Source organism: Zavarzinella formosa DSM 19928, assembly GCF_000255705.1.
Lineage (GTDB): Bacteria > Planctomycetota > Planctomycetia > Gemmatales > Gemmataceae > Zavarzinella > Zavarzinella formosa.
In genome coordinates this window covers 109,023-166,693 of the sequence record NZ_JH636444.1, presented here as the reverse complement: position 1 = coordinate 166,693, position 57,671 = coordinate 109,023, and the positions used below count along the sequence as shown (strand labels likewise).

Below are 57,671 nucleotides of genomic sequence, written 5' to 3'. Positions count from 1 at the left end.
GTTTTTTGCACCATTGATCACTCCCGCCGATCGTCGTCGATTGCTCCGCTGGTTCCGGAGCAATCACCGTCCCATGCCTTGGCGTGAAAACCGAGATCCCTACCGGATCTGGGTGAGTGAGGTGATGCTTCAACAAACCACGGTGGCCACCGTCACTCCGCGATTTGCGGAGTTCATCTCCCGGTTTCCAACACTGCGATCCCTTGCCGAGGCCGACGAGCAAGTCGTCCTGAAGTCTTGGGAGGGGCTCGGCTATTATTCCCGCGCCAGAAACCTGCACCGGGCCGCCAAAATCCTGACCGAACAATTCGGCGATGACATCCCCGATGATCCGGCCGTCTGGGCCGATCTTCCCGGCGTGGGGCGTTACATTCTCGGGGCGGTTTTGTCCCAAGCCTTCGACCGCCGATTACCCGTTGTGGAAGCCAATACCCGCCGGGTGTTGGCGAGGCTGGGAGCCAATCGCACGGAACTGACAACGCCCGAGATGCAAAAGTGGCTTTGGCAAACCGCCACGGACATGCTGCCGCGCCAGCACATCGGGGACTTCAATCAGGCGATGATGGAGCTGGGAGCCACCGTCTGCACCGTCCGCGAACCCGATTGCCCCAACTGTCCTCTTCGGGCGAGTTGTCAGTCATTCCTCAATGGTTTACAAAATGAAATCCCGGTGATTGCCGGGAAAACCGTCACCGAACAGGTGCTGGAAGCCTGCGCCGTGATTCGCTGGAAAAACCGGGTATTCCTGCGCCAGCGAGGCGACACGGGCCGGTGGGCGAAGATGTGGGAATTCCCGACTCGTGAATATGCCCGGCCTGCCGATCCGGTCGCCGTCGCTTCTGATCTGACGGGTGAATTAAAGATGCCGCCCGGCGAAACGGGTTCTGTCCTCATGACCCTGCGGTATTCGGTCACTCGCTTTCGTATCCAGATGACGTGCGTGGAGATCACCCTTTCGGAAAATCCGGCCGACGCAGTGTATGATGACAATGGCCGATGGGTTTCGCTTGAAGAGTTGTCCGCGTATCCGGTCCGCTCATCGCAGCGCACTCTTGCCGAAGCCCTGATCCGACCGCTTCAACGCGAGTTGTTCTAAACATGAAACGACCACATTTCATCATGCGCCGCCTCGTTCGCCCGGTTGTCTTCATGGCGGTTGCCCTGCTGCTCTTGCCGGGAGGATGCGAGTCGGGAACGCCCGGCCGACGAGTCGGCGATATTTGCCCGGACATCTCCGGGGACACCCATGATTCCAAGCTCATCCGGGTGTCGGATTTCAAAGGCAAAGTGGTGTTGGTGGACTTCTGGGCCACTTGGTGCGGGCCGTGCAAGATGACTTTTCCCGAACAGCGACGCAAGGTCTTGGAAACTTACGCCAATCGTCCTTTTGTGGTGGTGGGTGTCGTTCAGGAAGACGCCCAGATTGTCCAAGAATTCCTTCGAGTCAACAAGCTTCCCTGGAGCAACATCGTCGATCCCTATTCTCGGATCGGAAAGCAATGGAATATCGAATCACTTCCGAATTATATTCTAATCGATCACGAAGGCGTGATTCGTTTGCGACGGGAGGGGGGTGGAAATCTCTCGGCCCTATGGGAAGAAGTGGAAACACTCGTCCAAGCCGCTGAGAAAAAGTGAGACGAATCGCTTTCAACTCCTCTCTCGTTTCTGGCTCTCCCGACCCGGATCAAATATCAAAGACGCGATGAACGCCGACTGGCTGGACTTCGACCTTCCCCCCGAATTAATCGCCCAGCATCCCTGCCCGGAACGGGATGGCTCCCGGTTGCTGGTCATCGACCGGGCCGCCGCCACGTTTGAGCATCGGACCTTTCGTGATCTCCCTTTGCTTCTCCGGGCCAATGATCTTATGGTGGCAAACGACACGCGAGTGATCCCCGCCCGAGTGATCGGGTGCCGCGAGAAAACAGGCGGCCGGTGGGAAGGGCTTTTTCTCCGGGAAACCCCCGAAGGTCTTTGGGAAATGCTCGCGCAAACCCGCGGCAAACCGGAGACGGGCGAATCCATCGTGATCGAACCCGGCCGGTTTTCACTCATCCTGCGAGGCCGGGCGGGCGAGCGCTGGCTGGCCGAACCATCCCCCCCTGCTCCGGCCGTTGAATTGTTAAACACCTTCGGCCATATCCCACTGCCGCCATACATCCGCAAGGGAGTTGACGAACCTGACGACCGGGAACGGTATCAGACGATCTTTGCCGCCCGACAAGGATCGGTGGCCGCCCCGACGGCCGGGTTGCACTTCACTCCGGAACTTTTGGAAGAATTGCGGAAAAAGGGAATCGAACAGGCAAAGGTCACTTTGCATGTGGGTCTTGGCACATTCGCACCAATCAAAACGGAAGACCCGACCAAACACGAAATGCACTCGGAATGGGGAAGCGTCCCGGAGTCAACCGTGGACGCCATCAATCATTGCCGGAGTCGCGGCGGCCGGGTGATTGCCATTGGCACCACCGCCACGCGTGCTTTGGAATCGGCCGCCAGCAGCGGAAAACTTCAGCCTTGGACCGGGGAAACTCGCATATTCATCCACCCTCCGCATCAGTTTCGGGCCATTGACGGACTAATCACCAACTTCCATTTGCCCCGGACGACGCTTCTCCTGCTGGTCGCAGCTTTGTGTGGCGAAGACACATTGAAACGGGCTTACGCGGAGGCCATTCGACAACGATATCGGTTCTTCAGCTATGGGGATGCCATGCTGATTTTGTGAATTTCACCGTGAGGTCTGACCCCTTCGGAATCAACTTTCACGAGAAACACCCCGAAAAAACTCGTGATCCATTTTTTGGAATCGGGCGAATCGAATCGCTTTGTAGGACAATTGACCTACAACGAACAAATGGAACCAACACAACGCCGACTTTCGGGTCGCAAACGTCAGGATTCCCTGAAAACTCTTTCCAAACCGGAGGGTTCCCCCGGCGGCCTCTCTTTTCGAGAGCGCATCACCCATGATGCCAGCCTCACGGGCCATCATCTTTGTGCCTGGACGAAACGTCTTGGCATCACCCCGGTCGAGTTCTCCTCCCTGACCGGCCTCTCCGGTCCCGCGCTTCAACCCCTGTTCTTGTCCACCCGACCGACCGACTGGGCCGGGGCGGGACTGCTCGCCAAAACCTACTGTCCGGCGTATGCCGATCAGATGTTGGTGACCGGTTGCATCGCCCATGCCTGCCGGATCGGCATCAACCTTCATGGCGAACCCATCGGCCCCCCGCTGGCGGTGGTGCGGATTGCCGTGGCGACCACTCTTCGATGTGTGCCGCCGGATCGGGCTTGGGAGAAAGGCGGACCGGCCGGCGAAGCCGTTCCCTCGCGGTTCGCATCCAAGTTGGTGAAAAAAGGGGGCTGGCCATACCGGACCACTCCGGTCTCGGAAGAAGAGGCCGCCCACGACCGGGGCAACCAGCCGCAGGATGTGGTGCATGTTCCCCGCAATATGCTCGAATATCTGGAAGATATTCTGGGAGCCACTCGCGGCGCCTACGGTCGTTTTGACTTGTGATGCCGGCCAGACGGGACGAAAAACAGGGACGGGAGCGAACGTGAGCGAACCGACGGATCGGCAACTGTTCCGCGAAGCCCTTGGAGCCAGACTTCGGGCCGCGAGACTTGCCGGAGGCATGTCCTACGGGGACATGGAGGCCGCGACGGGCATCAGCCGGGGTGATGTGCGAAAATACGAAGTCGGCCGGACGGAACCGGGGGCTTGGAAACTTTGCCTGATGGCCAAAGCCCTGAACACCACAATGGACGGGCTTGCGGGTTTGTGATTCACTTTGCTCAATCGGCACAAAATCACTTTGCCTGATTTTCAATCCATTGATCTCTGACTTGTCGGTCCCGTCAACAAGAATGGCCGGCATTTCCTCCTTGGAAACGCCGGCCATTTTCGTTGACCCAAAACCAATCGGCCAACGCTTACGAAACTGTCACCGTGAACGTCATGTCAGTGGTCAGACCGCCCTTGTCGGTGGCCCGGACCGTGATGGTTGCCGAGCCGGTCTGACCCGCGACGGCCGCCACCGTCAACCGATTATGCACGATGCTTGTCGTCACCACCGCCGTGTTGGTGTTGTTCACAATCGAATACGTCAGGACTTCCGGCTGGCTCACAATGGTGGCGCTGGTGATCGCCGCATAGTTCGCCAGCGTGGTGTCCGTCGGGAAGTTCGTGCCGGTGTAGTTCTTCAACGGGATGCTGTCGAAAACTCCCTGCTCGGAGGGGGGCAAGGCGGTCGCCGCGGATTCATCTTGGGTGGCAATCGCGGCCAGTGTGTTCAACACGGTTTGGTCGGCGGCACCGGACACCTTGCCAAACACGGTGAAACCACCGTTTTGAGTGTCGAGATTCGATGAATTGTCCGCCAGGTTGAAGAAGAACTGATCGGTGGCGCTGTTCGGATCGCCACCGAGTTTCGCCATCGCAATCGTCCCCGTCACATTGGAACGATTCGTGGCATCAGGTTCATTTTGCACCGCCGGATCGGTGGGAATTTGAGCGATCGTCGATACGCCGCCGGTGTTGTCGTAAGTGAAACCGCCCCCTTGCAGAACGAAACCCGCCACGGAACGATGGAAAATGGAGTTGTTGTATTTGCCATCGTTGATGTAATTCAGGAAGTTGGCCACGGTCTGCGGAGCATCTTTGTCATCCAGATCGATGTTCACATCACCCGCACTGGTGGTCAATTTCACTTTGGTGCTGCCGAGGTTCGCGTCGGTGAATTCGCCCGCGAGATCGATGGTGTCGCTGGATGTTGTCGAGGACAGGGCGACAGGAGCCTGCTGATTGGCAATGGTCGGCGCCACGTTTGTCGTGCTTGTGCTGGTTCCCGTCAGTGTTCCCGTCGCCTGACTCGTCGCCGTGCCCGTTCCCGCCTTGATCGTGTAAGTGTTCGATCCCGTCGCAACGGCCACGCCGGAGAAGGTATAAGCCCCCGAGGAATCCGAGGTCGTCGTCGCCCCGGTTTCGACGAGTGTCACCAGCGTGGACGGCGACGTGACGCCCTTGATGACTGTCGTCGTCTCGCTGGTGCTTCCTGTCGTGATTTGGGTTGTCCCCGCCGCGTCGAAGAACGTCACCGTCGGAGTCGTCGGCGTTGTGGTCGCGGCGGTTCCGGTCAATGTCCCGACGGCTTGACTGGTGTTCGTCCCCGTGCCCGCCTTGATCGTGTAAGTGTTCGACCCGGTGGCCACCGGCACGGCGTTGAACGTATAGGCCCCGGTGGAATCCGAGACTGTTGTTGCTCCCGTTTCCACAATCGTGAGAGCGGTGTTCGGCGACGTGGTCCCCTTGATGACCGTCGTCGTTTCCGCCGTCGTGCCCGTTGTGATTTGCGTCGTCCCCGTCGCGTTGAAGAAAGTCACTGTCGGAGTCGTCGGCGTTGTGGTCGCAGCGGTTCCGGTCAATGTCCCGACGGCTTGACTGGTCGCCGTGCCCGTGCCCGCCTTGATCGTGTAAGTGTTCGATCCCGTCGCAACGGCCACCCCCGAGAAGGTGTAAGCCCCGGCGGAATCTGAAGTCGTCGTGGCTCCGGTTTCCACCAACGTCACCAACGTGGACGGCGACGTGACACCCTTGATGACCGTTGTCGTTTCCGCCGTCGTGCCCGTCGTGATCTGCGTCGTGCCCGCCGCGTTGAAGAACGTCACCGTCGGAGTCGTCGGAGCTGTCGTCGAACCGGTTCCCGTCAGCGTTCCCGTCGCCTGGCTCGTCGCCGACCCCGTGCCTGCTTTGATCGTGTACGTGTTCGACCCATTCACCACTGGCACGGCGGTGAACGTGTAGGCTCCGGTGGAATCCGAAGTCGTCGTCGCCCCCGTTTCCACAATCGTGACGGCGGTGTTCGGCGACGTGATCCCCTTGATGACCGTCGTCGTTTCGCTGGTGCTTCCCGTCGTGATCTGCGTTGTGCCCGCGGCGTTGAAGAACGTCACTGTCGGCGTTGTCGGGGCGGCGGCTTGCCGGACGATGCTCACCGTCGTCTGACTGGTGGCCGGGTCGGCGCCGGCGACAATCGTGAACACATTGGAACCAACGTTAACCGGGACGGCGGCAAAGGAATAAGCGCCTGCGGAATCCGAGGTCGTCGTATCCCCCGTTTCAACAAGCGTCACCGGGGTGTTTGCAGACGTTGTTCCCTTGATTTCAGTCGTCGCCTCCGTGGTGGTTCCGCTGGTGAGTTCCGTGGTTCCGGCGGCATTAAAGAACAATGCGGTCGGCGAGACGGGGATATTACCGGAGGACTCCGTGCCGGTGAGCGTCGCGACGACTTGACTGGTCGTTCCGTCGGTCCCGGTCGCCTGAATTGTGTATTTGTTCGATCCAACCGCCACGGGAACATTCGTGAACGAATAAGCCCCCGAATCGTCCGAGGTCGTGCTGTCCGAGGTTTCGATGAGCGTCAACATCGTGTTGGGCGTGGTCACCCCCTTGATCACCGTCGTGCTTTCGCTCGTTGACGATCCCGTCAATTGGGTGTCGCCGGCCGCGTTAAAGAACACCGCCGTGGGAGTTGTCGGCGTGTTGGAGGTGGCTGTCCCGGTGAGGGTCGCGGTGGTCTGGCGGGTGGTGCCGTCGTCGCCCGTTGCTTGAATTGTGTAAGTGTTGGAGCCGACGATCACCGGGACGCTGGAGAACGAATAGGCCCCGGTGTCATCCGCCGTGGTCGTGTCTCCGGTTTGCGTCAGCGTCACGGCGGCATTGGCGGTGGTGACCCCGTTGATCGTGACAGTTCCCTCGTTCGTCGTGGCGCCGGTGAGTTGCGTGTCGCCGGCCGCGTTGAAAAACACCACCGTGGGAGCCGTCGGCGTGGAGGACGTGGCTGTCCCGGTGAGAGTTTTAACGGCCTGACTGGTGGCCGTTCCCACCCCTGCCTTGATCGTATAAGTGTTGGAGCCGACGATCACCGGGACGCCGGAGAACGAATAGGCTCCCGTGTCGTCGGAAACGGTGTTCGCCCCTGTTTCGACGATGACCAGATTGGTGTCCGGAGAGGTGACCCCGTTGATCGTGACGGTTCCCTCGCTGGTCGTCGTGCCGGTGAGTTGCGTGTCCCCGGCGGCATTGAAGAAGACGATGGTCGGCGTGGTCGGGGCAGTCGTGGAACTCGCTCCGTTGAGGGTGGCCGAGGTCTGGCTCGTCGCCGTGCCCGTTCCCGCCTTGATCGTGTAAGTGTTCGACCCGGCCACAACCAGCACGTCGTTGAAACTGTACGCTCCGCTGGAATCCGAAGTAGTGGTGTCTCCGGTTTCCACCAGCGTGACGGGAGTGTTGGCCGAGGTGACGCCCTTGATCACCGTCGTCGCTTCGGTTGTGCTTCCCGTGGTCAGTTGGGTGGTTCCGGTCGCGTTGAAGAACGTCACCGTCGGGGTGATTGGCGCCGTCGGATTGGAAGCGGTTCCTGTGAGAGTTCCAACAGCCTGACTGGTGGCCGTTCCGGTGCCTGCCTTGATGGTGTAAGTGTTCGATCCGTTCACCACGGCCACGCCCGAGAAGGTGTACGCCCCGGTGGAATCCGAAGTCGTCGTCGCTCCGGTTTCCACCAACGTCACCAACGTGGACGGCGACGTGACGCCCTTGATGACCGTTGTCGTTTCCACCGTCGTGCCCGTCGTGATCTGCGTCGTGCCCGCCGCGTTGAAGAACGTCACCGTCGGCGTCGTCGGAGCCGTCGTCGAACCGGTGCCCGTCAGCGTTGCGCTGGTCTGGCTTGTCAACGTGCCCGTGCCCGCCTTGACCGTGTAGGTGTTCGACCCGTTCACCACCGGCACGGCATTGAACGTATACGCCCCGGTGGAATCCGAGGTCGTCGTCGCCCCTGTCTGCACTATCGTGACGGCGGTGTTCGGCGACGTGACCCCCTTGATAACCGTCGTTGTTTCTGCCGTCGTACCCGTCGTGATCTGAGTGGTGCCCGCCGCATTGAAGAACGTCACGGTCGGCGTTGTCGGCGTTGTGGCGGTTCCCGTGAGGGTTCCAACAGCCTGGCTTGTCGCCGTCCCAGTCCCCGCCTTGATCGTGTACGTGTTCGATCCGTTCGCCACCGGCACGGCCGTGAAGCTATAGGCCCCGGTGGAATCCGAGGTTGTCGTCGCTCCGGTTTCAACCAAGGTCACGAGGGTCGTCGGCGACGTGGTCCCCTTAATGACGGTTGTCGTTTCGGCCGTCGTGCCCGTTGTGATCTGGGTTGTGCCCGCCGCGTTGAAGAACGTCACCGTCGGCGTCGTCGGCGTCGTGGTCGAAACGGTCCCGGTCAGCGTTCCGGTGGCCTGACTCGTCAGCGTCCCCGCGCCCGCCTTAATCGTGAATGTGTTCGTGCCAATGACAATCGGCACGCCCGTGAAGACATATGCTCCGGTGGAATCCGAAGTCGTCGTGGCGCCCGTTTCGACAATCGTCACCGGAGTGTTCGGCGACGTGACGCCCTTGATCACCGTATTGGTCTGACTGGTCGCCCCCGTGGTGATCTGAATAGCCCCGCCTTGGTAGAAGAAGGTCACCGTGGGGGTGGTCGGAGCGGTGGCCGGGGCGGTTCCGGTCAATGTCCCGACGGCCTGACTGGTGGCCGTTCCGGTGCCTGCCTTGATCGTGTAGGTGTTCGATCCGTTCACCACCGGCACGGCCGTGAATGTGTAGGCCCCGGTAGAACCCGAGGTCGTCGTCGCCCCCGTTTCCACAATCGTGACGGCGGTGTTCGGAGACGTGACACCCTTGATGACCGTTGTCGTCTCGCTGGTGCTTCCTGTCGTGATCTGGGTTGTGCCTGCGGCGTTGAAGAACGTTACTGTCGGAGTCGTGGGAGCTGTGGTCGTGGCGGTTCCCGTGAGGGTTCCCGTGGCTTGGCTCGTCGCCGTCCCCGTGCCCGCCTTGATCGTATACGTGTTCGATCCGTTCACCACCGGCACGGCAGTGAACGTGTACGCCCCGGTGGAATCCGAGGTCGTCGTCGCCCCTGTCTGCACAATCGTTACGGCGGTGTTCGGCGATGTGACGCCCTTGATGACCGTCGTCGTTTCCGCTGTCGTGCCCGTCGTGATCTGCGTCGTCCCCGCCGCGTTGAAGAACGTCACTGTCGGCGTCGTCGGCGTTGTGGCCGAGGAGGTTCCCGTCAACGTCGCCGTCGTCTGACTCGTGGCCGGGTCGGTGCCCGCGACAACGGTGTATGTGTTGGAACCAGCCGCCACCGGCACGGCGGTGAAGCTATACACACCCGTCGAATCCGAAGTCGTCGTGTCTCCTGTTTCCTCCAACATCACCGGTGTGTTGGGAGTGGTGGCGCCCTTGATGGTCGTCGTGCTTTCGGTGGTGCTTCCCGTGGTCAGTTGGGTGGTTCCGGCCGCGTTGAAGAAGACAACGGTCGGAGACAACGGCGTATTCACGGTGGCCGTGGTCCCCATGAGTGTGGCCTTCGCCTGGCTGGTGGTTCCGTCCGTCCCCATCGCCTGCACCGTGAACGTGTTGGTTCCGACCGTCACCGGCACATCAGAGAACGAATAAGCCCCCGTGGAATCCGAAGTGGTGCTGTCCGAGGTTTCGACCAGCGTCACCGGTGTGTTGGGACTGGTGACGCCCTTGATGACCGTTGTGCTTTCACTCGTCGTCGCGCCGGTCAATTGGGTGTCGCCAGCCGCGTTAAAGAAGGTGATGGTCGGTGTCGTCGGCGTCGCGGACGTGGCCGTGCCGGTCAGCGTGGCAATGGTCTGGCTGGTGGTTTCGTCCGATCCCGTCGCCCGCACCGTGTATGTGTTGGACCCGACGATCACCGGAACATCGGAGAATGAATACGCCCCGGTGGAATCCGAAGTCGTCGTTCCCCCGGTTTGAACCAGTTTGACACTGACGTTGGGCGAGGTCACCCCCTTGATGGTGGTGGTTCCTTCGTTGGTCGTCGTGCCGGTGAGTTGGGTAGTTCCGGCGGCGTTGAAGAACACCACCGTGGGCGCCGTCGGCGTGTTCGCCGTGGCCGTGCCCGTCAATGTTCCGACGGCCTGACTGGTGGCCCCGCCCGTTCCCGCCTTGACCGTATAAGTGTTGGTTCCGACAACCACGGGAACACTGGCGAACAAATACGCCCCGGTGTTATCCGAGGTCGTCGTGGCCCCCGTTTCCACAATCGTCACGTCAGTGTTCGGAGAGGTCGCCCCCTTGATGGTGACGGTGGCTTCGTTCGTCGTGGCTCCGGTCAGTTGGGTGGTTCCGGCCGCGTTGAAGAAGAAGATGGTCGGCGTGGTCGGGGCCGTGACCGCAGCGGTTCCGGTGAGCGTGGCCGAGGACTGGCTCGTCAACGTTCCCGTGCCCGCCTTGACCGTATAGGTGTTAGAGCCGCTTGTGACCGGAACGGCATTGAATGTGTAAATCCCGTTGGTATCCGAAGTCGTTGTGGCCCCTGTTTCCACAAGCGTCACGGCCGTGTTGGGCGAGGTGGCCCCCTTGATGACTGTCGTCGTTTCGCTGGTGCTTCCGCCGGTCAGCTGACTGGTACCGGCGGCGTTGAAGAAAACAATGGTCGGGGAGAGCGGTGCGGTGCCCGGGGCGGTTCCCGTGAGGGTTCCAACAGCCTGACTGGTGGCCGTTCCGGTGCCCGCCTTGATGGTGTAGGTGTTCGATCCCGTCGCCACCGCAACACCCGAGAACGTATAAGCCCCGGTGGAATCCGAGGTCGTCGTGGCCCCGGTTTCGACCAATGTCACCAACGTGGACGGTGACGTGACGCCCTTGATGACCGTTGTCGTCTCGCTGGTGCTTCCTGTCGTGATTTGGGTTGTCCCCGCCGCGTTGAAGAACGTCACGGTCGGCGTTGTCGGCGTCGTGGTCGAACCGGTTCCCGTCAGCGTTGCGCTGGTCTGGCTTGTCAGCGTCCCCGTGCCCGCCTTGACCGTATAGGTGTTCGACCCGTTCACCACCGGCACGGCATTGAAGGTGTAGGCCCCCGTGGAATCCGAGGTCGTCGTCGCCCCCGTTTCCACAATCGTCACGGCGGTGTTCGGAGACGTGATCCCCTTGATGACCGTCGTGCTTTCTGCCGTCGTACCACTGGTGATCTGGGTTGTGCCCGCGGCGTTGAAGAAGGTCACCGTCGGTGTCGTCGGAGCCGTCGTCGCGGCAGTTCCGGTGAGGGTTCCGACAGCTTGGCTGGTGGACGCTCCCGTGCCCGCCTTGATCGTGTATGTGTTCGTGCCATTCACCACCGGCACGGCCGAGAACGTGTACGCCCCGGTGGAATCCGAGGTTGTCGTCGCCCCGGTCTCCAGAATCGTGACAGCGGTGTTCGGGGAGGTGACCCCCTTGATGGTCGTCGTGCTTTCCGCCGTCGTGCCCGTCGTGATCTGCGTCGTCCCCGCCGCGTTGAAGAACGTCACCGTCGGCGTCGTCGGGGCGGCCGTCGTTCCGACCAAAGTCGCCGTCGTCTGGTTGGTGTTCGGGTCGGTGCCCGCAACCACCGTGTACGTGTTCGTGCCACTCACCACCGGCACGGCCGTGAAGCTATACGCCCCCGTCGAATCCGAGGTTGTCGTCGCCCCCGTTTCTTCAAGCATCACCGAAGTGTTCGGCGAGGTGACCCCCTTGATGGTCGTCGTGCTTTCCGTGGTGCTTCCTGCGGTCAGCTGGGTGGTTCCGGCCGCGTTGAAGAACGTCACCGTCGGCGACAACGGCGCATTGACGGCGGCCTGTGTCCCCGTGAGTGTGGCTACCGCCTGGCTGGTCGTGCCGTCCGTTCCCGTCGCCTGCACCGTGAACTTATTGGTCCCCGCCACCACCGGCACGGCCGAGAACGTATACGCCCCCGTCGAATCCGACGTCGTGGTGTTCGAGGTTCCAACCAACGTGACCGTCGTATTGGGGCTGGTGACACCCTTGATGGTCGTCGTGCTTTCGCTGGTGCTGCCCGTGGTGATTTGCGTGTCGCCCGCCGCGTTGAAGAACGTGATCGTCGGCGTCGTCGGGGTCGCCGACGTGGCCGTCCCCGTCAGCGTGCCGATGGTCTGGCTGGTCGTGCCGTCCGTTCCCGTCGCCTGAACGGTGTATGTGTTTGAACCCACGATCACCGGGACATTCGAGAACGAATAGGCCCCCGTCGAATCCGACGTCGTCGTGTCACCGGTCTGGACCAGCTTGACTGAGACATTGGGCGAGGTCACCCCCTTGATGGTGGTGGTTCCCTCGCTGGTGCTGCCCGTGGTGATTTGTGTGTCACCCGCCGCGTTGAAGAACGTGACCGTCGGCGCTGTCGGCGTTGAGGACGTGGCCGTCCCCGTCAACGTGCCGACCGTCTGGCTGGTGGCCGTCCCCGTTCCAGCCTTCACCGTGTACGTGTTGGTTCCCACCACCACCGGCACGGCCGAGAACGTGTACGCCCCCGTGGAATCCGAGGTCGCCGTCGCCCCGGTTTCCACAATCGTCACGGCGGTGTTCGGCGAGGTTGTTCCCTTGATGGTGACGGTGGCTTCGCTCGTCGTGGCTCCGGTCAGTTGGGTGGTTCCGGCCGCGTTGAAGAAGGTGATGGTCGGGGCGGTCGGGGCGGTGGTGGTGGTTCCGATGAGCGTGGCCACTGTCTGGTTCGTCAACGCGCCCGAGCTTGCCTTGACCGTGTATGTGTTGGAGCCGCTTGCGACAGGCACGGCATTGAACGTGTACGCCCCGGTGGAATTCGATGTCGTCTTGGCTCCCGTTTCCACAATTGTCACGACCGTGTTGGGCGAAGTGACGCCCTTGATGACTGTCGTTGATTCGGTTGTGCTTCCGCCGGTCAGTTGGGTGGTTCCGGCCGCGTTGAAGAAGACAACTGTCGGGGCGAGCGGCGTTGTGGCCAGCGCTGTTCCGGTGATGGTTCCCGCGGCCTGGCTGGTGTTCGAGCCCGTGCCCGCCTTGATCGTGTAGGTGTTCGAGCCGTTCGCGACGGGAACCGCCGAGAAGGTGTAGGCCCCGGTGGAATCCGAGGTCGTCGTCGCCCCTGTTTCGACGAGTGTCACCAACGTAGACGGAGACGTGATCCCCTTGATGACCGTCGTCGTCTCGCTCGTGCTCCCCGTCGTGATCTGCGTCGTCCCCGCCGCATTGAAGAACGTCACCGTCGGCGTTGTCGGCGTCGTGGTCGAGGAGGTTCCCGTCAACGTTCCGGTGGCCTGGCTGGTGTTCGTTCCCGTGCCCGCCTTGATCGTGTACGTGTTCGAGCCGGTGGCCACGGCCACGCCGGTGAAGCTATAGGCCCCGGTGGAATCCGAGGTTGTTGTCACGCCGGTTTCGACAAGCGTCACGGTCGTGTTGGGCGAGGTGACACCCTTGATGACGGTTGTTGTTTCAGCCGTCGTGCCTGTCGTGATCTGCGTCGTCCCCGCCGCGTTGAAGAACGTCACCGTCGGAGTCGTCGGCGTGGTTGTGGTGGAGCCCGGAACATCGGGATACACGGGCGTGCGGGTGGAACCAACGATGGCGCTTGTGCGATACGACGAGGTGAGAAAACTCTGCAAGGAGATCCCGCCGGTGGTGGCGTTGATCGTGCTAAAGGCGGTGTCGCCGGTGACAGTGGCCGCGGCGCCGCTCAGATCCGTGTTGGCCGTGTCGGTGGAAGCCACTCGGGACGATGGCAGGAACACGCCCTTTGCGGGGGCGGTTGCCGTGATCGTCAGCGTGGCCGACTGCCCGACATCAAGGGTTCCGATGGTCCATGTCTTGGAGGCCGAATCGTATCCGGTCCCGCTGGCTGACACGAATGTCAGAGAGTCCAGATTGACGGCGGCGGCCACGGAATCGACCGACCGTTCGCCGGTGTTTTTCACCACATAGGTGATGGCCACCTGGCCGCCGGGCTTCACTCTCGCCGTGTTGACGGTTTGCGTCAGCGTGAGGATCTCGGGTTTGATGTCCGCGAAATTGAAGTTTGTGGAAGTCGCGGCGGTCGAGGTGAGGTCAATCCCGGTGAATGTGCCGTTGGCCGTCGAGGCCGCGGCCGGGGTGCCGTTTTGGAGCGTTCCTCGAGCAAAGCCGGTCTTCGGTGTTTCGGCGATGGAATAAGTGCCGGGGGTCAGATTGGTGAACGAGTAGATGCCGTTCGTGTCCGTGGTGGCCGTCATCGCCGTGATGGCCGATCCCGTGAGCGATGAAGTGCCGTTGAGCGTGACCGTCACTCCGGCGATGCCGGCTTCCCCGGTGTCTTGGGTGCCGTTGCCGTTCACATCATCGTAAACGATGCCGCCCGTTGACAGGTTGTTTGGCACTTCGCCGAACAAATACCCGGTGGCGTCTTGTGAGGCGGTCAGGGTGATACTGGTGACGGAATTCGCGGTTCCGGCCGTGCCCGCCGCCGTGCCGGCCGTGGCTTTGCCAGCCGCCGTGCCAGTGGGAGTCACCACCGTCAACGCATAGGTGCCTGCCGCCAATCCGGTGACGCTGAAATTCCCGGACGCATCGGTCGTGGCCGACGCGGGGGTGGTCAGCGTGCCCCCGGTGACCGTGACCGCCACGCCCGAGAGGACGGAGTCCGGTCCGTTCAGGGTTCCGCTGTTGTCAAAGTCCTTGAAAACATTCCCCGAGATGGAGGCGGGAACTTCCCTGTGTTCCAGTGATTCGATTTTCAATGAGCGACGCAGGGAAGAGGCCGACGTTTGGCGGGGAGAGCGGCTGAGCAACCAAGCGGACCATGTCATGATTCACCTGAGGTGATGTTCGAAGACGGGCACAAAAGGACTGACCGAGGGTTCGGCTGGCTATCCAGCCATCTTTGCGCATCTTATCCCGATGGTCAACGCCAGTCAGCAGATGTGGCACGCCGACAGACGGTTCTGATTCCAATGAGAGGGGATATTCGTGTTGCACGAGAACTGATTTTTCGGGATGTGTGGATGAGCAAGCGGCTTCGCCAACCTTTAGGCATCAGTATGACAATTCACACGTCTGATGAGAAGATGGGAAGACTCTCATATTTGGGTGAACACAGCCCTTGAATTGGCGTCGGAGTGGAAAATGAATTCGGCTAAGGCGTAAAATCCGCAAAATTCGATTGCCGAAATGTGCTTTTCATAACCAAACTGGGAATTACCATTGCCAGCAATACCCAATTCCAAGTGTCTCTCATCGTTCTTTCATGAGAGTTTCAAATCCACTCCGGAGATGGGAAATTGAACAAAAAATCTTGCAAGATTTTCTCGAATGATAAAACTCAATTCATTAGTTTCCACTCATAAATCCTTCCCCTTTCATTCTCGTTATTTTTCATGCCCGTGCATAACTATCTTTGACTCATCACTCTGGCGCAGAGTCGATGAACAAACAGAGCCTGAAACACTTCGTCGTACTCCAATCCACACGCACATCACGACGCTGCCGAGGATGGCACTGGCGTAGGCAGCGAAGTGATAACACGCGACGGTGAAAGCCGCCCGGTGGCGTTCAACCGGGATCAAGGCATCCAAGCGCGGATCAAGGCGCACGTTGAACATCTCCGCGTGACGGTGAGCGCTCACCCCCGTGATGGCTGTCACGACCGCCACGGCGGCCATTAGCAAAAGCATGGGACGGACGAGATCGCGCGTGGCCAAGGGGGGATTTTTGCCAAGGGTGGCGGCAAGCCCGGCCGCATAGCCCATCGCCACGCCGCCACCGGCGGCCGCGAGAAATCCCCACACGATTCCGATCAATGTCGGGTCCGTCAGGCCGGGAATCGGGTTGTGCAGGACGGTGAAATACTCCGGACACAATCTGGAGCTTATCTGGTCCTGCAAGATGCCATACCCGGCCAGCATCCCGGCCCCAAGGATAGTCGCCCTCGCCCGAGTGGTCGGTTTCCAAATCGCATAGGCAATCAACGCGGCAATCACCAACGGCGTGGCCGCCATTCGATACCAAGGAAGCGGGTCCATCGGCGAGTCCGAATCTGTATGTGGACGGGTTTTCAAAAATGATAACCGGCGACCGTGAGCCGGGGATGAGAAACAGCTGTCCGGCGGTAGTTGTTACCCGACGGGTGACGTTGTTCTGTTCATGGCGGATAGAGCCGAAATTTGTCCTGGGCTTCGCTTGGATTCGCCCCTCAAAAACGGGCCAACAAATCGCGGATTGTTCGGAAGTAATGTGGATTATGCCAAAATCATATGGGCGCCTGGGTGTAATCACCGAGGAATTCGCATGGGTGGTGTTCAGTTTTAGGCCGGAAAATGACCGGTAATGACCGGTTTTGGGCTGAAAACGGCAAAAAACTGGTCAAAAAGTGGGTTCTGGAAGCCGTTTTGAACACCTTCTGGACCGGTTTTTTGCCTTTTCTCGGTTAAAAACATGCCCGATGAGATCATCTTCTTCGCGGCAAAGTGATCCGAAAAAACACCTCTTATTTTTGGCGCGGATTTTCAAAAGTCTTCTTGGCCATGTCTGGTACAACTCACAATCCGAACTCATCGGCCGTCGGTTCTTGATCGTTTGAGAATCCGTTCGCTCATTCGTGTCACCGGTCGTTCTCGTCCCAATTGAAAAACAACGCCCGCGAAATTTTAATCAGGGAAGGCATTCCCAAACCTGCCAGTCTCAAGCCCGATTGCCGTCAATCAAGGGCATTGGCGGCGAACGGCATCTTGGTTGCAAAACCTTGTTTCAACCCTTCTTTTGGGGCTTTTACCACCGAGAACTGGTCGCCACTTGACACTCTCATCAAGGAGTTTTCATCATGACTGATAACACAAATCGTTCAACCGTCGTCGGCGTGTTCGAGAACCGTCACGACGCGGATCAAGCCGTCGCCGATCTTCGGGACGCCGGTTTCACGAACAGCCAAATCGGCGTTGCCGGGCATAATGCGGACGGCTGGGCGGATAACCGAGGCACCAAAGCGGAAGAGGGGGCGTTGATCGGCGCGGCCGTCGGGGCCGGGGCGGGCGGTCTCGTTGGATTGGGAATCCTCGCGGGCCTGATCCCCGCCATTGGCCCGGTGATCGCTGGCGGAGCCTTGGCGGCCCTGCTCGCGAACGCTGCCGGGGGAGCGGCCATTGCCGGATTAGTCGGCACGATGGTCGGGCTGGGGATTCCCGAGGAAGACGCCCGGTTTTACGACGAGGAATTCCGCTCCGGCCGGACCGTGGTGACGGTTCGCACCGATGGCCGCTTCGGGGATGCCTTCGCCATCATCCGTCGCAACCACGGCTACAATCGCGACATCGGCTCGGCTTCCGACCGACTGGCGACCCCTGCCGTATGAGTGTTCGCGAAGAAAATCAAAGCCCTGTTGGAAGGCTCAACAGCCTTTCAACAGGGCTTTTTGATTGACCGGTATCCTCCACTCGTGAGGCCGTTCGGATCTTGACGGAGGCATATGAGTCCAGAACGTTGCGACCTCTATTTCCGCTTGGGCATCGCGACAGGCGGGAGCATTGCGCCACGGGCAGCGTCGGTCTCCCAAACGCTCGGAGCGCCACCCGCCAAGTCCTCGATCAACCGTCTGGCCGCCGACGTGTTCGCGGCCGCGAGAACTTCCAAGGCCCGCAAGAAACGGATACGATCCGTCGTCATCTCCTCGGTTTCAAATTGGGTCAGGAATACTTCGGCCCGTCGTTTGGCCTCGGCCGACGATGTCTTCGCCGCTCGCTCGCGGACTCCGACAATCGCGCCCGGGCCGAGTTTGGCCAGTTCCGCGGACGCCTTTTCTCGGACGACAAATCGTTTGTCATCAAGTTCGTTAAAAAGCCGGTCAAGAGTGGCGGCGTCGCTCCGAGGAAAGGGCTTCAAGTGTTTGGCAAACAAGGCAACCGTATTTTCAGAGTCGGCTGCCAAAGCACCCATTGTCTTGACGGCCTCTTTGGCCGGTTGCGACCCCAGTTGGTCCCAAGCCTTGGCTCGGTCAGCCTCTGACAAAGGCCGAACATCACCGGCCAGTTTGGCAAGCGACACATCCCAAACCAGAACTTGATGATCGCCACCACCCGTCAACACACGATTGCCGTCCGGTGTCCAAGCGACGGCGATAAGACTGTCACGATGGCCGTGAAAATCAGCGAGTAATTTGCCGGTGGCTGTCTCATAGATCGCCAGGCCGCCATCGCTTTGAGCGCTGGCCGCCCGCCGTCCATCCGGGCTTACGGCAAAACTCAACGTGTAGAATTGCGAAGAGTAACAGTTGGGGTTTCGCGGCGGGGACTCAAACGTCAAAACCCGAGTACGGGTGCGGACACTCCATCCCTCCGGTTGCTTTGAACTGACACCGCCTGTTCCGCACAACACCCGCCCGCCGGCGGCAAACCCGGCGGCGCGGGAGAACCAGTGCAGGTGCATCGACAACTCGGTCATCTCGCCAGTCGTCACATCGAGTATGATCGCCGACGTTCTTTCCGGTTTGACCACCGCCGTCCGGTTGTCCGCCGAGAACGTGGCCGAGATTGCCTCGCTTTTTGTCCGCACCGCCAGTCGCTTGGTTTGGGCCGGCCAGTCCCAAATCGCCAATTCGTTTCCCGAATGCGTCAGCAGTGTTTTCCCGTCCGGTGAAAATTCGAGCAACCGACCTTTGATCTCCAGAGGTTTCGGCGGACCATCCGGAATCGGATACAGACTCTGTTTTCCCTCTTTGTCCCCAACCAGCGCGGCCCCCTCGGGCGCTAGCAAAACATACCCGCTCTTGTAATTCGACGGGATGGAACGCACCTCGCGCCCGGAGGCGAGTTCCCACACATGGGCTCCGTCTCCGGCCCCAGCAGCCACGTATTTGCCGTCGCGAGAAATGTCCAATCGCCAGACTGTCTCCGTCGGACCTGTCGGGGGAAGAATCGGCTTCCAAGTGGCCGCATCCCAAATTCGGATAAGCGAATCCTGCCCGGCCGTGGCCGCTCGCTTGCCGTCCGGCGAAATAGCCACCGCTTCAACCCATGAACCGTGCCCATTGAGAGCCGCCACTTCGGCCCCAGTTTTGGCATCCCAGATCAATTGCCTGTTGTCCCGCCCGGCAGAGAGCACATTCCGGCCACCGTTGACAAACTTGACTGCCGAAACCTCCGACCACTTGCCCCCGTGCTTCGGACCATCGTGTTTCTGAATGGACAATCGTTCCTTGCCGCCGGGCAGGTCGAAAATCTTGACGGTTCCATCCTCCAACCCGACCGCCAGTGCCGAACCGTCTTCTGCCACATCAACCACTTGCCGAATCCCCTGCCGGACTCCAACAGGCACGGGAACCGGATCGGAAACGACGCCCTTTTCAGCGTCCCACACCACGACCGACTGCTTCCCCATGTTTTCCAACAAAACCACGACCGACTTGCCGGAGTTGGCAAAATTCAGGCCATGACAATTTCCCTCCGGCATCGCTTTCGTCGCCAGCATTTTTAGGTCGGCGGCGGACGCACATTCTTTCGTCTCGAACATGGAAACTGATCTGGTCACCGGATTTCCCTCAGAACGAAACACGGCCAGTCGTCGGCCGTCCGGCGAGAGAGCCTGCCGTTCTTCTTTGCGAGGCGATTGAGGCGCGCCAATCACCACCGCCTGCGGCTGGCCATCCGACTGCTTTCTGTCAAAAGCCTCCGGAGGCGGCAAGATCTTGCCCGCCGCGTTCGTAAACGACCAGACGCGGAAACCATTTCCCGATTTAAGGACGGCATAGGCCCCATTCGGTCCCCAACTCATGTCGGCGAATTTGTGTTCGGGCATCGATTGAGTTTGAGCTTCCCGCCCGGTGGCGAGATCCCAGATCGAAAGCCGCTCCTCGTGGTACATCCAATTTCCCCACGAGGCAAGCCACTTCCCGTCAGGGGAAAAAGCCAGGTGGGTGATTCTCGCCCCCGGCCGGAACCGGGTCTCCCCCAACCGCATCACCGCCCCCGCCGGAAGCGGGGCATCCGCCGCCCCGTCGCTTTTCATTGGCGGTTTTTCTTGAGCGGAAAGCATGGTCGAACCGACCAGCAGAACCCAGAAGTGCCTGAGAAATGTTCTCATTCGTCTTGCCCTGCTCTATCAGGCGTCTCTGACTCCAAGCCAAATCAGCGAACGATCATTTTCTTGACGGCCAAAAGACGACTTGCGAGAGATAGCCCGACGATCGCTTGGAGGAATTCGAGAGACGGGGGAAAGTTGGGTATGATCGTAACCGGCCAATCCCCCGCCCGTCCAGAACTGTTTTCAGCAGAATTGTCGACAGATATTATTTGGCGGCGGGACGGCTTCGGCCGGACTTTCGCAACTCTTCCAGCAGATTCGTCAACTCGGTCACCTTCTCCGGTTGCTTGTCGGCCAGATTGTTCGCCTCGGGCAAATCGGCCTCCAAGTCGTAGAGTTCCGCCGGGAGAGTTTTTCCCTTCATCGGAGTGACCGGGGGAATCAGTTTCCACTTCCCCTGCCGAACTGCGAGCGGATTGCCCTGCATGGTGAGTGTTTCCCGGCAAGGCTTCTCAGGCCGCTCGGCAAGCAACGCGGGAAGGATGTCAAAGCTGTCCGGTCCGGCTTCGTCGGGAAGTTTCTTTCGGGTGATGGCCGCAAAGGTGGCCAGCAAATCGACCGAGCTAACCAACGTGTTCGATGTCTTTCCCGCCGGTGTCTGACCGGGCCAGCGGACGATGAACGGTATCCGGGTGCCCCCTTCGTAAGCTGATCCTTTGAAACCTCGGAGAACACCATTGCACTGGTGCCCGCTCTTGTCCGTCCCGGAACCGTCGAAGTAGCCATCGTTCATGACACCGCCGTTGTCACTGGTGAAAATGACCAACGTGTTTTCGGTCAACTTGTGCTTGTCGAGAACAGCCATGACCTCCCCGACACTCCAGTCAAGTTCCACGATGGCATCGCCGCGCAAGCCGTGTTCGCTTTTGCCGCGAAAACGGGGATGTGGAAACCGAGGAACGTGAACATCGTGAGTGGCGAAATATAGGAAGAAGGGTTTCTCTTTGTGTTTTTCGACAAAATTGACGGCCTGCTTGGTGAGGTCATCGGCCATGTCTTCATCCTTCCACCGCGCCGCCTTGCCGCCGCTCATGAAACCGATGCGACTGATGCCGTTCACAATCGTGGCGTCGTGTCCGTTGCTTGGTTTTTGGTTGAACAACAGTTTCGGATTCTCGCGGCCGGTCGGTTCGTCGCCCACTTTCGCCCCATAGGAGACTTGAATCGGGTCCTTCGGATCGAGATTGACCACTCTCCCGTTTTCCATGTAAACGCACGGGGTCCGGTCACCTGTCGCGGGAATGATGAAGGAATAATCGAACCCGACTTCTCTCGGCCCCGGTTTGATTTCCGTGTTGAAGTCCGGTTTCACATCCCCCAGCCCAAGGTGCCATTTGCCGACGACTCCGGTGGCGTAATCGGCCTGCTTGAGCAGTTTTGGCACCGTCATTCGGTCCGTTGGAATGGCCAACGGGGCGACCCCGCTCAAAATTCCCCGCGCCGGGGGATGACGCCAGGCATATTGCCCGGTGAGCAGCGAGTAGCGAGTCGGGGTACATACGGCGGCCGCACAATGGGCATCCACATACCGCATTCCCTGGCCGGCCAGTTTGTCAAGATTCGGGGTCTTCACCTTCGTCGCGCCATGGCAGGACAGGTCCCCGTATCCGATGTCATCAGCCAGGATCACGATGATGTTTGGCCGCGTTCGATCAGGTTCGGCCATTGCCGACGTACTCGCCATCAAAGCCAGAAAGCACACTTCAACCAACCAGAGATTTGTTCGCCAACGCATGCGATCTCTCCTTATGCGGTTCAAAAATACTCGACCCATTCAGTCGTTGGAACAAAAAAAGCGGTCGGATGCTCCGGACTCGAATCCCGGAACATCCGACCGCTTTTGTACATTCCATTTGCAGCCAAATCTTACTTCTTGGACTCGACCACTTTCACGCTCTTGATGAGAATGTCTTCTTGCGGCACGTCCGTGGGGAACATTCCCTTGCGGCCGGTTTCGGCAAAGCGGATCTTGTCCACCACGTCCATTCCTTCAATCACACGGCCGAACACGGCATACTTGCCGGTGTCAAGTTGGAGATTGTCCTTCACGTTAATGAAGAATTGGGAAGTGGCGCTGTCCAAAACGTTCGTCCGGGCCATTGCAATGCTGCCGCGAACGTTCGAGAGGCCGTTGCCGGATTCGTTCTTGATCGGATCTTTGGTCTTGCGTTGCTTTTGGTCGGCGTCGTAGCCACCGCCTTGGATCATGAAATCTTCGATCACACGGTGGAACGTCAGACCGTCGTAATGTTTGTCTTCCACATAGGCGAGGAAGTTTTTGACGGAAATCGGGGCCTTTTCGGCGTTCAGTTCGATCTTGATGTTACCTTTGGAGGTTTCCATCACGACCACGGGATTGGCGGCGCTCATGGTTGCATTCACTCCTGCGAGGGCCAAGAGGCCCAGGACAAACTTGGCGTACATTTCTTGGTCTCCTGTTAAGTCGAGACATTCTATATGGCGGGTCGAGTTTCGGCTTTCCCGGAATCCCCTCGCTTGACAAGTCCCGCCGGAACAGCCATCATCAGGATACCTCCTCATCCCGACTAGCGCCAATTGAGCGTCAACATGGCCGTCCTTCACTTGAACGAAGATGAAGTCCGTGAACTGCTGAGCATGGAGATGGCCATTGAGGCTGTCGAAACCGGGCTTCGCAAGATGGCCCTGGAGGAAGCCTTTTCAAACCCGCGTTCTCGCTGCCAGACCGATCATGCCATGCTGCATGTTCTTCCGGCCGCCTGCAAGACAATGGGGGTCATCGGCTTCAAATCCTATGTGACCACCAAATCCCGGCAAACATTTCATGTGACGATTTACAACGGCAAAACCGGGGAAATGCTGGCGATCATCCAAGGCGACATGCTGGGCCAGCTTCGCACCGGAGCGGCCTCGGCCGTCGCCACGAAACACCTTTCCCGCCCCGATTCCAAGACGGCGGCAATCCTCGGTTCCGGGAAACAAGCCCGCACTCAATTACTCGGCGTCAGCAAGGTGCGAAAACTGGAACAGGCCCGCGTATATAGTTCCAACGAAGCAAACCGTAAGAAATTTGCCGAGGAAATGTCCGTCGAATGTCAGATCCCCGTGACAGCCTGTGCCACCGTTGAAGAAACTGTCCGTGAGGCAGATATCATTTGCACAGCCACTACAGCCCGAGAACCGATCCTGAAGGGGGAATGGTTGATTCCCGGCCAGCATCTGAACATTGCCGGATCGAACTTCATTTCCAAGGCTGAGATTGATGCCGAAGTCATCAATCGAGCCTCGCTGGTGACCATCGACAGCAAGGATCAGGGCAAATTGGAGGCGGGCGATCTTGTTCCGGCTTTGGACGCCGGAATTTTGGAATGGTATGACGTGGTCGAGATCGGCCGGGTGGTAGCGATGAGAAACCCCGGAAGGCAATCCCCCAACGATATTACTCTCTTCAAATCACTGGGAATCGGCCTCGAAGACATTGCCGTCGGCATTCGCTTGTATGAAAAGGCGAAAGCCGAAGGCCGGGGACGATGGCTGGATATTTGACAGCGACACGCCCACTGGCATCAAGTTTCAATATCCGGCCGCTTTGCCGGCAAGTCGAGAATCAGCGGCCCCGTGGTATAAACCGGTCTTTGGATCGATCCAGATGCTGTGGGCATCTCCCTGTCGGCGTTTGACGATCTTGTGTCCTTTGGCCGTCAGTTCGTCAATCAACTTCTGATCCGTGAATTCCACCGCGAGTTGATCTGGAAACCATTGATGGTGCTGGCGGGGGGCGTTGACGGCCGCTTGAATGTCCATTTCAAAATCAAGCACATTGAGAACCACGCACAACACCGTGTTGATGATCGTCCGGCCGCCGGGGCTTCCGGTGACGAGCAACAATTTGCCATCCTTGAACACAAACACCGGCGTTTGGGAACTCAACATGCGCTTGCCGGGAGCGACGAGATTCGGGGCTGTCCCCACCCCGCCCTTTCGCGTCGTGACGCCGGGCACACGATTGAAGTCTCCCATCTCATTGTTCAGGATGTACCCAGCCCCGCGAACGACGACACGGGAGCCGTATGTTTCCTCCAAGGTGTAGGTGTTGGAGACGGCATTCCCGTCCGCATCCATCACGCTGAAATGAGTGGTGCTTTTTGCCTCATCTTGAATCGGGATGCCGTCAGCCAGCGATTCGCTCGGCGTCACTTTCTTCAAATCAATTGATTCGATGAGTTTCTTGGCATGTTCCTTCGTTGTCAGGAAGTCTGGGATTTTGGTGAACGCCGGATCACCGATGTATTTCGCCCGGTCGGCGAATGATCGACGCATGACTTCCGCGATGAGATGCCGGGTGTCGGCCGAGTCGGCACCCATTTTCTTCAAATCATAATTTTCCAGCATGTTCAGCATTTGAACGATGCAGATCCCCCCAGAACTCGGCGGGGACGGGCCAAAAATGTCAAATCCGCGATAAACGCCTTTGATGGTTTCTCGCTCAACCGCCTTGTAATCGTTTAAATCATCCTGCCGGATGTACCCTTCCCCGGCCTTAATCTCGGCCAGCAGCAGTTCGGCCAGCGGCCCGGTGTAAAAGGCATCTGGCCCCTTTTCCGAAATCAACTTGAGCGTTTTGGCGAGGTCCGGTTGGGTCAGACGATCACCGATCTTCCAAGGTTCTTTCCCGCCGTCTTTGCCGAACACTCGCTTGAATTCCTCATTGCCGCCGGGCTTCTTCAGATATTCATTCAGGGAATTGGCCGTGGATTTGTTCAGCAAAAAACCTTCCTCGGCCAGTTTGACGGCGGGCTCCACCAACTCCCGCCACGGAAGTTTGCCAAACTTCTTGTGGGCAAATTCCAATCCTCGAACGGTGCCCGGCACGCCGACGGCCTTTTGGTCAAACCAAGATGTTGTTTTGGCAAACGTATCCTTGTCGCAAAGTTTGGGAGCCGTCTCCCGGTAATCGATCATGACGGGTTTGCCGTTTTTCGGGGCCACCATCATGAAACCGCCGCCGCCAATGTTGCCGGCCGCCGGATGGGTGACCGCCATCGCAAAAGCGACCGCGACGGAGGCATCCGTTGCATTGCCTCCCTTTTTCAAAATAGCCACGCCGACATCCGCGGCTTCTGGGGAAACGCAGACGACCATGCCGTTTTTGGCAACCGTCGCGGTGCGTGCCTCCTGCGCGGGGCCGATTGAGACAGCCAGAAGGATTATGGCGAGCGTGCCGAACATGCGTGACATCTGGTACTCCGATAAAGTGCGTCAAACGCTTTGTGCCATTTAACCGACCGGGGTTCCCGCACGCCAGTGGGCATGACCATTAAGTCCCGCGTCTTTGGCCGACGATGAGCAGTCGTAGCCCCAGCCCCTCACCGGCAGCGAGAAAGGACTCTTGCCATGAAGCCGAAGCGATCTCTGTTGAACTTCCAATCCCTCGAATCTCTCGAAAACCGGGAAACCCCGGCAACCATCAGTTTGAGCCAGGGACAATTGACTGTCTCCGGCTCTGACGCGAACAACACCATTCGCGTGTATTACTACGGCAGTTCTCAAAATCAGGTGGCCGTCATCAACCAGACGGGTTCCTCACAAGAAACGAAGATTTTCAACAAGTCCCAGATTCAATCAATCAAATTGCTCGGCAACGGCGGGGACGACACGCTCCTTAACGACACCAGCATTCCCTCCACCCTGAATGGCGGAGCTGGCAACGACTCTCTTTGGGGCGGCAGTGGCAAAGATACGCTCATCGGCGGAGATGGTAATGACCAACTCTCGGGCCGCGACGGCAATGACAGCCTTGACGGTGGCGCCGGGAATGACGCCCTCTACGGCGGCGCCGGAAATGACAGTTTGACCGGCGGAGCCGGAAATGACCAGTTGGTTGGCGGGGACGGGGACGATCTGGCCAATGGCAACGACGGAAATGATTCGATCTGGGGCAGCGGAGGAAATGACACTCTCTACGGAAGCACCGGAGACGATCTGATCTTCGGAGGCATCGGGAATGATTTGATCGGTGGAAACGAAGGAAACGACACCATCAGCGGCGATGCAGGCGATGACTCCATCAGTGGCGGCGCCGGCAATGACCGTCTCGACGGCGGCGTTGGAAACGATCGCATTTCCGGTGACGCCGGGAACGACCTCATCACCGGCATGGCCGGGAACGACACGCTTGACGGCGGCGATGGCGATGATTCCATCGCCGGAGGGGATGGCGACGACAGCATAACGGGTGATGCCGGAAACGATCAACTCAACGGCGAAGATGGCAACGACACCATCGACGGCGGAGCCGGGAACGACAATCTTTGGGGCATGGCCGGTAATGATGTGCTGACCGGCGGCACCGGATTGGACTGGCTTGTCGGCGGGGTGGGAACAAACACCCTTGATGGCAAGGTCGGGGCCACGGCGATCCGCGTTTGATCCGCGAAGGTCATTTGACCGGCCGGGCCGGTTGCTCGATGAATTGAAGTTGCAACCGAGCCCGGTTCTTCTCGGTGGTCAGGTTAAATTCGATCCGGTCCAGTTCCGCGACCACGGGGGCCAATCCTTTGAGCAAACGAGTCATTCGTTCTTGCTCTTTGGGATCGGCCGACATTTTGGAGGCCATTCGCGGAGCGGCTTTGACCAAGTGTTCCCCCCAAGTCGGACCGGATAATCGGATCAGGGGATTCACCGCTCGTGGTTTGCTTTCGCGGGCAACTGGCGAATATTGTTCAATCATTCGCGGGTGGGAGGCCATCAACAGCGTCCCGCTCCGGATGGCATAGCAGGGTTCCACTCCGGCCGGAAAGTCGGGATGCGATAGTTTCTTGATCGAGAATCCTTCCCCTTTCACCGTTGAAACGCGGTAGCCGCTATCCGACAGACACAACAATCGGATCAGGAAATCAATCCCCTCGGACAGCATCTTCGCAGATGCTTCCGCATGCTTTAGCTCAAGCGGAATTGCCACCCCCACCGAGGGGTCCAACCCCGGATGCTTGGCATCGGGGGGACTTCCCCAGACGGCGATTTCCGGGCCAAATGTATTGAGCAGCGCATCCCACTCGATGTCCTCGCCAAGCGGCCGAACAGCGGACAAAACGGCCTCGCGCATCTTTCGGTGATCCCCTTCGGGCACCACAGATTTCAGAAAGCCATCGAGTTTGGACGTTTGAAAGGGAAGCACCAATGCGAACAGGGCATTTTCAGGCAACCGGTCCCAACTCCGTAAGGGCTGGTTAAATCCGGCAACCAACGCCTTGACCGCCAACGGCAGCCGCTCCATTTCACAGCCAACAGTCAGGCCGATGGTCAGGTCCGGTTTGCGGCTTAAATGCAGGCCGATTTGGTCGATGGCCTTCCAAGTTTTGCCGAACAGATCAAGAACGGTTCGTTCCCCCGGTTTTCCCGCGTTGACCCCGGCTTCCACTTCACGGTCAAAACTCCGGGGATTCATCAACAGGCACAACGGCGCTTCTTCCAATCCAAGAGCTTTGAGTTGCGTTGCGGCGAGCGATTTTGCCGGAGGTGATTTTCGACGAGCCAGCGTTTCCCGGAGGAGGGTCTCGTTTGATGTGAAGATCAGCAGCCCGTCTTCGATCCAGAAATACTCCGGCGATGCCGTGGAATCACTCTTGGCTCGCTTCCAATAAGGCGTCGGGTGTTTCACTTCTTCAATCGCCCGGAGTTCGCCCCCCTTGATTTGAAGCTGGTTGATGTGATCCACTGATTCGCGGAGTTTTTTTCCCTGTTCGGTGTGCAAGATTAGCAAGCCAGCCTCGGTCTCCGGTTTGCCTTCGGCGGGCTTTCGATAAGTCAGCAACACAGTGCCACCGAAAGCTAATTCCAGCAACTCCGGGTCTTTCACCCCCAATTCCCGAACCAGTTGATCTTTTACCGTCAGCAGGCGGGCAATATCGGGAGAAGAGGCCGCTTCTTTCACCAATGGCGACTGCCAAAAGGCCTTCGCAAATTTGGAATCGGCGGGGGAACTCAACGCGGTCGTGGCCCGATGACCGACGAGACAGAATGAGTAATCATCCGGCACCAGCGGAAGAAGTTCCACCGGGGTTGCCCCGGAAGTGGTTGAAACCAGCAGGGCAAAGGTAAAACCAAGGCAAAGTAAGACGGCACGAATCATGGTCGGTTCTTGGGGGAGGTGTCCGCGAAGGTAAGTGTTTCGGTGGCTTTGAAAAGCATATTTACCGCCCGGCGCGCAGAGGTGGTCAGAGGTTTGACGCCAGTTTTGAGACCGTCGCCCGCGTCAGCCAGCCGATCCCATGCGGGTTCAACCTCGGCCACCGGTTCCACCTTTGGCAATGTGATCGTCACCTCGGGACGCTCCGGGACGACCCTACCGGACAGCGAAGCCACCGCCGACCGGGCTTCCGAAAATGACTCATCCAAGGTGGGCGTGTGGTGATTCTCCGCCTGAGTTGACACAGCGGCGACGGCAATCGTGAGCGATTCACCGCCAGAGGGTAACTCAGGCTGGCGGGGCCAGAAAACGGCGACTAGCACGACTGCCGCCGTCGGAATCAACGCCCACTTCCCCCACCGTTGATTCCGTTGACGGGTTCGATCCCGATGGACCAACCGTTCCGTCTCCACAAGCAGTGATGCCGGGACGATAACCGGTTTTGCGGGGCGACGCATCAGCAACCGGGCCAATTGCCATTCATCCCGACAAACAGGACACGTTTCCCGGTGTTCGGCCACGGCGGGAGTCACTTCCGAGGCATTGCGATCCATGTGTTCCTGGAGCGAGGCAATGGCCTCGGCACAGGCGGATCGACTCGGATCGGATTCGGGATTGTTCTCGTTCATCATTCGCCGACAGTTTTGTTCGAGTTCATTTCATCGGGGACCAAGCCCCGTTTTCTCAGATAATCCAAGACTTCCATCCGGGTCCGGTGCAACCATGTTTTGATTGTCCCCACTGGCCGTTCATGAACTTCCGCGATCTCCTCGTAGGACATTCCCTGTTCGTGAAACATCACAAACACACTCCGGAATTCCGGGCGCAATTTATGCAGGGAGAGTTGAATCTCCCCGGCCAGTTCACCGGCGTCGTCCGGGACTTCCTTCCCGGCAGTTTCTTGAAGATAATCGACCAATTCCGGTCGGCGGGCGCGTTGGGAAATCCAAGTTCGGCAGCGATTGAAGGCAATTCTCAAAATCCAAGGTCGCAGCGGACGGGTGTTATCCCATCGTCTCAGGCTTCGGAACACCCGGACAAAGGTTTCCTGCGTGACATCCTCGGCGTCCTGTCGGTGGGTCAACACCCGCATACAGAGGCCGAAAACGTCGGATTCGTATCGGCCAATCAAATGCCGAACCGAAGCCGATTCTCCGGCCAAGCAGCGTTTCACCAGACTCGGTTCGTCGTCCGTCACTCGGTGTTCCCAAGAACGATACCCGGTGTGACCCGGCGGAGTTTCATTCAGTATGGTTCGGAATTCGCCCGGCAATCTTGCTTGGTTTCCCAAAACTCGAAGAAGATTCACAACTCCCCCAAACGCCGGGGAGGAACTTGAACGGGTCTTTTCTATCTTACCAATGTCCCCGAGACCGGGAGGGAGATGCCGGAATGCTGTCCGTGGCCGAAGCCCTGATGATTGTTCTGGAGAAGACAGGGAAGTTGCCGCCCGTGGTTTCCCCGGTGTCCGTCGATTGTCTCGGGCGGGTTCTCGCAGAAGATATTCGGAGCGACCTCGATTCTCCTCCGTTTGCAAAGTCCCTGCGAGACGGTTACGCCCTCCGGGCGACCGACGTTCCGGCCGGAGGGGCCAGCCTGCGTGTCATCGGCGAATCGGCCGCCGGATCGGCCGCCAGTCCTTCATTGAAGTCTGGCGAAGCAATCCGAATTTTCACCGGGGCCGTGATTCCCGCAAATGCCGATGCGGTCGTGATGCAGGAGGATTGCCAACGAGAGGGTGAATTTGTCCGCGTGCCCGGCAATGTCAACTCCGGGCAGTTTATCCTTCCGCAGGGAGCCGAATATCGGGCCGGGGACATCGTGCTTGCCGCTGGTGGCAAGTTAGGGCCTCAAGAATTCGGTTTGCTGGCTTCTGTGGGTTGCGTTTCGGCTTCCCTCATTTCAATGCCTCGTGTTGGCATCATCTCAACGGGAAATGAAATCGTGGAGCCGGGTTTGCGGCCGATGGGTTCACAGATTCGCAACAGCAACGGTCCAATGCTTCAGGCCCAAACCACGAGAGCGGGAGGCCAACCCGTTTACTTCGGAATCGTGGGTGACGACAAATCGAAACTAGCGAAACTGGTTGCGGACAGTCTCGACTCGACGGACATCACCCTTGTTTCCGGCGGGGTGTCAGTCGGCGATTATGACCATTTGCCGCACCTCCTTGGTGAATTGGGAATCGAGACGCACTTTCACCAAGTATGGATGAAACCGGGCAAGCCGGTGTTGTTCGGATCCCGAAACGGCAAACTTCTGTTTGGATTGCCCGGTCATCCTGTCAGCGCGTTCACCTGTTTCGAGTTGTTTGTGCGACCAGCCATTGAAAAATCATGCGGCGAAAACACCGTTGACCTTCCTTGGGTGATGCTGCCGCTCGATGGTGATTATTCTGCATTCAACGAACGGCCGACGTATCTTCCAAGCAGGCTTGTCATCGTCGATTCCAAACTGGCGGTTCGACCAAATGGCCGAATGAATTCGGCAAATCTCAATTCCCTTGCCGGCGCGGATGCCATCATGGCCCTTCCGGTCGGCAAGATTCAATATCAAGCCGGACACCTTGTTCCGACGCTCCGGCTCACCCGATAAACAACCTGTCAAGGACGACCCTGATGAACCCGGTTCCCCGTGTCTGGCTGCCCGCCCTCCTCGGCGGACTCCTCACTTATGTTTGCTTTTTCCCGTTGAATCTGGGCTTTCTCGCGTGGGTGGCGTTCATCCCGTGGTTCGCCCTCGTGACGGCCGAACGTCCTCGTTCGCGAGGAATTTACGCCGCTTGTTTCTTCGGCAGTCTGCTCTGCCATCTCGGGTTGATCCAATGGGTTCGCGTCGCCCATCCGGCCATGTATGCGTCTTGGGCCATTCTTGCCCTCTTCTGCGCGACCGGTTCGTGTGTCAGCCTCTTCCTCGCCCGTCGGCTGTCACGGGCGGGCCTTCCCGTCTGGCTGGCGGGAGCCATTGCGATCGTGAGCGTGGATTACGGCAAAGCTCATTTTCCGAGCGGTTATCCTTGGCTGGAATGGGTCGGCCTGTGGAATCCCATCGGATTCGGTTGGTATTCTCTTGGCCACACTCAACATGAATTCTTGCCACTGATTCAAATCGCGGATCTGACGGGTGTTTACGGCATCACATTCATCCTTGTGGTGGTGAACGGCGTTCTCTTCGCCTCTCTCGGAAAATCGGGGGCATTCCGCACCGTGTTCCGGCTGTCAGAAACCACTCCCGGACCGGGTCGGCTCGGAATTGCCGTCAGCCTCGCTTTGGTGGGTGGAAGTTTGGGTTACGGATTTTTCCGGCTAAACCATAATCCGTTTGAGGAAGGCCCGGAGATTGCCCTCATCCAAGGGAACTTGGAACAGGATGTGAAAAATACCCACGGCGACGACATGGTTCGCCATTTCGTCAACTTATGCGATCAGGCCGCTTTTGTTCCCAAGGGAACTCCGAAACCGCAGTTGGTTATCTGGCCGGAAACATCCTTTGCCAATGCTTGGGTTGATGTCTCCGAGGGTGTTGATCCCAAAAACACAACAACATCATTCCAACGAGAATACAACTTGATCCGGTCAGACATGAGGGACTTCGGACGCCGTTGGAGGACACCCATGTTGTACGGCTTGAACCGCATCGAATGGGAGCCATCAGAACGGTTGTGGAAGTATAACTCGGCGATTCTCTTCGATGAACGCGGGTCAGAAACCGGTCGTTATGACAAGATTCACCTTGTCCCGTTTGGCGAATATGTGCCAATGCTCGAGACATTGCCGTTCATGAAGACATTTACGCCCTACGAGGGGGATTACAGTTGTCGTCCCGGCCAGTCCTTCACGAAATTTGAGCTGCCGACACCTGCGAGAAAATACACGTTCGGCTGCCTGATCTGTTATGAGGACTCGGACCCCTCACTTGGAAGACGATATGTCACCGGCCCGGAACCGGTCGATTTTCTAGTCAACATCTCCAATGACGGTTGGTTCAACGGAACCGAGGAACACGAGCAACACCTCGCCATCGCCCGGTTTCGGGCCATTGAAGCCCGGCGATCCCTTGTGAGATCGGTCAACATGGGCATCTCCGCGATCATCGACCCGGACGGCCGAATCGTCGCCCTGCCGGGGGAAACATGGCGATCCTCCAAAAAAATCCCGGCCATCCTTCGGGGCCGGATTCCCGTGGGTTATCAATCGTCTCCCTACGCGACCCTCGGGGACTGGCTTCCCATCGGTGGTTGGCTGTTCATGCTGGCGTTGGCGATACGCCGCGTCTTTCGCGGCCGCCAATCAATCGTTAATTCGAGGGCAGGCTGAAAACATACGTCGGCCGGCGGAGGAATGACATGAGGATACTGCTGGTGGAGGATGAACCGAAAACCGCCGCCTACCTGCGAAAAGGGCTGGAGGAAAATGGTTTTGTGATCGATGTCGCCGACCGGGGAAACGATGGTCTTCGTCTGGCCAGAACCGACACGTTTGATTTGGTGATCCTTGATGTGATGCTGCCAAACCTCGACGGTTGGGGTGTCCTGGCCGGTTTGCGAGAGGGAGGACGACAGACGCCCGTCTTGTTCCTGACCGCCCGTGACGCCGTGGAGGACCGGGTGCGGGGATTGGAACTGGGGGCGGATGATTATCTGATCAAGCCGTTTGCCTTCTCCGAATTGCTGGCCCGTGTGCGGTCATTGCTGAGGCGAAGCCCTGCCCGTCAGCCGGAAATGATTCGCGTGGCCGACTTGGAGTTGGACGTGATTCGACACCGGGCCACACGGGGCGCCAAACGACTCGACCTGACGCCAAAGGAATTCGCTCTTCTTTCGTTGCTGGCGCGCCGCACGGGAGAGGTTCTTTCCCGCACACTGATTGCCGAACAGGTCTGGGACATGAATTTTGACAGCGACACCAACGTGGTGGATGTCCACGTCCGGCGGTTGCGATCCAAGGCCGACGACCCTTTTGAAACGAAACTAATCCACACCGTCCGGGGGGTGGGCTATGTCCTCGAAGAACGCCCCTGACCTTGGCAGGTCGGATTCGGAACGTCTCCCCGCGCGAAAGTCTTGGTCGCTCGCCGCCCGACTCACGATTTGGAACACCGGCTCGTCCTTCCTGTTGATCTTGGGGGCCACCGGCTTCCTTTACTTGGCTTTATGCCGAAGCCTTGACCGCGAAGACGACAACCAACTCGCCGATCAGGCTCTCGTGCTACGAGACATGCTGGCCGAACGCCCGGACAACCTGGAGGCCGTCCGGCGCGAGGCAGAGGAAGAGTTTCAAAGCCGACAACATACGCGTGTCTTCATCCGATTGTTGGATGCCACCGGGCAAACCCTCGTGGAAACACCGGAAATGGATCGGGTGTTGGCTTCGGATTCATTCCCGGTCCCCGTCCTTGCACCAGAGACGGGCATTGATCGACGATCACCCGAAGGCATTTCCTTCCGAATCATGTCGGTGCGATTTGAAAACGTCTCGCCGGGAAAAACATTTGTCGTTCAGGCCGCGATGGACCGAACTCAAGAAGTCGAACTATTGGATGTTTACCGAAAAAACCTATGGCTGATACTGGTCACGGCGCTGGCCTTATGTGCGATTATCGGACACATCATCGCCCGCCGGGGACTTCAGCCCCTTCGCATGGTGGCTGACACGGCCAACCGCATCAAACCTTCCAATCTCGGTGAGCGGATCGAAGCCAACGGACTGCCCGCCGAATTGTTCACCCTCGCAGGCACATTCAACACCATGCTCGACCGGCTTGAACAATCATTCATCCGGCTGTCCCGCTTCTCGGCCGACATTGCTCATGAACTGCGAACCCCGGTCAACAACCTTCGAGGTGAAATCGAAGTGGCGCTCGGTCATCCCCGCCAGCCAGGGGAATATCGGGAGGTTCTTGGTTCCAATCTTGAGGAATGCGGGCGTCTGTCCCGCATGATCGACAGCCTTCTTTTTCTGGCAAGGGCTGAGAATCCCCGAACACAAGTTTTCCGGGAACAAATCGACATTGGAACGGAATTGACGACCATTCGCGACTTTTACGAAGCGGCCGCGAATGAAAAGGGGGTTGGCCTCTCCGTCAGTGCTGATGGACGGTTTCCGGCTGATTTAAACCGTTCCCTGTTCCAACGGGCCATTGGCAATCTGATCTCGAACGCGGTGGCCCATACCCCGCCGGGTGGCACGGTCACTCTTGCCGTCACGGGGGATGACACTACGGCGACAGTGGAAGTGACCGACACGGGCGACGGTATCCCGGCGGACGCCCTGCCGCATGTCTTCGACCGATTCTTTCGCGCGGATCAGGCGAGATCTTCTTCCTCGGAGAACGTTGGCCTCGGTCTTGCCATTGTGAAAAGCATCGTCGAACTGCATGGTGGAACAATCCACATCAGCAGCGAAGTCGGCCGGGGCACTCGCGTCACGGTGCATTTCCCCCGACGGATGACGAAACCGTAATCCCGTCGTCATGTTGCCGTTCGGAGCCGTTGGTATTCTCCTCATTGCCGGGGCGACGAGACCCGGAAGAGAATCGGTCTAACGGAAGGCGATTGTGATGGCTCGCAAAACTTCTACCACTCTCCGTCGAACCGGGTTTACGTTGATCGAGTTGCTGGTGGTGATCGCCATCATCGCTATCTTGATCGGGTTGTTGTTGCCAGCCGTCCAGAAGATTCGCGAGGCCGCCAACCGGTCAAAGTGTGTCAACAACCTGAAACAAGTCGGACTGGCGCTGCAAAATTACCACGACACCAACCTGAAATTCCCCCCTGGATATGTGTCGAACTCGGATGCCTCCGGGAACGACACCGGCCCCGGCTGGGGTTGGGCCGCTCATCTTCTGCCGCAGATGGAACAAGACAACGTGTTCCGACTTATTGACCTGACACAACCCATCGAAGCTCCCGCATCGGCCCAAGGACGGATCGTCCTGGTGAAGACCTACCTCTGCCCCTCGGACAACCCGCCTGCCCAGGCATTTCCCGTCGGGCCGCGTTCGGCCACCGGGCAACTGACGTCCACCACCTGCACCGTCGCTCCATCCAACTATGTTGGCAATTACGGCACCGGCGAACCGGGCGTGGACGGGGATGGAATCTTCTACCGCAACAGCACGGTGCGGATCGCCGACATCACCGATGGAAGCAGTTCGACTCTGATGGTCGGCGAGCGGTCGTTTTATCACGCGGAATCAACATGGGTCGGGTCGGTCACCGGCGCAAACCATGTGCCAACGCCGGGATCTCCGCTGGCCCTCCAAGTGAACAATGCCTCCAACTTTGTCCTCGCCCACACGGGCGAAACCTTCCAAGGGCCGGCGTACCCGGAAGAGATCAACCACTACACATCCCGGCACACCGGCGGGGGCAATTTTGTGTTCGCCGATGGTCACGTCGGATACCTGAGCCGTTCGACCAGTTACCAAACTTACAAAGCCCTGTCGACCCGCGCGACCGGGGAAGCCATCTCCACGGGAGACTATTGATGCGAGCGATTCGACGTGTGTTACTGTCAGGAATCACCTTTCTGGCCCTGGCCGGGTGCGGGGAATCTAAGGAACGAAAGACGACGCTGGATATCAAAGATGTCCCGCCGGACATCATGAAAGTGGCGAAGCAGAATCTGCCCGATGTGACGTTCACCACTGCTTGGAAGAAAGCCAACGGCACATTCGAAGTGCAGGGGAAAAACAAGAATGGAAAGATCCGCGAGATCGACATCCGACCGGATGGAAGCGTCGAGGAAATCGAGTGATTGTTCATCGACGACGCAAGTTCATCCTGTGCGGCGGGATCATCATCCTAGCTACGTCGCTTATCAGCCTTGAGACGTATGTGCTCAGCCCTGATGTTCGGATCATCACCACGCGCGCGGCCAGTGGCATTGGCGCATGGGACACAGTGACCGGGATGCTCGACGATCAAGACCATCAAGTGCGAACGACGGCCGGAGACATGCTGGTCGAACGCGGGGAAAAAGCCGTTGCCCCCTTAATTCGCGGGTTGGAAAGGTTGCCATTATCTGGTCGTCAGATGGCTGCGATCACTCTATCTCGGATGGGAGTCGTGGCGATTGACGCAATTCCCGCATTGGAAATCGCAATACGAGCAGACCCCGATCCTTCAGCCCGCTTGGTGTATGCGCGGGCAATGTCAACCATTGCCCCATTGGATGCGCGGGTGATCCGGATAATCAGCGGATTGTTGACTGAGGAAGACGAACACACCCGAGTGGTCGCCGCCGAACTTTTGGGAAAATTGGGACCGCAAGCAACGGAAGTCATCCCTGTTTTGATTATGGCTCTGCGAGATGCCAGTCCGCTTGTCCGGCGGGAGGCGGCCGAGTCCTTGGGACAATTTGGCCCCTCCGCCAAGGTTTCAGTCCCGGCGTTAATAGCGGCCTTGACTGATGAATCGCCTGAAGTGCGAATGGAAACTGCTGAAGCCCTTGGTTCCATTGGTCCGCTTGCCCGAGACGCTGTCCCCGCCTTGAACACCGCTTTGCGAGATCCACATCCGAAAGTCAGAAGCGAAGCCGAAGAGGCATTGAAAAAGATCAGATAACCACCATTTTCGACCCCAATCGAGGCAATCACCCAAAGTATCGCACAAGTTTAATTGGGATTCGCGGATCCCAGATGGCGTTTCCATTAGGGCTGGCCATTCAAACGCTGCGAAACGTTGTGGGTAGTCCCGATGGCATGCCGAGACGAAATACTCTTTTTTTGCGAACCGAATAGTCGCCGATTTTTGGAACCACACGCCCAAAATGACCCTCTGAACACATTTACACACCCAGACCGTCGCCATACTCCCCTTGGGTGAAGGAAACACTGGTCAGGAGGCCACTTTGAGACCCGTTTTCACTCATTCGGGGGGAAGGTTGGCCATGTCCGTCAAATACCTGTTCGTTGACATGAATTCGTTTTTCGCTTCGGTTGAACAACAAGAGCATCCGGAATACCGGAACAAACCAGTGGCCGTGGTCCCTTTGGACACGGACACGACGTGTTGTATTGCGGTAAGTCATGAGGCAAAGAAATTCGGCATAAAGACCGGCACACGCGTGGGCGATGCCAAACAAATGTGCCGGGGAATCATCATCATCCCGGCCAGTCCGAAGATCTACATCGAAAAGCACCATGAAATTCACAAGGCAGTTGAATCCATCCTTCCGGTAACGGCCGTGCTGTCCGTGGATGAAATGGTGTGCCGGTTATGGGGCGATCATGCAACGGTGGAACGGGCGACGGAAGTGGCAAAGGCCGTCAAACGGGCCATCATTAGAGACGCCGGGGAATGTATGACGTGTTCCGTGGGAATCGCCCCAAACCGGTTGCTCGCCAAAGTGGCAGCCGACATGAAGAAACCTGACGGTTTGACTGTGATTCGCCGGGAAGAACTGCCGGAGAGGTTGCACGTTCTGGAGTTAAACGATTTTCCGGGAATCGGCCACCGCATGGAGCGACGGCTCAACAATTCCGGAGTGACATCGACGAAACAACTGACAAGCCTTTCCGAAGGAGATTTGTCCCGCATTTGGGGAAGCCGATTGCTTGGAGGTTCGTGGTTTCAACGCCTGCGCGGCGCAGATGTGCCGGAGTCGCCGACCCGCCGAAGATCGATCGGCCATTCTCGCGTGCTGGAACCGAGTTTCCGCAACCCCAAGGATGCCCGCGAAATTCTGATTCGACTGCTTCACAAGGCGGCCGCCCGGTTGCGGCACGTCGGCTACTATGCCGGTTCGGTCAGCCTGTCAGTTTCCTACCTGGAGAAATTTCGTTGGTCGGATGGTTATCGCGTCGAACCCTGCCGGGACACGCTGACACTGATCCAACATTTCTCCTCTCTCTGGGAACGCCGGGCAGATGGCACCCCGAAAAAAGTCGGACTAGTGTTGGGGGACCTGATCCACGCACGAAATGTGACAAATTCCCTCTTCGGCAACGGCAGCCAATTAGGGGAACTCGCCAATGCGATGGATCAGGCAAACGAGGTTTTTGGCCGATATGCGGTGTATTTCGGCGGCATGCACGGCAAAGGGGAAGCCGTCAACACTCGCATCGCCTTCGGTGTCATCCCCGACACCAAATTTGCCGATTGCTGACAGATCGGTCACTCACCAAGCGTGACTTTCAGTTTCTGGCCATATCTTGGCGGTGCTTCGTTCGGCGCCAGTTCAATCGAGAGGATACACTCCAATACCCGCTCTTCCGATGACATTTGGATCATGTCAGGCCCCGCCCCGCCACCAGATCGCTTGAGAAGGTATTGGTCGGCAATGCGGACCACTTTCCCCTTCCATGTCAACGAAGGATCGGCATCATCCTCTATCCGTCCCGTCATCCCTTTTGTCACCCGACGGGCAAACTCTTGGTTGACTTCGCAACGGAAGATGAGCGGCGTATCCTTGATGAACCAAAACGCGGGTTCGCGGGAATGCGGGCCAAAAGTCATGCCATCCGAGGCGAAACTGCGAATGATTTTGCCATTGGCCGGGGCATTGCAGGCATACTGTTCGGCGCCGTACTTGGCCTGTTCAAGAACACTTTCGGCTCGTTTCACACCGGCGTCGGCCAAATCAACCAGATATTGGGGGTTATGATCTTTCAATCCCTTGAGTTTCCAACGGACCGAATCAAGCATGAATTCAGCGGCCTTCACGGCCGCCTCGGCGGCTTCCAATTCATTCTGGGTCTTTTGACCCATGATTTTGAACAACCGTTGAGTCTCGGCGAGTTCACTCTGCTTCGCCTTCAATTTCTCGGCCTCGGCGGAAAGTTCGTTGTTCAAGGCATTCACCTGCGGGACATGACTATCCACGGCCGCCTGAGCTTTCACCTTCTCCTGCTTGGCCGCCGCCACCCCGGCTTCGGCTTCCTCAATGCGGAGTTTGGCAATGCGATCATCGAATGCGAGAAGGGGTTGCCCCGCCTTCACGACAGCCCCTTCGGGAACCAGCACCTTGGTCACCTTCACTGGCTGTGGAAAATTATCCGGGTAAATACGGATGATCGGATCATCGGTGTCCGCAAAGCCGAGGCACACGAGCTTTTTGGCGCCAGAAGACTTGGCGGCTTCGGGAGCCGGTTCGCCCTTGTCCCCCACGGCTTTTGCCGCCGTGAGGCCTCCCACGACAAGCAACACGCACCCAAGGGAATAAGCAACGGTTAATAAACGGCGGCGGGTCATTGGTGGCCCCTCCAGGTGTCGGTCGGGCACGGGATGGCGTTTTCCATCATCCGGCCGTCTTCCAATTGGTATGAGACATCAACGTGTTCGAGCAAACGATGGTCGTGTGAAACGACGATAATCGTGGAATCGTATTCGTGGGAGGCTTTCTGGAGCAGGTCGATCACCACCTGCCCGCTGCTCCAGTCCAATGCGCTGGTTGGTTCGTCCGCAAAGCAAAACCGGGGGCGTTTGATAAGCGCCCGGCCGATGGCCACCCGTTGTTTCTCCCCGCCGGAGAGTTGGGCGGGTTTTTTGTGTTCCTTGCCGGCAAGGCCAAGCAGGCCAAGCATTTCATCGGCCCGTTTGCGGGCTTCCTTCCCGGGAACTCCGTCGCCCCAGCGCAGGATGATTTCCAGTTGCTGCCTGGCCGTCAGGGCCGGGAAGAGGTTGTATCCTTGAAAGATGAACCCGCAGTTCCGCAAGCGGAATTGCTCACGTTCTCGCGGGGACATCTTCCAAATGTCCAGCCAGCGACCGTTCTCACGAGCCATGACCTGACCGGCGTCGGGCTTCAACAGGCCGGACATGATCGCCAGCAGGGTGGATTTGCCGGAACCGCTCGGTCCCATCAACAGGGCCACCTGGCCGCGATGAAGATCAATGCTCACATCGTCGATTACGTTCCGCGACTTGGCCCCATCCGTGAAGGCCCGGATCAACGAAATACCACGCAGGGTCACGTCCTCGTCAGGCACAGACATCAGAACTCCCTTGGAGAACACCGCCACGCCGAAACAATCCTTCGTCACCGGTCAGCGGAGCAAACTCATCGGCTCGATAGTACGCACAGATCGTAAAGCAATCAATCCGGAAAACAGAGCCATGACGAGCGTAATCCCGCCCGACATCGCCAGTAATTCCCATGGCAGAGGGATAAACACCCCCACCAACGTGCCCAACCAAGCCAGTGCATGAATGCACGGATACGCCAATAACACACCAAACAGACCCACCCAAAACGATTGAACCAAGACCATCGAGGTGATCCGCCAGCGAGGAATCCCCATCGCGAGCAAGATGGCAAACTCCTTGGCGGAGGCGACAGTGGCCGCGTAAAGCGTCTGGCTGGTGACAACCGCCCCGACGAGCAATCCAAGCAACGCCGTGTACCCCAACGCAATGCCCGCTTTGGTCTTAATGAGCCAGTGCATGCGCGACCGCGTCGAGAACTGAGAGGACGACATCACCGTCATGTCATGACTGTCCTTGTATTCCTGGTTCATCTCTGCCGCGACCACTTCGGCATCGGCGGGGTTGTGGCATTTCAACAACAAGTAAGTGATGTGATCTTTTGGCATCACACCCCTCAGCACTTGGGCGGCCGTCGGCCGGGAACAAAAGACATAAGCCCCGGCAAGACTTTTGAGGCCGGCAGAAGTTTCCCCGACGATCCGGACCCGCTGCTTGTTGATTTCCGCGTAGTCACCAATGTTGACGCCCAAGTTCTTTCGCTCGGCCCGATCAACGACAACCGACAACGGTTCTGTGAGGGCCGCCCGCAGTTCCGGAGTGAGTTCGGTGATCGAACCGAGGCTGTCATCCTCAAGGCTGCAACCAATCAGGATGCACAATTCCGATCCGCCGTTTGGTTTGATCCAAGAACCGAACGATTGGTAATAAGGTTCGACGACGGCAACACGAGGGTCGCCAGCCACACGGGACAACTGAGACATCGGGATCGGTCGGCCCAAGTCCACACTGAGAACTTCCGGGGAGCCGATCCACACATCGGCCCTTGTGTGATCGACCGGGATGCTGGTGATTTTGAAAAGACCCAGCAACAGCCCGCACTGGAGCGCGATCAGAACGGCTGAAAACGCCACCGCCCCGATGCCGGGAAGGTAGCGAGGTCGCTCGTGCCAGAGGGTCGATAGTGAATAATTCATCATCACTCGTGGACAAAAAGCAAGTTAACCCGCCCGTGCCATCAACGATTCGCCGAGGATGTCACCGCCGGGAATCAGAGACGGAATCTCCGCCAGATCCCCGCTCACAAACAAATGATGCCACAACTGCGTGGACATTACCGCAATCAATCCCATTTCAACCGACGTTTTGGAGAGACTTTTCCGCATGGACGGCAGGCGTTTTCGCCACTCAATGACCGCTTTGGGATCAAAGTAGCCCGTCTTGCGAAGCGATTCCTCGCTCAAGACCTGCCCGATCCATTTCGGAAGTTTCGGGTCGGACATATGGAAACTGTCCAACGGGGCGCGGAACATCTTCTTCGAACGGTCGGCAGTTTCTCGCGGCATCCATCGCCGGGCAACTTTCCGCAACAGGTATTTGTCCTTCAAGCGGCGAAGTTTCCAACGCGGATGAAGGCTGTTGGTGAAGGCCACCAAATCTTCGTCCAAAAACGGCGGCCGGGTTTCCACGGAAGACCACATGGCCACCCGGTCCCCCTTGGAGGCCAGCAAATGGCCCGGCAACATGATTCGCCCGCCGAGATAAAGCCCCCGGTGGAAGGGATGCCATCGCTTTAATCGCTCGGTGTTAAGATTCAACGCCGCATAGGGTGTTTGGCCGAAGAGTTTTCCCTTCAAATCCGGATGAAAGAAACGGACCTTTGAGAGACTCATCATCCCATAGACTTCGAGCCAGCCGTTGGAACCCCCGACGGCATCTTGGGCAGCGTTAAGCATTCTCATCGGGAAAGCGGGCTGTTTTGTCAGTTTGAGCAGACCCACTCGCAGCAAGTTCCCGACCCGAACGCCCGGCAGCACTTCCAGGCATCGCAGGATCTGGTTGACTTTGAACCAAGGATAACCGGCCAAGAACTCATCTGATCCTTCGCCGGTCATGGCGACTTTGAACCCCGCGTTTCTGACGAATCCCGCCAGTCGTTGCAACGAAGCGGAAGAGGAGTCCACGACCGGAAACTCGGCGGCCGAGATGAGTTTCGGATAGTCCGCGCAGGCATCCTCGGGGTTGTACTCGCACACGGTGGTGGTCGAACCGAGGTGCTTTGAAAACTCTTGGGCCAAGTTTGTTTCGTCAAATCCAGTGGTTCGGACGCCGACCGTAAAAGTGGGGATGGGCCGGCCAAGTAATTTGGAGGCCACGGCCGTCACCAAGCTCGAATCCACTCCGCCCGAAAGGTAAGAGACAACAGGCACATCGGCCTGGAGCCGTCTCTTGACGGACTGGACAAACAGATGTTCGTAATGCTCAATGGCCAGTTTGTCGGGAGGATTCAATTCCTCCCCTTGATCGGGGAAGTCAATCTCCCAATAGATCCGGTCACGGATGCTAAGTTCCGAAGCCGAAGAGTCGCGTCGGATATCAAGGTAATGGCCCGGTGATACCTGGCTGATCCCTTCAAAACAGGTCATTGGTCCGGGCAGGGCAAAGAACGAAAAAATCTGATTGATGCCGTTTAAGTCGGTCTTGCGCGGCACCAGCCCGGAGGCAAGGATCGACTTGACCTCGGATCCGAAGAGGAGTGTTTCCCGCCCTTGCTGTCGTTGGACGCTCCAAAAGAGAGGGCAAATGCCAAAGCGATCTCGGGCCAATATCAGGCGGTCATCTCGAACCGACCAAAGGCAGAAAGCGAACTGCCCTCTGAGATGCTCGAAAAAGCGTTCGCCATATTCCTCAAACAAGTGAGGAATGAGTTCGGTGTCCGTGGAAGTTTTGAAGCGATGACCCCGGCGTTCCAAGTCCGCGCGGATCTTCGGATAATCGTACAGTTCGCCGTTAAAAACAACCCAGAGTGAGCCGTCTTCGTTGCTGATGGGCTGTTTGCCGTCCGACAATCCCACGATTGACAATCGACGGTTGGCCAGTCCGAGCGAATTGCGTTCGAGGAAACCATCATCGTCGGGGCCGCGATGAATCATCGCACCCGCCATGCGTCGCAGCATGGACGACGATACCGGTGGCTGGCCGGCGTTGTTGATGATTCCTGCGATGCCGCACATGAGATCGGAATCCTACCTGTTTGATCCAATCACCGAAGGGGGACCCGATGATTGTCGATTGACGAAAAAGCGTCACGTCAGTTTGGCTCACAATCCTTTAGTATCTAACGGCTTCCTGATACGGAAGTTCGTTGAAGTTAGAAACAGAAGAACAAGCAAATCAAACCATTTCCCATGAATGATCGGGATATTTTACCCAAAACCTGCAACCTATGGGTGCAAATCACAAGCCAAGGCCAAAAAATGCGGGGATTGGGGAAAATTTGAGCGGATCAACTTACTCAAAGAGTTTGCTCACTGATTCATTCTCGTGAATGCGGACTATCGCATCGGCGAGCAACTGATCGACGCTCAACACTTGAATCTTGTCGATAGTTTTGTCAGGGGTGAGCGGAATCGAATCAGTAATGACGACGTTCTTCACCGGCGAGTTTTTGAGATTGGAGATCGCGTTACCGCACAACACGCCGTGCGTGGCGAACACATAGATTTCCTTCGCCCCGTTCGCCTCGGCAATTCGGGCGGCCCCGGTGATGCTCCCGGCGGTGGAAATCATGTCGTCGAACATGATGGTGATTTTCCCCTTCAGGCTGGCGCCGATGAGGTTCGCCTGTTCCACCTTGGTGGCATTGGTCCGCCGTTTGTCGACGATGGCAAGTTCCCCGCCAAGTCGTTTCTGATAGTGCAATGTGGACTTCACCCGGCCCTCGTCGGGGCTGAGAAACACCACTTCCTCCATGTTCAAACCCATCTTGCGGATGTGCTTGATGAAAATGGGGGCGGCGATGAGGTGATCCACCGGGATGTCAAAAAAGCCCTGAATCTGCGGGGCGTGCAAGTCGAGCGTCAGCACGCGATTGGTTCCGGCCGCCGTCAGGAGATTAGCCACCAGTTTCGCCGAGATCGGCACCCGGCCTTGGTCTTTGCGATCTTGGCGGGCATAGCCGTAGTAGGGCATCACCACCGTGACCCGATACGGGCTCGACCGCTTGAACGCATCAAGGATGATCAGCAATTCCATCAGGCTTTCGTTCACCGGTGTGCAGGTGGACTGCACGATGAACACATCCCGGCCGCGAACATCCTCTTCAATCCGGACAGAAGTTTCGCTGTCCGGGAAACTTTCCACCTTGAGATTGCCGAGGGTGTCGTTCAACTGCCGGGCGATTCGCTCCGCAAGCGGAGAGTTGGCCCGGCCGCTGAAAACACGCATTTTATTGTTCGCCATGCCGAGCATCCTCGTCCAATCGCCGGAAAAACTTCGTCAGATGAGTGAATCATCTTACGTGCCGGTCGTCTGTTTCGCATCGGGGCACTCTCCGGCCACCGGGAAAAATGTTCGGGCGATCAAAAGAAGTGCGTGCATTTGTTCGACCGATCATTTAATATGTCCACAAGGGTATTGACACTCTCATTCCCTCCCGCCGGATGAACCCGCCTCTATGCGTTGTTTTTTTTCCTTGATTTTGATTGCTTCCACTACCTCTTTTCTGCATGCGGAACTGAGGATACTCCCGTCGTCGGTGCAACTCACCGGGAAGGGAAGCCGTCAGCAAGTCGTTGTGCAACAACAGATTGACGGCCGATGGGTGGATCGAACTTCTGACGCCAAATACGAACTGACTGATCCGAAGTTTGCCGTTGTCTCCGAAAAGGGGATCGTGACGCCGCTTGCGGATGGCAAAACGACTCTCCGCATTACGTTGGCCCAACAAACCAGCACTGTTCCGGTGACCGTGATTCGGGGAAGCGAATACCCGGCGGTTACCTTTGAGCGAGACATCCAGCCTATCTTAACTCGATATGGATGTAATTCCGGCCCCTGTCACGGGAAAGCCCGCGGGCAAAACGGATTCGCCTTGTCCCTGTTGGGATACGACAGCGATTTCGACCATGCGGCCATCACATCCGAGGCCAAGGGAAGGCGGTTGTTCCCCGTTGCACCCGAAAACAGCCTGTTCCTTCGCAAAGCCACCGGGCAGGTTCCTCACGGCGGCGGCAAGAAAATCTCCGCCGAGGAACCCGCGTATCAGACATTGCTGCGTTGGGTGGCCTCCGGCACCCCTCGAACCCCGGTGAATACCCCAGTCCTTGAACGAATCACCTTGGAACCTTCGGTGCTTTCAATGGGGTTTCGGCAAGATCAACGCATGTTGGTGACGGCGGTTTTCAGCGATGGCACGAAAGAAGACGTGACGCATCTCAGCACGTTTCAATCAAATGATGCCGTCTATGCCGGAGTTGACAACACCGGCCGGATTCGGACCGGCCCACTGCCGGGCGAGGCGGCCATCATGGCCCGTTACATGGAGAAGTTCGCGGTTTGTAACGTCTTGATTCCCCGCCCGGAAGCTGTTCCTGCCGATTACTACACAAAACTCCCCCGCCAGAATTTTATCGATGGTTTGGTTTGGGCTAAACTCCAACAACTTGGCCTAAAGCCCTCCGACCCGGCCGACGAGGCGACGTTCCACCGCCGGATTTATCTCGACATCATCGGCCGGTTGCCAACGCCCGAGGAAACGCGGACCTATCTGGCCAACCCGGCGGCAAACAAACGAACCGCCTTGGTTGACCGCCTGTTGGATCGCCCGGAATACGGTGATTGGTGGGCCAACAAATGGGCCGACCTGCTGCGGCCAAACCCGTATCACGTCGGCATCAAGGCAGTTTTCAACCTTGATGGCTGGCTGCGAGACTCATTCCGGCAGAACAAACCCTATGACGTGTTCGTTCGGGAATTGCTGACCGCGAGAGGAAGCACGTTCCGCAACGGGGCGGCGGTGATGTTCCGAAATCGTCGGCAACCGGATGAACTGACCACGATGGTCAGCCAGCTATTCCTCGGTGTCCGGCTTGATTGCGCCAAATGCCACCATCACCCCTTTGAGATTTGGGGGCAAAACGACTTTTACTCAATGGCCGCTTACTTCGGCCGGTTGGGTCATCAGGGGCAAGGAATCTCGGCCCCCATTTCCGGCGGCGAAGAAGTGATCTTTCTGTCCGGCAACAAGGGAGAAGTAAAACATCCGCTCAACGGCAAAGTGATGACGCCCAAGCCCCTCGTCGGAATGGCCGACGTGGGTAACGACGATGATCCCCGGCAGGTGTTCGCCAAATGGGTAACCTCCCCGGAGAACCCGTTTTTCGCCAAGGTGATCGTGAACCGCATGTGGGCTGACTTCATGGGGCGAGGAATCGTTGATCCCGTGGATGATTTGCGGGCGACCAATCCCCCGAGCAACGGGCCGCTGTTGGATGCTCTCGCGGATGACTTTCGCAAGAATGGTTACGATCTGAAGAAACTGATTCGGACGATTGTTTCTTCTCACGTTTATTCCATCAGCACCGATCCGAATGAAACGAACCACGGCGACCACCGGAATTACTCCCGGCATTACAGGCAGCGGTTGCGAGCCGAAGTGCTGTTGGATGCGGCCGGCGACATCACCGGGGTGGGCGAACGCTTCGATGGCATGCCCCCCGGCACGCGGGCGATGGAAGCTTGGACCGTGCGGATGAGTTCACTGTTCCTGGACAGCTTCGGCCGGCCAGATCCGAACCAAGACCCGCCTTGCGAACGGACCTTGGATACCAGTGTGGTGCAAAGCCTGCACTTGATGAACTCGCCAAATCTGCACCGGAAGATCACCGCCGACGAGGGCCGGGCCGCCAAGTTGGCCGCCAGCAAGATGACTTCGGCCGAGATCGTCAACGAACTCTATTTGGCGACCTATGGCCGGTTGCCGACCGATGCCGAGCGAACAAAAGCGGTGGCCCGTTTTGAAAAGCCGAACGCCGTCCGAAGGACAGCCACCGAAGATTTGATGTGGGCTTTGCTGAATACCCCCGAATTCGTGTTCAATAATTGAGCGGAGAAGGTGAACATGGCACGCCAAACGAACTGCGCGGGTATCTCCCGTCGGGATTGTCTGCAACTCGGGCTTGGCTCCCTCTTGGGCGGCGGTTTGGCAAATGCCCTGCGGATGCAAGCCACGGCCGGGGAAAGCTCCTCTCCCATCCGGCAGGCGAAAAGTTGCATCCTGATTTGGATGGACGGCGGGCCGTCGCATTATGAAACATTCGACCCGAAACCATCGGCCCCGGCTGAGTATCGCGGCGAGTTCAAAGCCATCAACACCAAAGTGCCCGGCATGCAATTCGCCGAACACATGGTTCGCCTCGGGGCCATCGGCAACGAACTGGCGGTGATCCGATCAATCCGGCACGACCAAGGGAATCATGGAGCCGGCAATCATTACATGATGACCGGTGCCCCGCCGCGAATCCCCGTTGGTTGCGGAGCCTTCGTTAGTTTTCACCCCTCGCTTGGTTCCGTCACGGCTTCCCAGGTGGAGGCTCCCGCCGGGTTGCCTGCTTACTTCAGCATCCCGAGCATGACGCGTTCCGGCGGGCCAAACTTCCTCGGGGCCAAATATGCCCCTTTCGTGGTTGCGGACAATCCGAACACGGCCGACTTCCGCGTCCGCGATGTCGCCCTGCCCCGTGGCCTCACTGGTGATCGGTTTGCCAGCCGGTCGGACATCCGGACCGAGGTGGACACCTTCAAGCGATATCTGGATGAAACAGTCTCCGACCCGGCGACCGGCCTCGACCAACATTACCGGCAAGCCTACGACCTGATGCAATCGAAGGAGGCCCAAGCTGCCTTCGATATCCAACGCGAACCCGACCGCGTGCGGGAAACCTACGGGCGCAATCCCTTTGGCCAACGGGCATTGCTGGCCCGGCGGCTCGTCGAGGCGGGCGTGCCGTTCATCACCATCGACGACGGCGGTTGGGACCATCACACCAAACTATTCGAGACCCTCAAGAAACGGCTTCCCACGTGGGACCAAACCGTGGCCGCTCTGATCGACGACCTTCGCCAGCGTGGTTTGTTGGAAACCACGTTGGTAATCGCCCTCGGCGAATTCGGCCGAACCCCGCAAATCAACAAGGATTCCGGCCGGGATCACTGGTCGAACGCCATGAGCGTGTTGATGGCCGGCGGCGGCACCCCCGGCGGCCAAGTGTTGGGGGCGACGGACGCCAAAGGCTTCGCGGCCGTCGAACGGGTGCTGAGTCCCGAGAACTTTGCCTCCACCGTGTACGCGAAACTCGGCATCGATCCGGGGAAGATCCTGTACGACGCCAACAAGCGCCCCGTGCATCTTGTCAGCGATCCGACACCGATCAAAGAACTGATGGGTTGAACCGCCTCATGCGTTATTCCCTGTTGATTTTGCTCGCGTGTCCCGTGCTTGGGTTCACGGCTCCTCCAACCCTCACGAACCTCTATCCCGCCGGGGGCCAGCTTGGTTCCACGGTCGAGGTTTTGGCTGGCGGGACTTTTCCCAAATGGCCGGTTCAGGCGTGGTGTTCGGAACCGAAGATCGAAATCACCCCCTTGAAGGACAAGGGAAAACTGACGATCAAGATCCCGGCCGATGTGCTGCCGAAACCCGTGTGGATTCGCTTGCATGATGGCGACGGTTCTTCAGCCCCCCGCCCCTTCATGTTGGGTCGGTTGCCAGAACTGGCCGAGAAAGAACCAAACGACGAAACCGCCAAATCCCAGCCGATCACCGGCAATGCGCTGGTCAACGGAAAGCTCGACAAATCCGGGGATGTTGACACCTACCGCATGACGCTCAAGAAAGGGGAAACGCTTGTCGCCTTCCTCTTGGCAAACGAAGTCATCGCGTCCCCTGTTGATGCGGTTCTGCAAATGCTGACTGCCGATGGTTTCGTTGTCGCCCAAGATCACGACACACACGGTCTGGACCCGCAAATCGCATATGCGGCCCCTCGGGACGGCGAATATCTCGTTCGGGTATTCGGTTTCCCGTCCGCGCCGGACTCCAGTATTCGACTGTACGGTGCCGACACAATCATCTACCGGCTGATGCTGACCACGGGGCCGTTCCCCGATCACGTGATCCCGCTGGCCGTCTCTCGCAAACAACCCGGACGAGTCAGGCTTTCCGGATGGAACATACCGCCAGACCTCGTTGAACTACCGGCGGAGATCAACGGCAATGAGGCTTGGGTGAACCATCCCAAACTGCCCGAACTTGTCCCCATGCGACTCATCGATGAACCAACGCTGGTCGAAGGGGCCAAAGATTACACACCGCCGTTTGCCCTCACTCGGCGAATCACCAAAGAAGACGAAACCCAGATGCTCAGCGTGATCGGCAAAAAGGGCCAACCGCTGCATATTTCCACGCATTCCCGACAAATGGGTCTGGGTGTCACCCCGATACTACGAATCCTTTCCTCGTCGTTAGAAGTTCTCGCCAAAGCGGTTCCGCCCCAACTCAACACCGACAGCGAACTTCGGTTCACACCGGCCGCCGACGGCCCCTTCACCATCGAAGTGCGGGATCAGTTCGGGCAGTTTGGTCCCCGTTCTGAGTATCTGCTTCGTGTGCGGACACCCCTCGCTGATTTTGATGCGACCATCCCGTCAGACCGGATCGGCGTGAAACCGGGGGCGACAACGGATGTGATCGTTACCGTGACTCGACGCGATGGCTTGACCGGTGATCTGCTTGCGGAAGTCGAGGGGCTTCCCGCCGGGGTCACCATGAAGGAACTTCCTCCCACGAAAGGGAAAGGGGATGGCAAAACCATCACCCTTCAATTCCATGCGGAGGAGACGGCGAAATCAGGTCCGTTTCGTCTGGTGTTGAAATCAGCCGGAAAAACGGAACTCACCCGAACGGCACGGGCGACCATCCCCGAGCAAACACCGGCTGTCACCGAGTATTTGTGGCTGGCGGTTACGGCCGACCCAACCCCGCCGCCCCCGAAGAAGAAAAAGAAGTGACCATCACGCGCGTCCCTCGGTTTCAAACCGCCGCACGGCCATGACCCAGAACAGCCCCGCAAGCAACATCGAAAACAGGATTCCCCCGGTTGCCGCGAGATAGGTGTCCCATGTGAATGGGATAAAGCTGTCGCCAGTACCCCACCCGTAACCATCCATTCCGTTGCCGTGCAGAAAGATCAATCGACTCCACATGAGCATGGGATTAATCGTCCGGCTCCACTCGGGGTAATCCGGTTGCATCGAGAATGCGCCGTTGTTTGACAAGTTGAATCGCATGTTCGCCTCGGCCAACAAATACGTGCCGATCACCAACACGGACAGCGACCCCAAAAACAGCACGTTGGATTGCACAATGCTCCGGCAACGAGCCGACAGCCAAACGCCGAATGTCCCGGACAGCAATCCGACGGCGACCGCCGATAACAAAGTCAGTGGAATCGCCAGCGGCGACAATCCTCCTCCAATAACAACAAACACGATCAGGACACTAAGCAGTGTGACCGGAAGAATTCCGTGGGCCAGGCCGCCGATCAACTTCGCCGACAGAATGTCCCGACGAGGACCGGGCAACATGAGCAAATCGATCAATGTGTGTTTCTGCCGTTCTTTCGCGATACCGCTTGCTGCCGTCAGTCCGACGGCTGACATCATCCAGAGCAGGATTAACCCGCCACACACCCGGATCGTGTGATGCGGCGAAATCGACTCGGTAAAAAGCAACACGCCGAAAATGATCCCCGCGAGCAACAACACGATTCGCAAAAAGAACGCCATTCCATGTGAAGACAGCATAAGCCAGCGGAAAAATCCCATGATTTCGATCCGCTCGAAAGCCGGCGGACAATCGGAAACATTGAAGTAATTCCGGGCCAGTTCGCCGAATTTCACCCGCTTGTTCGCCTGCAACTCCTTCCACAACAACGGAGATTCCGTCTCGGAAAGCGTGGCCAGTTTCGGCCCTCGCTGGCCGGGCAACGGCGGCGGGGCTCGCTCCCCCTCGTCAAGCCGTTTCTTCTGACGGAGCATGGCGAGCCGCAACCAGCGCTGGCCGATGCCATAGCTCACGATGACAATCCCCCCCTGAAGCGGAAGATACCAAATGAATCCAACCGCCCCGGCGATCCAGTGGCCGCTGGCCATCGCAATAATCAAGAACGGAGAAGCGGGAAACAACAATCCATCCAGCAACGCAATCAGCAGATAACTCCGCAGGATGGCCGAGCGCATCGACTCGGCATACGCGCTCACGGCGGCGGTGATTGTTCCCGCACCGATGGCGCTCAACCCCACTGCGAGGTAACAAACCACGATGATCCCGGCCGAAACGCCCCCCCATAACTGAGTGAGAAACAGAATGGGCAGTCCGGCGGCGATGACCAACAGAACCTGGACAATGCGCGCTCCAACCTTGCCGACATAAACCTCGCGCCGGGTGAGCCGGGTGGTTAGCAATATCTCGCCGGACCGTGTTTCGCGTTCCTCGAAGATTGCCCCGGCCACGAACACCGGCGTGAGCAGCAGAACAGCAATTCCCTGCACGACGAAAAAGGTGATCGCAAACGTTTCGGCAAACTTGCCGAGTTCCTTGCCAATCTCCGTGCCCGACCCAGTGAACGACTGCGACGTGTCGAATTTGGAACTCCACAACGCCCACATGGCGGTGAGGAGGCAACCACCGAGAACGGTGCGAGCAAGAGCCAATTGTCCGGTGCGACGCCCGGCCCGCAAGATTTCCCAACTCAGGAGGGCATTGGTGAACCGGCTGAAAAATCCCACCTTCTCCGGCGGCGACTTCTTCGGACGGACACGACGGGTGGGCAGCGGCGGCGGTGTGGACATGCGGCCTGTCGGTGCGAGTGGATCAACCCATGAATGAGGAGAATTGTACCCGACGACCGGCCGCCGGGACAATGAATCGAATCAAAAGCGAGAGAGCGGGGAGAGGGATTTCACATGGTGACAGGCGGCACCGCCTGTCACCAAATCAGCATTACTCAATTCTTCTTCTGAAAATCACCCGCTTGGATGATCGTCAGTTTCTTCGGGTCCAGCAATTTTTGGTAAGCCTTCTGGATTTCCGAGGGAGACAGCGATTCGATCTTCTTTTCAAGATCGGCATAGTAATCAAACTTCCGGCCGACGAACAGACCGTTCGCCAGTTGAACCGCCAGCAGGGCGTCGCTTGATCGCTGCACTTTCATGGAATCGATATAGCCCTTCTTGCCGGAATCCAACTCTTCCAGACTCACGCCTTCCTTGAGGAACTTGCCGACTTCCTCGGCGATGGTCACATCCACCTTTTGCATGTTCGCCGGATTCGTGATGGCGTAGATTTGCATCATGCCCGCCTTGTCCGTCGCGTCCGCATTGAAACCAGAGCCGACGCCATAAGAGAGGCCCTTTTCGCCACGAACCCGATTGCTCAGGCGAGAGGCGAGTGGGGCGCCGCCCAACAGGTAATTGCCCATTTGCATCGCGGCATAATCCGGGTCGCTGTCCGTCATCGGCAGGGCCAGACCGGCGAAGTAAATCGCGTTCGCCTTGTCCGGCGTATTGATCACTTCTGTGCTGCCGGTTTCGGCCGTCTTCAACTCCCGGTCGATCCGCTTGTAGGGCACATCGGACTTCCAACCATTCAACATCGTCGAAACGGCGCCCACCAGAACGGCCTGGTCGAATTCACCCACCGCCACCAATTCGCCGGCCTGCGGGGCAACCTGTTTGGCGAAGAGTTCTTTGACCTGTTCCAAAGTCGTTGCCTTCACCCGTTCGATGGATTCGTCAATGGTCGGCACATATCGAATGTTATCCTTGGGATAAACGACCAGTTTCCGCTGCATCGCCCGCACGGCCAGATGTTGCGGATCGGTTTTCTGGGTGGTCAGTTGTTCCAGTTTCTCGTTCTTGATGAGCGTGAATTCCGATTCCGGCAAAGTCGGATCTCGGAGGATTTCTCCGACCAGTTTCAGCGTCGCCTCCAGATTCTCTTTCTTGGCCTTGATGGACACGATCAGTGAACCCACACTACCGCTGAACGACACCCGGGCGCCGAGTTTGTCGAATTCATCCGTGATCTGCTGACGGGTGTGTTTGGAAGTCCCCCGCGGCAGCAAATCTCCCAACGCCTCGGAGGCGAAGGCCAGCCCTTTCAAGGTTCCTTCGTTGCCAAACCGCAGGCTCAATCGAATATCGGCCATTTCCCCGCGAGTTTTTTTGCCGAGGAAAGCCGTCTTCAGGGAACCGACTTCTCCGCGAATCACCCGCTTCTCAATGTTTTCCGGCGTCGGGTCGAAGGCTTCCCCGGAGGAGACAACCGCCCGGCCCTTGTAGCCTTCGAGCATTTTGGCAACACTCGGCGTTTCCGGGATGTTCGCCCGCTCGGCCTTCGTGGCCGGGTAGTACACCCCGACGGTGCGGTTGTTGCGGGTAAGATAGGCGGCGGCCGCTTTGTTCACATCGGCGGCGGTCACTTTCTCCAAGCGGTCGCGATGGAGGAAGTACAACCGCCAGTCCCCGGCCCCGGCCCATTCGCTCAGTTGGATGGCGAAACGATCACTCGACGAGAGCAATTGCTCGTTGAACTTGGCGAAGCGTTGTTTGGAACGGCTCACTTCCTCCTCGGTCAACGGCTTTTCGGCAAGCGATTCCACGGCTTGAATCATGGCATCGCGGGCCAAGTCGATTTCCTTGGCGTTCTCCACCTTGGCGGTGATCTCGATGACCCCCGGATCATGCCAGGCGTAGGTGCTACCGCTCAGGCTGGTGACTTTCTTGGTTTCAACGAGGGCCTTGAACAACCGGCCGGCCGGTTCACTGGTCAGACAGTCTTCCAACACCTGCACGGCCGCATAGTCCTCGGTCGGCCCGGACGACACGTGGTACACCAAGCCGATGGCCCCGACCGTTCCCACTCGTCGCAAGACCACCTGGCGTTCGCCGTCTTGAGCCGGTTCTTCGGTGTAGGTGTTCGTAAGTTTGCGATCCGGCTTCTTCAGGGCACCGAAGTATTTCGTCGTGTATTCGAGGGCTTTCTTCTCGTCGAACTTGCCGGCGACGACGAGCATGGAATTATCCGGCTGGTAGAACTTCTTGTAAAATTCCTTCAGGTTATCGACCGGAACTCGTTCAATGTCGGTGCGATTGCCGATAGTGGATTTGCCGTAGTTGTGCCACTCATAGGCGGCGGACATCATCCGCTGGCTGAGAATGTGTTCGGGGTTGTTTTCCCCCATTTCAAACTCATTCCGCACCACGGTCATCTCCGAGAGCAAATCCTCCCGCTTGATGAAACTGTTCACCATGCGGTCGGCTTCCATGCTGATGCCGAATTCCAGATTGATATCCGATGCGGGCATGGTCTCGAAATAATTGGTCCGGTCCACCCACGTCGTGCCGTTGAAGCGGGCGCCGTGGTCGGCCAGGGCCTTGGGAATTTGCGGAAACGTCGGCGTTCCCTTGAACACCATGTGTTCCAGCAAGTGGGCCATACCCGTCTCGCCGTATCCCTCGTGACGACTGCCGCAAAACACCGTGAGATTCACGGTGACAACCGGGCGGGAGGCATCGGGAAACAACAATACGCGAAATCCGTTCGGGTACTTGTATTCGGTAATTCCCTCAACCGTGCCGACCTTGATGGGGCCTTCCTCGGCCGCCGTCACCGGGGAAGACATGAGGCACGCTCCTGCGATTAACATTCCAATGAGCCAACGCTGCATGGAGACACTCCTTGATGGGGCACGCGAAATCAGTGACGCGCAACGGAGCCATCTTATCGCGTGATGGCCGGGTAGCATCGGCAAATGCGTGGAAATGATGTGGTCCAGAAATGACGCGAACCTTCGGCCTGTTCCGGCGGGAACAAGTCGAAGGTTCGTGCAGTGTGGCCTCACTTTGTCCGTCGTTGAAGACTAATCACCGGCCCGGCGGTATTGTCTTCGGGGGAGCGATCGGCTCGAAATTGGTGGTCGCCGGGGGCACCACGGTCATGGCGGGCAACATGGCCGGGGCGACATGCGTGGTTTCGCCATAGCCGGGCTTGTGTGGGTTGATCCCCACGGAATCCCCCGGCACGGCCGCACAGTCGCACTCGCCGCCGACGTGTCTGCAACCAATCCCTAGTTGCAGCACGCCACACATGGCCACAACGGCCATCAATCGGATCATGGGTTCCTTCCCTTCCGAATTCGGTTGTCGACGACGAATCCTATGATTCCCCGCCATCAACCATGAGGGGGTCGTCTTACGCCGACGACCCGGTTTCCTCATTCATTTCGGCAAACCTGTTTCCCGTGCTTCATCCATTTTCCCAGGATGACCGGGGCTTCCTGCTAAGATGAGCAAAGTTGTCCATCCCCTTCCTCGAATGGATCTTTGAATGGATGCCGTGATTCTCGCCGCCGGCTTTGGAACCCGCCTTCGGCCCCACACCAACGACACCCCCAAACCGCTCCTGAAAATTCAAGGCCGGCCCATCTTGGATTGGACAATTGCCGCCCTCCCCCCGCAAGTGAACCGCCTGATCGTGGTGACCAACTACCTCGCCGAACAGGTTGAGGCCTATCTGGCCGCACAAACGCACATCAAGGATTGGGTGAGTGTCCGGCAGCCAGTGCCACGAGGAACCGGGGATGCCCTGCTCTCCTGCCGGGAACATTCAAAGAGCGAACGTCTGTTGGTTTTGAACGGCGATGATCTGTACGGGGCGAAAGATCTGGCCGTTCTGGCCTCGAAACCGGCCGGGGTGCTGGCCCACCCGGTGGACGAACCCCGCAAGTTTGGCATTGTGTTCCGTCACCCGGACGGCACGTTGGCCGAGATGATTGAAAAGCCGGAACTTGACGGAACACAACTCGCCAACATCGGGGCTTATGTGTTCCCAAAGTCCGTCTTCGACATTGAACTGACGCTCTCGAAACGAAACGAATATGAAGTGACCGAGGCGGTGGACAAACTGGCTAAACGCGGTCCGTTCCATGTCGTGGAAGCCACTTTCTGGCTCCCCATTGGAACGGTCGAGGCTTGGGAAGCCTCGCAAACCGCCGATCTGACGATGGCCCGCCCGGAATAGCCATCAGAATTGTCCGAGGAAGCGAAGATCGTTCTTCCAGAATTCCCGGATGTCGTCGATGGCATGCTTCAGCATGGTGATCCGCTGCGGACCCATGCCGAAGGCGAAGCCGCTGACCACATCGGGATCATAGCCGCCGTTGCGCAACACAGTCGGATGAATCATCCCGGCTCCCATGATTTCCAGCCAGCCGGTGCCTTTGGTCAGACGGTCAGCGTTCGGGTCTTCCTTCGGCCAGTCAATGTCCACTTCGATGGAAGGTTCCGTGAACGGGAAGTAGCTGGAACGGATGCGAATTTGCCGTTCTTGGCCGAACAACCGGCGGGCAAACGCGGTGATCGTTCCCTTGAGGTCGGCCATCGTGATGTTCGGCCCGATGACCAGCCCTTCCACCTGCTCGAACTGGATTTCACTTCGTGTGGTGATGGCCTCGTAGCGATAACACATCCCCGGCAACACCGCACGCACAGGGTTGGGGGCGAATTGCTTCATCACATGGATTTGGCCGGGGGAGGTGTGGGTGCGAAGCAACACCCCCGGCGTTTTGGTGTGGAACGTGTCCCACATGTCGCGGGCCGGGTGATGCGGCGGCATGTTGAGCAATTCGAAATTTGTCTGATCGTCTTCCACTTCCCGACTGCGGAAAACCTGAAACCCCATGTCTGCGAAAATGGCGTCAATTTCCCGCATGACGCGGGTGGCGATGTGAATGCCACCCGCCGACATGGTGCGTCCGGGCAATGTCACATCCAAGGGGTTGGCCGCGAGATTGGCCAAAAGGCTGGCTTCTTTCTCGATCGCCAACTTCTGCTCGTAAGCGGTCAAGAGAGATTGCTTGACGCGATTGCCGTCTTGCCCGTAAGCTTTGCGCTGATCGGCGGGAAGAGTACTTACCAACCGCAGGGCCGCGTTCATCTCCCCTTTTTCGCCGAAAAACTTGGTATTCCAAGCGCGAAGAGCCGCCTCGTCGGTGGCCGCGTGGAGTTCGGCGGCCGCCCGTTGTTCGAGTTGAGCCAAGGCTTCGTTCGCAGTCACGTCGGCCATCCGTTGCATCTCTCTTGCGGAATCAGGTTTTCTTCACTGTACGAAGACAGGCCGACCGCTGACACCAGGGCTACTCAGCGGTTGATCTTGGGCAGGATGGCGAAATTGGTTATGGAGGATTTCCTTTTGGAGATCCGTCATGGCCGCGTCGCTGATCGATTTGTTGCGAGAACTCAAAGACCCGCGTGACCCGCGCGGGTTGCAGTATCCGCTGGCGTCCGTTCTGGGACTGTGCCTGGTCGCCATTCTCGCCGGGCACACCAGTCTGGCCGCCATTGCCCACTTCGGCCGTCTGCGCGGCCCGCGACTCGGCCACCCTCTCGGGTTCCCGAGCAAGAAGATGCCTGCGGCCAACACCCTGTCGTTGCTGCTGCGTGATCTGGACGCCGACCACCTGGACCGGATCATCGGGGCGTGGCTGGCCGGGCGGCACGCGGCCGGATGGGACCATGTGGCCATT

39 protein-coding genes are annotated in these 57,671 nt (G+C 58.2%); 21 read left to right on the top strand and 18 right to left on the bottom strand.

Annotated elements, in window-relative coordinates:
- The first annotated feature begins 13 nt into the window (after positions 1–13).
- The 5 genes from mutY to BGIM_RS63410 all read left to right on the top strand — a co-directional run bounded on the left by mutY (position 14) and on the right by BGIM_RS63410 (position 3,797).
- Positions 14–1,096, top strand: coding sequence for an A/G-specific adenine glycosylase (gene mutY, locus BGIM_RS0129545; RefSeq protein WP_029630818.1), 1,083 nt, complete (start codon positions 14–16; stop codon positions 1,094–1,096).
- 2 nt (positions 1,097–1,098) lie between these two features.
- Entirely contained in the window at positions 1,099–1,638 is a 540-nt protein-coding gene (locus tag BGIM_RS0129540) for a TlpA family protein disulfide reductase (protein WP_020473295.1), read from the top strand.
- Positions 1,639–1,705: 67 nt separating this feature from the next.
- Complete coding sequence (gene queA / locus BGIM_RS0129535) at positions 1,706–2,734, top strand: tRNA preQ1(34) S-adenosylmethionine ribosyltransferase-isomerase QueA (protein ID WP_020473294.1); 1,029 nt, start codon at positions 1,706–1,708, stop codon at positions 2,732–2,734.
- Positions 2,735–2,797: 63 nt separating this feature from the next.
- Positions 2,798–3,529 carry a hypothetical protein gene (locus BGIM_RS0129530; RefSeq protein ID WP_020473293.1) on the top strand — a complete coding sequence of 244 codons (732 nt, stop codon included), beginning with the start codon at positions 2,798–2,800 and terminating at the stop codon, positions 3,527–3,529.
- A gap of 40 nt (positions 3,530–3,569) precedes the next feature.
- Entirely contained in the window at positions 3,570–3,797 is a 228-nt protein-coding gene (locus tag BGIM_RS63410) for a helix-turn-helix domain-containing protein (protein WP_020473292.1), read from the top strand.
- 148 nt (positions 3,798–3,945) lie between these two features.
- Here the strand turns inward: BGIM_RS63410 and BGIM_RS0129520 are convergent, their stop codons facing one another.
- Complete coding sequence (locus tag BGIM_RS0129520; RefSeq protein ID WP_020473291.1) at positions 3,946–14,673, bottom strand: peptidylprolyl isomerase; 10,728 nt, start codon at positions 14,671–14,673, stop codon at positions 3,946–3,948.
- A 558-nt stretch (positions 14,674–15,231) separates the two neighbouring features.
- Positions 15,232–15,885: a hypothetical protein gene (locus tag BGIM_RS0129515; protein WP_020473290.1), complete on the bottom strand. Its 654-nt coding sequence runs from the start codon at positions 15,883–15,885 to the stop codon at positions 15,232–15,234.
- A gap of 797 nt (positions 15,886–16,682) precedes the next feature.
- On the opposite strand from BGIM_RS0129515, the gene BGIM_RS0129495 reads away from it, so the two are divergent.
- Positions 16,683–17,210 carry a general stress protein gene (locus BGIM_RS0129495; RefSeq protein WP_020473286.1) on the top strand — a complete coding sequence of 176 codons (528 nt, stop codon included), beginning with the start codon at positions 16,683–16,685 and terminating at the stop codon, positions 17,208–17,210.
- 137 nt (positions 17,211–17,347) lie between these two features.
- Here BGIM_RS0129495 and BGIM_RS0129490 read toward each other — a convergent pair whose 3' ends face one another.
- The 3 genes from BGIM_RS0129490 to BGIM_RS0129475 all read right to left on the bottom strand — a co-directional run bounded on the left by BGIM_RS0129490 (position 17,348) and on the right by BGIM_RS0129475 (position 22,357).
- Complete coding sequence (locus BGIM_RS0129490; RefSeq protein WP_020473285.1) at positions 17,348–19,933, bottom strand: WD40 repeat domain-containing protein; 2,586 nt, start codon at positions 19,931–19,933, stop codon at positions 17,348–17,350.
- A 205-nt stretch (positions 19,934–20,138) separates the two neighbouring features.
- Complete coding sequence (locus tag BGIM_RS0129485) at positions 20,139–21,668, bottom strand: sulfatase-like hydrolase/transferase (RefSeq protein WP_020473284.1); 1,530 nt, start codon at positions 21,666–21,668, stop codon at positions 20,139–20,141.
- Between the two features lie 131 nt (positions 21,669–21,799).
- Complete coding sequence (locus BGIM_RS0129475; RefSeq protein ID WP_020473283.1) at positions 21,800–22,357, bottom strand: peptidylprolyl isomerase; 558 nt, start codon at positions 22,355–22,357, stop codon at positions 21,800–21,802.
- A 144-nt stretch (positions 22,358–22,501) separates the two neighbouring features.
- Between BGIM_RS0129475 and BGIM_RS0129470 the strand changes: the two genes are divergently transcribed.
- Positions 22,502–23,458, top strand: a complete 957-nt coding sequence (locus BGIM_RS0129470; protein ID WP_020473282.1) for an ornithine cyclodeaminase family protein — start codon at positions 22,502–22,504, stop codon at positions 23,456–23,458.
- Between the two features lie 27 nt (positions 23,459–23,485).
- Here the strand turns inward: BGIM_RS0129470 and ggt are convergent, their stop codons facing one another.
- Entirely contained in the window at positions 23,486–25,150 is a 1,665-nt protein-coding gene (gene ggt / locus BGIM_RS0129465; protein ID WP_020473281.1) for a gamma-glutamyltransferase, read from the bottom strand.
- A 156-nt stretch (positions 25,151–25,306) separates the two neighbouring features.
- Between ggt and BGIM_RS53035 the strand changes: the two genes are divergently transcribed.
- A complete protein-coding gene (locus BGIM_RS53035; RefSeq protein ID WP_020473280.1) occupies positions 25,307–26,341 on the top strand; it encodes a calcium-binding protein in 1,035 nt (344 codons plus the stop codon).
- Positions 26,342–26,351: 10 nt separating this feature from the next.
- Here the strand turns inward: BGIM_RS53035 and BGIM_RS0129455 are convergent, their stop codons facing one another.
- From BGIM_RS0129455 to BGIM_RS0129445, 3 genes are read right to left on the bottom strand one after another with little or no spacing between them, the layout of a single operon-like run.
- Positions 26,352–28,043 carry a hypothetical protein gene (locus BGIM_RS0129455; protein ID WP_020473279.1) on the bottom strand — a complete coding sequence of 564 codons (1,692 nt, stop codon included), beginning with the start codon at positions 28,041–28,043 and terminating at the stop codon, positions 26,352–26,354.
- Positions 28,040–28,732: a hypothetical protein gene (locus tag BGIM_RS0129450; RefSeq protein WP_020473278.1), complete on the bottom strand. Its 693-nt coding sequence runs from the start codon at positions 28,730–28,732 to the stop codon at positions 28,040–28,042. The genes BGIM_RS0129455 and BGIM_RS0129450 overlap by 4 nt, the downstream gene beginning before the upstream one ends.
- Positions 28,729–29,298 (bottom strand): RNA polymerase sigma factor, encoded by a 570-nt coding sequence (locus tag BGIM_RS0129445; RefSeq protein ID WP_040890940.1) that lies wholly within the window; start codon positions 29,296–29,298, stop codon positions 28,729–28,731. Before BGIM_RS0129445 ends, BGIM_RS0129450 begins: the two co-directional genes overlap by 4 nt.
- A 194-nt stretch (positions 29,299–29,492) precedes the next feature.
- On the opposite strand from BGIM_RS0129445, the gene BGIM_RS0129440 reads away from it, so the two are divergent.
- The 8 genes from BGIM_RS0129440 to BGIM_RS0129405 all read left to right on the top strand — a co-directional run bounded on the left by BGIM_RS0129440 (position 29,493) and on the right by BGIM_RS0129405 (position 38,209).
- Positions 29,493–30,695: a molybdopterin molybdotransferase MoeA gene (locus BGIM_RS0129440; RefSeq protein ID WP_020473276.1), complete on the top strand. Its 1,203-nt coding sequence runs from the start codon at positions 29,493–29,495 to the stop codon at positions 30,693–30,695.
- Between the two features lie 23 nt (positions 30,696–30,718).
- Complete coding sequence (gene lnt / locus BGIM_RS0129435; RefSeq protein WP_020473275.1) at positions 30,719–32,416, top strand: apolipoprotein N-acyltransferase; 1,698 nt, start codon at positions 30,719–30,721, stop codon at positions 32,414–32,416.
- 29 nt (positions 32,417–32,445) lie between these two features.
- A complete protein-coding gene (locus tag BGIM_RS0129430) occupies positions 32,446–33,120 on the top strand; it encodes a heavy metal response regulator transcription factor (protein ID WP_020473274.1) in 675 nt (224 codons plus the stop codon).
- Complete coding sequence (locus tag BGIM_RS0129425; RefSeq protein ID WP_020473273.1) at positions 33,098–34,561, top strand: heavy metal sensor histidine kinase; 1,464 nt, start codon at positions 33,098–33,100, stop codon at positions 34,559–34,561. Before BGIM_RS0129430 ends, BGIM_RS0129425 begins: the two co-directional genes overlap by 23 nt.
- Before the next feature lie 97 nt (positions 34,562–34,658).
- Positions 34,659–35,588: a DUF1559 domain-containing protein gene (locus BGIM_RS0129420; protein ID WP_020473272.1), complete on the top strand. Its 930-nt coding sequence runs from the start codon at positions 34,659–34,661 to the stop codon at positions 35,586–35,588.
- A complete protein-coding gene (locus BGIM_RS0129415) occupies positions 35,588–35,857 on the top strand; it encodes a hypothetical protein (protein ID WP_020473271.1) in 270 nt (89 codons plus the stop codon). The genes BGIM_RS0129420 and BGIM_RS0129415 overlap by 1 nt, the downstream gene beginning before the upstream one ends.
- A complete protein-coding gene (locus BGIM_RS0129410; protein WP_020473270.1) occupies positions 35,854–36,666 on the top strand; it encodes a HEAT repeat domain-containing protein in 813 nt (270 codons plus the stop codon). Before BGIM_RS0129415 ends, BGIM_RS0129410 begins: the two co-directional genes overlap by 4 nt.
- Positions 36,667–36,991: 325 nt before the next feature.
- Positions 36,992–38,209 carry a DNA polymerase Y family protein gene (locus BGIM_RS0129405; protein ID WP_020473269.1) on the top strand — a complete coding sequence of 406 codons (1,218 nt, stop codon included), beginning with the start codon at positions 36,992–36,994 and terminating at the stop codon, positions 38,207–38,209.
- Positions 38,210–38,217: 8 nt separating this feature from the next.
- Here the strand turns inward: BGIM_RS0129405 and BGIM_RS0129400 are convergent, their stop codons facing one another.
- The 5 genes from BGIM_RS0129400 to BGIM_RS0129380 all read right to left on the bottom strand — a co-directional run bounded on the left by BGIM_RS0129400 (position 38,218) and on the right by BGIM_RS0129380 (position 44,496).
- Positions 38,218–39,294 (bottom strand): HlyD family secretion protein, encoded by a 1,077-nt coding sequence (locus BGIM_RS0129400; protein WP_020473268.1) that lies wholly within the window; start codon positions 39,292–39,294, stop codon positions 38,218–38,220.
- The gene (locus BGIM_RS0129395) at positions 39,291–40,037 is read right to left on the bottom strand and encodes an ABC transporter ATP-binding protein (protein ID WP_052640070.1); all 747 of its coding nucleotides are present in this window, start codon (positions 40,035–40,037) and stop codon (positions 39,291–39,293) included. The genes BGIM_RS0129400 and BGIM_RS0129395 overlap by 4 nt, the downstream gene beginning before the upstream one ends.
- 51 nt (positions 40,038–40,088) lie before the next feature.
- Positions 40,089–41,225 carry an ABC transporter permease gene (locus BGIM_RS0129390; protein WP_020473266.1) on the bottom strand — a complete coding sequence of 379 codons (1,137 nt, stop codon included), beginning with the start codon at positions 41,223–41,225 and terminating at the stop codon, positions 40,089–40,091.
- Positions 41,226–41,246: 21 nt separating this feature from the next.
- The gene (asnB, locus tag BGIM_RS0129385) at positions 41,247–43,259 is read right to left on the bottom strand and encodes an asparagine synthase (glutamine-hydrolyzing) (RefSeq protein ID WP_020473265.1); all 2,013 of its coding nucleotides are present in this window, start codon (positions 43,257–43,259) and stop codon (positions 41,247–41,249) included.
- A gap of 277 nt (positions 43,260–43,536) precedes the next feature.
- Positions 43,537–44,496, bottom strand: coding sequence for a ribose-phosphate diphosphokinase (locus tag BGIM_RS0129380; protein WP_020473264.1), 960 nt, complete (start codon positions 44,494–44,496; stop codon positions 43,537–43,539).
- 205 nt (positions 44,497–44,701) lie between these two features.
- On the opposite strand from BGIM_RS0129380, the gene BGIM_RS0129375 reads away from it, so the two are divergent.
- Genes BGIM_RS0129375 through BGIM_RS0129365 form a run of 3 tightly spaced genes read left to right on the top strand, consistent with a single transcriptional unit; the run spans position 44,702 to position 50,094 of the window.
- Positions 44,702–47,131: a DUF1549 domain-containing protein gene (locus BGIM_RS0129375; protein WP_020473263.1), complete on the top strand. Its 2,430-nt coding sequence runs from the start codon at positions 44,702–44,704 to the stop codon at positions 47,129–47,131.
- Between the two features lie 15 nt (positions 47,132–47,146).
- Positions 47,147–48,475, top strand: a complete 1,329-nt coding sequence (locus tag BGIM_RS0129370; RefSeq protein ID WP_020473262.1) for a DUF1501 domain-containing protein — start codon at positions 47,147–47,149, stop codon at positions 48,473–48,475.
- Between the two features lie 8 nt (positions 48,476–48,483).
- Positions 48,484–50,094, top strand: coding sequence for a PPC domain-containing protein (locus BGIM_RS0129365; RefSeq protein WP_020473261.1), 1,611 nt, complete (start codon positions 48,484–48,486; stop codon positions 50,092–50,094).
- A gap of 3 nt (positions 50,095–50,097) precedes the next feature.
- Here the strand turns inward: BGIM_RS0129365 and BGIM_RS0129360 are convergent, their stop codons facing one another.
- The 3 genes from BGIM_RS0129360 to BGIM_RS0129350 form a co-directional block, all read right to left on the bottom strand.
- Positions 50,098–51,936, bottom strand: coding sequence for an ABC transporter permease subunit (locus BGIM_RS0129360; RefSeq protein ID WP_020473260.1), 1,839 nt, complete (start codon positions 51,934–51,936; stop codon positions 50,098–50,100).
- 155 nt (positions 51,937–52,091) lie between these two features.
- Positions 52,092–54,815: a M16 family metallopeptidase gene (locus BGIM_RS0129355; RefSeq protein ID WP_238537742.1), complete on the bottom strand. Its 2,724-nt coding sequence runs from the start codon at positions 54,813–54,815 to the stop codon at positions 52,092–52,094.
- A 196-nt stretch (positions 54,816–55,011) separates the two neighbouring features.
- Positions 55,012–55,263: a hypothetical protein gene (locus BGIM_RS0129350; protein WP_020473258.1), complete on the bottom strand. Its 252-nt coding sequence runs from the start codon at positions 55,261–55,263 to the stop codon at positions 55,012–55,014.
- 211 nt (positions 55,264–55,474) lie between these two features.
- Between BGIM_RS0129350 and BGIM_RS0129345 the strand changes: the two genes are divergently transcribed.
- Complete coding sequence (locus BGIM_RS0129345) at positions 55,475–56,167, top strand: nucleotidyltransferase family protein (RefSeq protein WP_020473257.1); 693 nt, start codon at positions 55,475–55,477, stop codon at positions 56,165–56,167.
- Between the two features lie 3 nt (positions 56,168–56,170).
- On the opposite strand, the gene pheS is transcribed toward BGIM_RS0129345, so the two are convergent.
- Entirely contained in the window at positions 56,171–57,202 is a 1,032-nt protein-coding gene (gene pheS / locus BGIM_RS0129340) for a phenylalanine--tRNA ligase subunit alpha (protein WP_029630800.1), read from the bottom strand.
- A 148-nt stretch (positions 57,203–57,350) separates the two neighbouring features.
- On the opposite strand from pheS, the gene BGIM_RS53030 reads away from it, so the two are divergent.
- Positions 57,351–57,671 (top strand): transposase family protein (locus tag BGIM_RS53030; RefSeq protein WP_040890937.1); only part of this gene is annotated, 321 nt, incomplete at its 3' end.

Coding starts and splice junctions, on each gene's coding strand:
- BGIM_RS0129540 (WP_020473295.1), top strand. CDS start 1,099: ATGAAACGACCACATTTCATCATGCGCCGCCTCGTTCGCCCGGTTGTC.
- queA (WP_020473294.1), top strand. CDS start 1,706: ATGAACGCCGACTGGCTGGACTTCGACCTTCCCCCCGAATTAATCGCC.
- BGIM_RS0129520 (WP_020473291.1), bottom strand. CDS start 14,673: ATGACATGGTCCGCTTGGTTGCTCAGCCGCTCTCCCCGCCAAACGTCG.
- BGIM_RS0129515 (WP_020473290.1), bottom strand. CDS start 15,885: ATGGACCCGCTTCCTTGGTATCGAATGGCGGCCACGCCGTTGGTGATT.
- BGIM_RS0129495 (WP_020473286.1), top strand. CDS start 16,683: ATGACTGATAACACAAATCGTTCAACCGTCGTCGGCGTGTTCGAGAAC.
- BGIM_RS0129490 (WP_020473285.1), bottom strand. CDS start 19,933: ATGAGAACATTTCTCAGGCACTTCTGGGTTCTGCTGGTCGGTTCGACC.
- BGIM_RS0129485 (WP_020473284.1), bottom strand. CDS start 21,668: ATGCGTTGGCGAACAAATCTCTGGTTGGTTGAAGTGTGCTTTCTGGCT.
- BGIM_RS0129475 (WP_020473283.1), bottom strand. CDS start 22,357: ATGTACGCCAAGTTTGTCCTGGGCCTCTTGGCCCTCGCAGGAGTGAAT.
- BGIM_RS0129470 (WP_020473282.1), top strand. CDS start 22,502: ATGGCCGTCCTTCACTTGAACGAAGATGAAGTCCGTGAACTGCTGAGC.
- ggt (WP_020473281.1), bottom strand. CDS start 25,150: ATGTCACGCATGTTCGGCACGCTCGCCATAATCCTTCTGGCTGTCTCA.
- BGIM_RS53035 (WP_020473280.1), top strand. CDS start 25,307: ATGAAGCCGAAGCGATCTCTGTTGAACTTCCAATCCCTCGAATCTCTC.
- BGIM_RS0129455 (WP_020473279.1), bottom strand. CDS start 28,043: ATGATTCGTGCCGTCTTACTTTGCCTTGGTTTTACCTTTGCCCTGCTG.
- BGIM_RS0129450 (WP_020473278.1), bottom strand. CDS start 28,732: ATGATGAACGAGAACAATCCCGAATCCGATCCGAGTCGATCCGCCTGT.
- BGIM_RS0129440 (WP_020473276.1), top strand. CDS start 29,493: ATGCTGTCCGTGGCCGAAGCCCTGATGATTGTTCTGGAGAAGACAGGG.
- lnt (WP_020473275.1), top strand. CDS start 30,719: ATGAACCCGGTTCCCCGTGTCTGGCTGCCCGCCCTCCTCGGCGGACTC.
- BGIM_RS0129430 (WP_020473274.1), top strand. CDS start 32,446: ATGAGGATACTGCTGGTGGAGGATGAACCGAAAACCGCCGCCTACCTG.
- BGIM_RS0129425 (WP_020473273.1), top strand. CDS start 33,098: ATGTCCTCGAAGAACGCCCCTGACCTTGGCAGGTCGGATTCGGAACGT.
- BGIM_RS0129420 (WP_020473272.1), top strand. CDS start 34,659: ATGGCTCGCAAAACTTCTACCACTCTCCGTCGAACCGGGTTTACGTTG.
- BGIM_RS0129415 (WP_020473271.1), top strand. CDS start 35,588: ATGCGAGCGATTCGACGTGTGTTACTGTCAGGAATCACCTTTCTGGCC.
- BGIM_RS0129405 (WP_020473269.1), top strand. CDS start 36,992: ATGTCCGTCAAATACCTGTTCGTTGACATGAATTCGTTTTTCGCTTCG.
- BGIM_RS0129400 (WP_020473268.1), bottom strand. CDS start 39,294: ATGACCCGCCGCCGTTTATTAACCGTTGCTTATTCCCTTGGGTGCGTG.
- BGIM_RS0129395 (WP_052640070.1), bottom strand. CDS start 40,037: ATGTCTGTGCCTGACGAGGACGTGACCCTGCGTGGTATTTCGTTGATC.
- BGIM_RS0129390 (WP_020473266.1), bottom strand. CDS start 41,225: ATGATGAATTATTCACTATCGACCCTCTGGCACGAGCGACCTCGCTAC.
- asnB (WP_020473265.1), bottom strand. CDS start 43,259: ATGTGCGGCATCGCAGGAATCATCAACAACGCCGGCCAGCCACCGGTA.
- BGIM_RS0129380 (WP_020473264.1), bottom strand. CDS start 44,496: ATGCTCGGCATGGCGAACAATAAAATGCGTGTTTTCAGCGGCCGGGCC.
- BGIM_RS0129375 (WP_020473263.1), top strand. CDS start 44,702: ATGCGTTGTTTTTTTTCCTTGATTTTGATTGCTTCCACTACCTCTTTT.
- BGIM_RS0129370 (WP_020473262.1), top strand. CDS start 47,147: ATGGCACGCCAAACGAACTGCGCGGGTATCTCCCGTCGGGATTGTCTG.
- BGIM_RS0129365 (WP_020473261.1), top strand. CDS start 48,484: ATGCGTTATTCCCTGTTGATTTTGCTCGCGTGTCCCGTGCTTGGGTTC.
- BGIM_RS0129360 (WP_020473260.1), bottom strand. CDS start 51,936: ATGTCCACACCGCCGCCGCTGCCCACCCGTCGTGTCCGTCCGAAGAAG.
- BGIM_RS0129355 (WP_238537742.1), bottom strand. CDS start 54,815: ATGCAGCGTTGGCTCATTGGAATGTTAATCGCAGGAGCGTGCCTCATG.
- BGIM_RS0129350 (WP_020473258.1), bottom strand. CDS start 55,263: ATGATCCGATTGATGGCCGTTGTGGCCATGTGTGGCGTGCTGCAACTA.
- BGIM_RS0129345 (WP_020473257.1), top strand. CDS start 55,475: ATGGATGCCGTGATTCTCGCCGCCGGCTTTGGAACCCGCCTTCGGCCC.